The sequence below is a fragment of the Candidatus Nucleicultrix amoebiphila FS5 genome, from assembly GCF_002117145.1.
Classification (GTDB): Bacteria; Pseudomonadota; Alphaproteobacteria; order Caedimonadales; family Nucleicultricaceae; genus Nucleicultrix; species Nucleicultrix amoebiphila.
The window spans coordinates 1,497,882-1,555,552 of sequence record NZ_CP008743.1 but is presented as its reverse complement, the minus strand read 5'-3'; the positions used below and the strand labels follow the sequence as shown (position 1 = coordinate 1,555,552).

The following is a 57,671-nucleotide window of genomic DNA, read 5'->3' as shown; positions in this document are numbered from 1 at the left end:
TATTTTGTGTTCCAGAACGACGGTTTTTCTCTTGCCCAGCTCCTCTTATAAAAGGAGGAAGCTCTATTTTTTCCTTCATGATCAATGCCCCTACACCAAGAGGACCGCCAATTTTATGTGATGAAATTACCATGCTATCCACATTGACGCTTTTAAACGAAACTGGGATTCGTCCTAAAGCTTGAACTGCATCTGTATGCACAAGAGCACCATATTTTTTTGCAAGAACTACAACTTCATTAATTGGCTGTATAACGCCAGTCTCATTGTTAGCAGTCATGACAGCAATCAAAGTGGGGGTTGATCCAGAAGAAATCATCTTCTCAAGCATAGCCAGATCGATTACCCCCTCATTCGTTACTGGGATAAACTCTGGATTAAGGGCTGCCAATCGGCATGAAGCATGTTCTATTGCACTCACAAGTATTCTATACCCCTGAGATTCAAAGCCTTGGAGAACCATATTATTGGCTTCACTAGCCCCACTTGTAAAAACAATATTCTGCGGTTGCGCTTCAAGACTGCCAGCGATTTCCGCACGCGCTTCTTCAATCAAATAATTCACACGTCTACCAAACCTATGAATTGCGGATGCACTACCAAATTCATTAAACGCCATAGTTATTCTATCGATAACCACCTCATAAAGCGGAGCATTGGCGTTATAGTCAAAATATCTACGCATTGGAAACATCATAAAGGTCCCTTTCATGTGGCGAAAGACGTGCACCATTTGACATAATACGCTTTAAACAAACGTCTTCTAAAGAAATGGACCTTAGGTAATACATAATGTGATGCTCCAAACCTTCCCATAAATTATGGGTTAAACAACGTCCATGTCCCCCATGACAAGAGCGAGTTGAAGCAGGTCTACACGCGGTTGTTTGGAGAAGTTCATCAACAGCTAAAATAATATCTGCCACGCGAATTTCATCAGCTTTTAAATTCAGTGTATAGCCGCCTCGCTGCCCCCGAACACTCACTACCAACTCCGCCTTACGAAGTTTTGCAAAAAGTTGCTCCAAATATTGAATAGGTAGATTCTGTCGCAGGGCAATATCCGAAAGCGCTACGGGTCCTTTATCAGAATGAGTCGCAAGATCCACCATTGCTGTTACAGCATAGCGTCCTTTTGTACCAAGTTTCATGATTCTTTTAATATCCTATACACAGACACAATCATAATAACCTTACAATAACTTGAGTATTTTAGTCAAGATTCAATGCTGATAAAAACTGTGAATATTTATTCAACACTTGACGCTTGGGGGTATTTTGATATTAATCACCCTAAACTAAACCCTTATAAGGAGTAAAGATGCCTGAAGTAATTATTAACGGCTCTGAAGGTCGTGTTGAGGGCTATTACTACCACGGTAAAGATCCAAGCGCACCTATTGCAATAGTACTGCACCCTCATCCTGAATATGGAGGGACAATGAATAACAAAGTTACTTATGCGCTTTATCGCACTTTTGTCTCACGAGGGTTTAACACCATGCGCTTTAATTTTAGAGGCGTGGGAAAATCTGAAGGTAAATTTAGTCATGGTGAAGGTGAATTGAGCGATGCTGCGTCCGTTCTAGACTGGATGCAGACTTATAACCCCAATGCCCGAGCTTGTTGGGTTGGGGGGTTCTCTTTTGGAGCATGGGTTGGAATGCAACTATTAATGCGCCGTCCAGAACTTGATGGTTTTATTTCTGTATCACCCCCAGCAAATATGTATGACTTTAGTTTTCTAGCTCCTTGTCCAGTTTCTGGTCTTATTGTACAAGGCGATAAGGACGCAATTGTTTCGAAAGAATCTGTGCACGAACTCGCTAAGAAGCTTTCCTTACAACGCAATATAGTTGTGGAAGAACGTCTTGTACAAGATGCAGACCATTTTTATACTAACAAGCTAGAACTAATGGTTCAACACGTTGAAGATTATTTGGATGAGTCTTTAGGTCTCAAGAAAAGCAAGCAAGAAATAGAAAAAGCTTAAGTTGTTTTTATTAACTCGCTAAAGCTTTTTTTTTGAGTGCGCTTTCTAACCAATGAATATCATACTGCCCAGCTTTTATAGCTGTTGAATTAACCAACAGTTGATGCAGAGGGATAGTGGTTTTAACACCGCCAATTACGTACTCTCTCAATGCACGATTCAAACGCATCAAACACGTTTCACGATCATTACCAAGAACAATTAATTTAGCCACTAAACTATCATAGTGGGGGGGAATAGTATAACCACTATAAAGAGCGCTATCTACACGCACACGTAGACCTCCAGGAGCATGATAGTCTGTTATTTTTCCAGGTGAGGGCGTAAATGTTTCTGGATCTTCAGCATTGATACGACATTCAATGGCATGCCCCCTAAAAACGATCTCTTCCTGAGTAAAACCAAGCTTCTCTCCTTGAGCTACTCTTATTTGCTCACGAACAAGATCAATGCCTGTGATCATTTCAGTGATAGGATGTTCAACTTGTAAGCGGGTATTCATCTCTATAAAATAAAATTCTCCGTTTTCATAAAGAAATTCAAACGTGCCAACACCTCGATACCCAAGAGTTTTTACTGCATCTACCACCAAGCCGCCTAGCTTCATGCGTGTTTCATGGTCAATAGCCGGAGATGGCGCTTCTTCCCATACTTTTTGATGGCTGCGTTGAATTGAGCAATCGCGCTCACCTAGATGAACAACGTTACCGTGATGATCGGCCAGAACTTGCACTTCGATATGACGTGGTTGAGCGAGATATTTTTCGATAAAAACCATGTCATTACCAAAACAGGCCTTGGCTTCATTTTGAGCTAGACTTAAGCACTCACTCAGTTGCTCTTTAACATGAACCACTTTCATACCTTTGCCGCCACCACCACCAGCAGCCTTAATAAGGACTGGATAACCAATTTCCTCAGCCCATCTTTCTGCGTCTTTAAGATTGCTAATAGGTTGATCTGTTCCGGGCACTACCGGAATTCCCAGATTCTTAACAGCATTTTTAGCCTGAATCTTATCGCCCATTAGCGCTATATGTTCAGGACTTGGACCAATAAAATGGAATCCATGTTCTTCAACCATGGCTGCAAATTCAGCATTTTCCGATAAAAACCCAATACCAGGATGAATAGCATCAGCACCAGATATGGTCGCCGCTGAGATAATAGCGTGCATATTGAGATAACTTTCTCGAGAAGGAGCTGGACCTATGCAAACACTTTCATCGGCAAGACGTACATGCATAGCATTGTGATCGGCAAGGGAATGCACTGCCACCGTATGTATGCCCATTTCATGGCTTGCCCTTAAAATCCGAAGGGCAATTTCACCACGATTAGCGATCAAGATCTTTTTAAACATATGTTCCTTCAATATTTGGATAGGGTTATGTTAGTCAATTACCATGAGAACTTGACCATACTCGACAGGCTCAGCATCTCTACATAGAATTTGCGACACAACACCATCTTTATGTGCGCGAATTTGGTTCATAACCTTCATAGCTTCAATAATGAGTACTGTCTGATCTTTTTTTACTGCACTTCCCACCTCCACAAAGGTGTTTGCGCTAGGTGTTGGAGAACGATAAACAGTGCCAACCATCGGTGACTTAATAGATCCAGGATTAGACGCCAAATCCATAACTGGGGCTGGTGCTACAGCTTGAGCTGATTCTGTTAATGCAGGTGCTGAAGCGTGCATAGTAGCAGGAGGAAAAGCAACAGATGTTACAGGAGCATAAGTTTGTTGGCGTGCCACACGAATGCGACAACCTTCAACTTCATACTCGATTTCAGTTAAATCTGTTTCCTTTAGAATTTCTGCCAACTGACGAACTATTGTCTCTTTAAGAGAAGGAGGCTTGGACATTTTTACTCCGTGTTCCATAACATCTGAAAACTTAAACTGTGATCATAATTGATTCAGGCATTAGAATAAAGTCCGATTCAAAAACAATGGGGAAGTATCAGATTTAAAAAGAAAAATCAATCAAAATTGCCAATAGTACTTCTTTTAAAGGGTTTCAGTTTCAGTTTGATTTCGTATTACAAATCATTACCCTCTTCTTTCCACTGCTTCCAAAAGTCGATTTGACGGTGTCAATTTATAGTGCTAGATGATCTTCATGACGAAGATGAAAGCTTTTATAGAGATGATCTTCCTCAAATCAGTTAACTTTATTGGAAGAAAAACAAATATGACGAAGATCAATAATATTTTTAAAAGTCTAGTGTTAACTATAGCCCTAGTTAGTTATGGTCATTGTGTTAATGCATATGCAAAGGAAGATTTTAAGAAATATATTCCTCAAGAATATCGTCATTATGTTCCCGATACAGATGGCTTTAAGAGCGAAGAATTTGATTTTGACGAGGATTTCGATTTTAGTGACAATGAAGACTTAGAGAAAAAGGAGAAAAACAATCCCCGTTCCTCTCAAGTTGATTATGGGCCTCGTTCTTATTCGCATAGAAGTTTTGATGATTTAAAGATCTATGGTCCTGCAACACTTGAAAATATAATAGTAAAAAGCAACATATCAGTTTACGGGCCTTTGAGTGGACACAAGATCCAAACAAAATCTTTAAATGTTCAAGGGCCTTTAAAAATAGTCGATTTAAAAGCGGACACTGTTGAAGTAAATGGCCCTGTAAGTCTCACAAAAGCACTAGTTACCAGTGACATTATTATCAATGGTCCTCTGAACGCAAAAAACTCAGAGTTTAAGGGAACGATCGATATTGCAACAAATAAAATGAGACTTATAGATTCTATAGGCGAGACAATCTTAATACGAAAAAATTCTAAGCTTCATCAAAAAACTCAGGTTGTTTTTCTTGAAGGAAAAACTGTGATTCATAAGAATATATCATTCGAACAAGGCAAGGGCGTTGTTGTGCTTGGAAAGCATGTCGTCCTTAAAGGAAAAGTCATTGGAGGTAAGATCAAAACTCAGATTGATCGATAAGCCATATCTGCAATTAACTTTCAATCTTGAGAGGTCACACTATTCTTAGTTTTCGAAAAAAATGAGACTATAATTTTTCTATCTTATATTTTTATAGGCCTGAAGTGCACGTTGTCGTGCCTTCCCATGATCGATAATTGGATAAGGATAGGTTTTTCCTAAAACCACTTCCCCTTTTTCTAACTCTTCAGTAGGCGCTAACCAAGGTTTATGAATATATTGTTTTGAGAGTTGCCGCAGCTCAGGCACAAAACGTCTAACATAGTCGCCTTCTGGATCAAATTTTTCTCCTTGAAGAACAGGGTTAAAGATCCTGAAGTAAGGAGCAGCATCAGCACCACACCCGGCCACCCATTGCCATCCAGATGCATTATTCGCTAAATCCGCATCTAGTAAGGTATTCCAAAACCATTTTTCCCCTTGTTGCCATGGAAGCAGCAAGTGCTTGGTGAGAAATGATGCGACAATCATACGAATACGATTATGCATCCATCCTGTTGTCCACAACTCTCGCATACCAGCATCAACTATTGGATAACCAGTACGTCCTTTCTGCCAATCTCTTAAATTAGCGTCATTATTTTCCCAAGAAAAATCATTAAAGGTTATTTGAAAATTACGCTCAGGTAACTCTGGAAAATGATAAAGAAGAGAATAACAAAACTCTCTCCATCCCAACTCACTTAAATAAACTTCATCTCCTGTTTCCTTCTTAAACTCTTTGGAAAATTTTAATTGTTCGACAATTTGCCTAACGCTGATTTCACCAAAATGTATATGAGGAGAAAGCCTGGAAGTTCCATTGATAGCCGGATAGTCTCGCTTCAGCGTATACTCGTGAACCCTATGGTCCAGAAACTCTTTTAGCAATTTTTCAGCATTCATTTCTCCTGGTTGCCATACTTCATAAAAATTCAAAGACCAATCAGGATTCTGAGGTAAAAGCTTAAAATCAGATAAATTTTCGTTTAATACAGAAGCATTATATAAATTTAACTTTTTGGGCTTAGACAACGTTTTTTGCACATCAAGTTTTGATAAACATTCCTTCCAAAAAGGTGTGTATACCTTAAAAGCTGTTCCTTGCTTATTAAGAACCTCCCAAGGTTCGAACAAAAGGTTTCCTTTAAAACCCTTCACTCTAACACCTAGAGATTGCAGGTTTTCCTTTATATAATTATCACGGTGTAGTGCATAGGGTTCATAACAACGGTTCCAATAGACTTCTTTTGCTCTTACTGTCTTTACAAGTTCCCCCAAGATTTCCTGAGGATTGCCACGCTTCAAAAAAAGCTGCCCGCCAAGTTTTAGAAATGTTTCATTCAATTGACTTAAACTATGATGGAGCCACCATTTTTGTGCATTACCTAACGGCCAAGGATTATTTGTATCTTCTTCAAGGATATAGAGAGGTAAAATAGGAGCGCCATCTTCAACTGCTGCTGTCAGGGCCGGATTATCCGTTAACCGTAAATCTTTCCGAAACCAAAGAATAATTGGGGTCATTCTTTAATTGGCTCTTCCTCATGGATACGATGAAATTTATGGGGTCTGTCAATATATTCCTGTAGATAAGGAGAATCATCGGGCACAAGAAAAGCATCAAAATAAAGTCCGTTTCTAAAAGTTCCGAACGCCCTTTGTTTCTCCGCTCTCACGCGATCGACTTGTTCTTTAGAAATCGCACATTTTTCCATAAAGCATTCCAACACATCAACCAAATCTCCGAGTTCTGCAATAATATCATCCTTAGATTGCGCTTCGGTCACTTCAATCGCTTCCTCTAGAATTTTCTGACGAAAAGCCATGAGTAGCTCTTCTCCTTCAATCTTTCGTACAATGGCAGCAATACCTTTTTTTTCTAAAGTCTCTTCTATTCTATCTCGTCCTAATTTTCTCAGCTGAAATTTGATCAATATCAATTCCTATCCTTTAAAATTAAGCTTTTCTTCACTGGTTATTCCCCACAAAAATGAAGATTCAACCCATCCTTCATAACCATCAGTCTTAATCAGACACCACCCCTGACGACATTTCTTAAGAGTCCCAATGACACCTTCCAAAACTTTTGCAATCGGTGTGGCCAAAGTGTCTGCTTTTGAACGCAGAAAAACATCAGGCTGTAAAAAAACGACCATTCGCACTTTTGACAACGTACTTTGATGGACCCATCCCTCAGTCCCTTCATAGTCCCTCACTTTACGCCAGAAACCAAACTCACTTATCACCTCGACAGGCAAACGGCTACGTTGATAAATCCATTCCACGGGATATTCACTTCCTGGACCTACTCTTAAATTCACTTCATCAGATCTTAAAGAAGCGTAATAACTACAAAATTCTTTTTTAAGCTCTTTCGTCATTTCTTTAATTGAGGATTCTGACGCATTTTTAGGTGCATGGGCCAGAACACTCCCCATAAAAAAAACGCTTAGAATAAAAAGAGCCCAAGTGATTTTCATGCTCCAACGACCTTTAACCCTGTGGACCCAAATCCGCCGCCACGTCCTTCAAAGTCATGAGCACCAATTTCAACCCACGTAATTTTTTCAAAACGCGCAATCACTAATTGAGCAATTCGCATACCTCGTTCAATTGTAAAAGGCTCTTGACCCAAATTGATCAAAATCGCTTTCACTTCTCCACGATAGTCAGCATCAATAGTTCCTGGTGTATTTAAAACGGTAAGACCATGTTTTAAAGCCAATCCAGATCTTGGACGAATCTGAGCTTCAAACCCGCATGGCAAAGCAATACTGATACCCGTTGGCACCAAGACCCTGTCACCTGGATTTAAAATGATATCTTCTGGAATAGCCGCTGCTAAATCCAACCCTGCACTATCTTCTGTTCCATAGCTAGGCAAGGGTAGATCTTCCCCATGATCAAGTTTTATAATTTCAACAGGCAAAGTATTCTTTGTCATTTAAAAAACCTCTTTAACGATTTCAGTATGAATTTGTAACACATAATAGTCTCAGATCCTAGACTTGGGCAGTCTATTATTCAGGACGAGCCTCCAGAACCACCACAGCATGAGCCACAGTTTGACTATCAGAGAGACTCAAAAAGATAGCCAACTGATGTCCAGAAGGAACTTTATTTTCAGCTAAACTTAGTGCTTGACCCGTTAAAGTTATATAAGGCGCTCCTTGAGGATCGTTGGTCACCATAATTTCGTGCCATGAAACACCCTGAGAAAAACCTGAGCCTAGCGCTTTGAGGAACGCCTCCTTTGCCGCAAAACGTTTTGCTAAACTCGCCGCTCCATTAATGGAATCTAGAGCGCGACGCCTTTCGTCGGGTGTAAAAACTTTTTCTAAGAATCTTTCCCCAAAACGCTCTTGTAGTTTTGCTATACGTTCAATCTCAACAATATCGCTACCAATACCCAGAATCATTTATAAAATCCTCAAATGCAAACAACTTTATCTCTCATCATGCCATAAAAAAAGCCGCCCCTAAAGGACGGCTTTTTTTCAAACCTAAAGTGGTATTAAAATTATGCCCCGCCTAGGGAATTGTTTACAGCTTGTAAAGTCATATCAACCAGTGGATTACTAGATGTCTCTGATACTGCACTACCTCCTGATTGAATAAGAGAAACACCTGTATCAACAACCTTTTCAAGGACATCACCAACGAAAGTATCAGTTGGGGGAAGTTGATCAGCTGTAATATGACAAACTGAACCGACCCAGCTCAAAACAGTCTCAGGCAAGTAATTCTGCAAACTTGATAAAGAAAGATTATGAGAAATCCATCCAGCTCCAGCACACATTGTCTCTGGCGCTAAGAAATAAGCCAGGGCAATTCCTCCAACGCCAATGACTACCATTCCCTTTTTGGTCCTCCAAAAAGACACAGCTCTTGGATCGGGAAGGTCACGCTCAGTAGGACGCAGCCCTGACTGATTAACAGTACCTTTTTTGCCAATCAACGGAACCCACGCAGGGACGCTTGGAATATAGCCTTTCCCAGCTTCTACAAAATCCCAAAATCCTTTTGATAATCTTGAAGGTTGAGCCACGCCAGTTCCACTCTTTGAAGAGGAGCCTACGCTCTCTTTACTTTCTTCTTGCAACTCTGATGCTACTACACCTCCTTGGAAGGTGAAAATCGCGAGCAGCACTAAAGCTATGCGCCAAAATTTCGTCATTTATTGTCTCCCTGTTAATAAAATTAATATAATTATTTTATAGACTTACAGGACATGCTTATCTTTTTCTAGATTAAACGTCAAGATAACATTAGCAGTCATAGTAAAATTCAATTATTACTTAAACATTACATCAACAAACTAAAGAGTCTGCCTTATCTTCACCATTTCGTTGACATTAGATGAAGAAAGTCCTATACAGCTGATTATCAATATTTTCGTTTTTTAAGGAGCACGTTCGTGAAGAGAACATATCAACCTAAAAACTTGATCCGTAAGCGTCGGCATGGGTTTTTATCTCGCATGCAAACACCCGGCGGTCGTCGTGTTATTGCTAATCGTCGCGCAAAGGGTAGAGCACGCCTTAGTGCTTAGCGTTTGGTCAAGGTTTTGACGATTACATCTCAAAAAGATTTCGAAGCACTCCGTCAGAAAGGACTACGGTGGGTGACCGAAGCTTTTACCATTCGTTATATCGATCGCCCTGGGTCTGATGTGCGTTTTGGGCTGTCAGCAGGAAAGAAAATGGGAACAGCTGTCATTCGCAATCGAGCGCGTCGTCGCTTAAGAGAAGCTTTTCGTCTCCATGCTGAAACTAAGCCAATGCATTCAGGCGATTATCTTTTAAGTGCGCGTCCTCAAGCTGTCACTAAGGATTTTCAACATATTCAAAGAGATTTGGAATGGGCACTCTCCCATTTAGAACGGCTTGCACGCGAACGTAAGGAACAAAGTCATGCTTAAATTGCTTAGCATGCCTCTCATCTTTATATTAAAAGGACTAATACAGGGGTATCGTTTGTTTATCTCTCCTCTTCTTGGTCATAATTGTCGCTTTGCACCAACGTGCTCAAGTTATGCTCTTGAGGCCTTCGAAATTCATGGGCTCATAAAAGGGTCTTTTTTGAGCCTAAAGCGCATCAGTCAATGTCATCCTTGGGGTAAAAGTGGTTTTGACCCCGTTCCACAATCAACTCACTTCAAAAAATAGGATCCACCATGGACCAGAAAAATAACCTTAACTTATTATTTGTACTTATTCTTACGACGATCTTTTTTATCGGTTGGAACTATTTTTATGAACGTCCTCGGGATAAAAAGCTGCAAGAAACCAGCGTTCAACAAACGACCAGCACTCAAAATGCGAATGCTCCTATGACCAATGGTCCAACAACACAGCCAGTTCTCTCTGGCCCAGTGTCTGTAGATCAGGCCATTAAAAGTGACCCTCGCATTACAATTGAGACTCCTAAATTAAAGGGATCTATTAACCTTACCGGGGCTCGTTTTGATAATCTATCTCTTGAAGAATATAGAGAAAATGGTACTTCTAACAGTCCAACGATTGCTTTGCTCAATCCACAAAATACGCAAAATCCTTATTTTGCTGAATTTGGTTGGGTAAGCGATCAGCAAGGTCAAAAATTGCCTGATATGTCCACTCTTTGGCAAGCAGATCAAAAGATTTTAAAAATCAATCAGCCCGTGACTTTACATTGGAATAATGGACAGGGCCTTATTTTTGAACGTGTTATCAAAGTCGATGACCAATACCTGTTCACGATTACAGATCGTGTGACCAACAAAACGAATAATTCTCTTAATTTAAGTTCTTATGGAATTATCAATCGATTTGGTACCCCCAAAACATCAGGCTTTATGATCCTTCACGAAGGACCGCTTGGATACTTAAATGATAAACTCATTGAAATTGATTATAAAGATCTGCAGAAAAAACCTTTGGACTCTTATCAGAGTGAAGGGGGTTGGATGGGAATTACAGATAAATACTGGTTAACTGCACTGATTCCAGATCAAAAAATGCAAGCCCGTGTTAATTATAAAAACACTCCTGTCACTCAAGACCCTTCAGGTGCTTCAGATCATTATAGTGTGGATTATTTAAGCCCCGCTCAGGTTGTCAAAACAGGAGAAAGCATTGAAGCTACTACCCACTTATTTGCCGGTGCTAAAGTCCTCGAAGTTTTAGATCAGTACGAAGTAACTTTGGGCATTAAGCATTTTGATAAAGCCGTTGATTTTGGTCGGCTTTACTTCCTAACTAAGCCTATTTTCTATGCACTCACATTTTTTAACGGCTGGTTGGGTAACTTAGGACTAGCCATTATCTTTTTAACTATTTTGATTCGTATTGCCCTTTTTCCATTAGCCAATAAGTCTTTTCGTTCCATGGCACGTATGAAGAAAGTTCAACCACAACTCACACGCATTCGTGAACTTTATGAAAATGACAAAGTACGCATGAATCAAGAAATGATGGCTCTTTATAAAAAAGAAAAGGTTAATCCTCTGGCTGGCTGCTTACCCATGTTGGTGCAGATCCCGGTGTTTTTCTCTATTTATAAAGTGCTGTATATTTCAATCGAAATGCGTCACGCTCCTTTTTATGGGTGGATTCATGACCTATCTGCTCCAGACCCCACAAGTTTATTTAACTTGTTCGGATTGATTTCTTGGGCTCCCCCTAGCTATCTAATGATTGGTGTGTGGCCTTTGCTCATGGGAGGAACTATGTTTCTTCAGCAAAAGCTGAGTCCTCCTCCTGCAGATCCAGCTCAAGCGAAAATTTTTATGCTTATGCCTTTTATGTTCACTGTAATGTTGGCTCAATTTCCAGCAGGCTTGGTCATTTATTGGACTTGGACCAACCTTTTAAGTATCATTCAACAGTGGTCCTTAATGAAGCTAGATGAGCGTAAATCGAAAAATAAATGACAAAAAAATCAAAACCTTCTGATCTGACTTCAGAAAGCCATCGGTCTTATGCCCGATGGCTTTTTGCCGAAGACTGTACTTTTATGTTGAGCGTTGCCTATCTAGAACAGCTGCCACCTCCAGACATGCCTGAAATTGCTTTTGCCGGCCGTTCAAATGTTGGCAAGTCTTCTCTTTTAAACGCTGTCTTAAATCGTAAAGACGTCGCTCGTACATCAAATACTCCAGGACGCACTCAGTTTTTAAATTTTTTCGCTCTTGGTGAAACCCTACGCCTTGTGGATGTACCTGGATATGGTTATGCAGAAGCACCAAAAGACTTGGTCAAAGCTTGGACTAAACTCCTTAAGATTTATCTTTTAGGGAGGCCCAATTTAAAGCGTGTTTATTTGCTCATTGATAGTCGCCATGGTCTCAAAAAAAATGATATAGAGATGATGACATTGCTGGATGATGCTGCAGTTTCCTATCAGATTATCCTTACAAAAACCGATAAACTTTCTGAAAAAGAGCTGGAAATTGTTCACAAAAAAACTCTGAAATCTATTGAAGAACATACAGCTGCTTATCCAGGTGTCATAGCAACGAGCGCTGAAAAACACCGGGGAATAGATGAACTGCGAGAGGCGATTTCGTTATTACTTTTGAATCGTGATTTTGATGAAGCAACTCTTTAAAAGGATTTTACTGTGAAAAAACATATTATTTTATTCGTCCTAAGCTTGGTAATATCGCCGTCAGTTCTTAAAGCTTCTGACAGTAGTGAGGAAGAAAAAACTTATAAAATCAAAGAAATCCTAGATTTGGAAGCTTTTCCTTCTTATCAGTCTTTTGTCTCTCCAGCTCATTATAAAGGTTTTAATTCAAGAGGCCAATCTATTGATCTTAAAAGTCCACGTTTAACAATTACTTACGTTGATGAGGATGGTCAAATTATTGATAAAGGTAAGAATAACAAGCTTTTCCCATCTTCAGAAAGCGCAACAGAGACTTTTAGAACACTAGAAACGTCCGTTAAACATGTTTGCTTAGGTTTGACTATGCATGGTTGCGGTATTCAACCTGGAATAGCTCCAGTAACCAAAAGAGTGTCTTATATAACAAAACCTTTTGTTTTTAGCCTACCTGAGCCAAAGAAAATTAGTAATGTGATGATCGTTCTTCATCAAAATCAACAAGATGATTCTTTACCCCCTGTATATCATGTTGATGTCAGCTTATTTACTTTTGATAGAGGATTTATTTTTCCAACAAGATTTTGGAATTTCTGCTCTCCATCTGAAGCAACTTTAATAACATCCACTACAGGAATAGATCAAGCTTGGGAATCTTATTTCCAAGGTCCTGTAGTGCCTCTACAACCTCTTATCTCTCTTAGTGCCGTTGATTTTCCGGCTATTCTTGAACAAATTAGTAACGTGCATATTCCGTCCCATATTCAAATAGCAGAAATCGTTGATGAAGATGATATGAAATATAGTTTTGCGTCTTCAATCCCTTTTGGCTTAACAGAAAAATCACAAGTAAGAAGTACAGCCCCTATCATCCTTCATCCCACACCTATGAACTTGAAAAAAATAGAGTTTAATGTGCGCGTTGAGGGAGTATTAAAGAGTGAACGTCACGATTATAGCTATATAAACTCTAACACAAACGGTAATCTTTTAGTTTTTGACTTCCCTTCTCAACAAACACTGACAGGATTCAACGTCCTACAAGCTATTCTTCCCCAACAAGATAGCGAAGATGTGCTAACAACCCATTTTAGACTTTTATCAATTGAAGGAGAAGCATTAGGCACAGAATCCATTGATTTTAAAATAAAAAATGGGCAAAAAGCAGTAACGCAAGATAAAGATATTTTTAAAGATTAAGGTCTGTTTTTTTGCCTATGCCCCTTTGGACTTGCCTTTTAGCCCAAAATAATTATAGAAAAACTCTAAGGAGTATTAAGAGATGACTATTGTAGTTGCAGCCCTTTATAAATTTTTTCCTTTTTCCGATTACAAGGAGTGGCGTCAACGTCTTAAAGAGTTATGCCTTCCCTATGACATTCGAGGCACATTACTTTTAGCTCCAGAAGGCATTAATGGCACTGTCGCTGGACCACGCGATGGAATAGATGCTCTTTTAAGATTTTTGAAGAGTGATGTTCGCATGAAAGATTTAGAACATAAAGAGTCTTATACAGAGAGATCACCTTTCTATCGTCTAAAAGTTCGTCTGAAAAAAGAGATCGTTACTTTAGGAGTGAAAGGACTAGATCCAGCAAATGTCACTGGTAAGTTTCTTGATCCCCACGAATGGAATGAATTACTTCAAGATCCAGATGTTCAAGTAATCGACACGCGCAATCTTTATGAAGTGGCGATCGGTACTTTTAAGAGAGCTCTCGATCCCAAGACGAACTCTTTTAGAGATTTTCCCAAATATATCAAAGAGCACTTTAAAAATAAAAAGCAGCGTATTGCTATGTTTTGCACAGGTGGTATTCGTTGTGAAAAGGCTTCTAGCTATATGTTGGCTGAAGGATTTGATGAAGTCTATCAATTGAAAGGTGGTATCTTAAAGTACCTTGAAACTATACCTACGGAAAAGAGCCTTTGGGAAGGCGAATGTTTTGTTTTTGACAACAGAGTAGCTGTCAAAGAAGGGGTCACTGAAGGTGATTATAACCTTTGTTTTGGGTGTCGCTACCCTCTTTCTGATGCTGATAAAATTTCTGCTCATTATGAAGAAGGCGTACATTGCCCTCAATGTTTTGATAAAAAGTCCCCAGAAAAAGTAAAAAGACTGCGTGAACGTCAACGTCAAATAAAAATTGCTAAGAATCGTCATCAAGATCATATAGGACAAAGGTTTAAAGGCGCACATCACTCACATCATCACTCTCATTAAAGGCAAACGTCAATGAGCCATTCTATGACCGGGTTAACTACACAGAAAGTCCTTGTTATTGATGATGTGGAAGTTTTTCGCAAAACAGTTCGAGAAATTCTAGAAACTTTTAGCACTGAACTGGAAGTAATAGAAGCTAAAGATGGACAGCAAGGTCTTGCCACCATCATAAGCAAATCTCCTGATTTAATTATTACAGATGTCAATATGCCGAATATGACAGGACTAGAATTGCTTGAGAACCTTAAACAAAATGAAGCACTGCGTTTGATCCCTGTGATTGTGATGTCTTCAGATCCCAATAACCGTTTAAAATCGCAACAACTAGGCGCTGAAGATTTCTTCCAAAAGCCCTTAAAAACAGAGGAAGTGAAGAAGAGTATTGCTCGAATACTCACAAGATAAAGCTTAAAGGACATGGCTTATGCTTAAAAAAATATATTTTTTCTTTATTCTCATTCTCATTTTTACTGGCCGTGAAAATGTCTTCGGCAAAGAACTTGCAATTTACACGTTAACAAATAAAGAACGTAAAGGGGATATGAATCAAGTCATGGGCATTAAAGAAGCGCTCATAAATAAGTGGCGCGATTCTATCAATAATATCGATAAAGACTTTGATATAAAAAACACAGAAGCTCTTGTGGAAGCGTTATCTCAACCAACAAATGCAAATATCCAACGTGTTCTTTTAACCGTGGGAGAAGAAGGCATTCAAGTATTACAAGATGTAGAAGAAATAAAGGACCTGATCACTTGTCATACATCACATATGCTTACAGATAAATCTCTAGAGCTCATTGATCACTGCGATTATATCATTCTCCCTAAGCATACAGTGAATAAAGAGTTTGAACAAAAGATCTCAGGTACGCGTTCTAAACTTATTACAACCATAGGCGTGCCTCATAATCGCACAAAAGAAGCCGCAGAATCAGCATATCAAGAATTTATGCCAGACTTACCAAAAGCAAAATCTTACATTGCTATTCTCCTAGGTGGAGATGCACCCGATGAAAAAAGCAAGCAACGACTTTTTACCGCTAATTTTGCTCAAGAACTTGCTCATTACATCGTAAAAGAAGCCCATCGTCGGCAAGCCCACGTTTTTATCCTGAATGGTCCCAGAACAGGATCAAGATATCCTCTTGAGCCTCATAATATTATTCCAACTGCACATAAAGATGGAAAACCGGATTACGTTACTCAAACTTTTGTGACGACATTGAAAGACAAAGTGAAGGCAGGCATCACTCTTTATGATTTTCAGCAAAACACTCCAGGTCAAATGGATAGGGTCTTAGGTATTATTAAATTAGCAGGAAACAAAAATGTGTTTTTTGTTCCTGGTGATTCAACTTCATCCGTTTCAGAAACTATTGATGTTGTAGGCCCTATGAAAGTTATTGCTTATTGGAACACAGCTATGAATACTACCCATCAGGCGCATGTCGATTCTGAATATAATGCAGGAAGGCTGGCTTATTTAAATGAGTTTTTTATTATGAATCCAATTATAAAAAATGATAATAGCCAAAGTTCTTCCGCTGCAGAACAAGTTGCTAATACATTAATAAAAGATTGGGCTCCCTTTTTAAATAAGCAGAAATTTTTAGAGAATGAATAAAAACATATTAAATTCTCTTAAAATATTTTTAGCATTTTTGATCGCCCCTGCTGCCTTTTTAGCCTACGGGAAACCAATGGTTATTTTAATAATCTTGTTCGTGATCATCTCCTTGCTAGAAGGTTTCCGACTTCCCATAAAAGAATCCCATCAAAAATGGCTTCTTATTTTAGGAGCCTATACCCTAATAAGTGCTTTATGGTCGCCTTGGCCCAAAAATGTTTTTGAGTCCTCTCTGCACCTTTTACCATTGCTTTTCGCTGTATGCATTATCACTGACTCCACACAGTCTTTAAGGCTTAGCTATAATTCTCTAATGGTTGGATTGATCACTTTAATGTTAATCAGCGTCATTGATATTTTAAGTCATGGTATGATTACCAAAATTTTTACGACTTATACCGTTGATAAACCATGGCATAACTCAAATATTACCCCTACCATAACTGTCATTTTCTGTTTTTTTTGGCCTCTTTTCTCCTGGGGTGTTACGCTACAAAAGAAATATTTAAGCCTTTTACTAGGATTTTTTGTCTTTCTTATACCATGGCTTACTCCTCATTATGCAGGACGAAGCGCCTTGATTTTAGGATTTATCGTATTTTGCATAGTATGGTTTTTTCGGCGCTTTGCTGTAATTTGTTTAGGGGTCGTACTCATGTTTTATATTATAATTGCCCCATTTTTAAGCTCTACAATTTTACAACCCCAACGATGGGAAAAGTTTTTAATTGATTTTAGAGCCTCTGGTCTTCATCGCTTATATATTTGGGAATATGTTTCTTCGCTTATCTCCCAACGTCCATTATTAGGATTTGGATTAAGCTCCTCTAAACTAATCCCGGCTGGAACCAACAATCCTATGGGTATCTCTTCCCTACCACTACACCCCCACAATGGAGCATTACAGGTATGGCTTGAATTAGGTGCAATCGGTGTTATTATTTTTTTAGTTTTTCTTTTTATCATCTTGAAGAACATTACTTGCATTAAATCTAAAATACATCAGGCTTCTGCTGCTGCGGGACTTACAACTGTATTTGTATTTTTCTCGGTTTCCTACGGCTTATGGCAAAGTTGGTGGATTGCAACCATGGGGTTAACGGCTTTTCTGTTTATTCAAAATTCAAAACCCCAACAATAAACTCAATCTTCTTTTACTGGAACGTAATAATGATATGGCGTTTTTAATGTAAAAGGGTGTCCTTTAAAATATTTATGTAAGATATTAAAGGCTACGAGAGAAGACTCTGGAGCATCCATATAATGGCTCATACGTACAACGTAATGAAGCATTTCCGGCACAAGAGGATCTTTTGGATATGCTTTAAACCATTCCAACGCTTGTTTTGCAAAATAGTCCACGGTCCCATTTTTGAACATTTCTTGAAGAGTTGACCATTCTTCAAAAGCAATAGTCTGTTCATCCTTTGAAAGAAATTTTTGCGGATTATAGGGAGCTAAAAGCTGTCGAGGGTCCCACCAATTATCTCTAAAGCCACTTGATGTATCAACAAGAGAAGCTTCTTTTTCAAAGCCTCTTCTCCAATAATTAGGATGAACCATGATGCTCAATTGTGGATAGTGCGCAATAATATAAAGCCCCCTCCAATGCTGCAGTTTTTTATTCTTTGTCAGTTTCAATTTTTGCAAAGTCTTTTTTATTTCGGGTGAAAAAAAATCAAATTTAGATTGAAGTTTTACGGCGTCATTCATACGGTTCAAAAGAACAGACCGGACCCAACCAGCAATTAAAAATCTTTCCTTGAGCCACAATGGAAGTCCATTTATTTTTAATCCCTTGGAGAAATATGAAACTGGAATTTGTTGAAGCGTTAAGAAAAAATCGTCAGAAAAATCCTTATCGGATTTTAAATGAAAATCGCATGTATTCAGAACAGGTTGTTGGATAATACTTTTGAGAAATGTCTCAAAGTCTCCTGCTATCTTCGCTTTCAGAACCAAAAAATGATTGCGCACAGGATGCAGAAGAGTATCATTTTGTAACACTTCTTCAATAATCTTATGAGACGTATCCGGGTTAATTTCTTTATAAATGCGCGCTAAATGATAGCGAGAAGTTATATATGCAGGAGAAGATGGAGCTAAAATCAATGCTGCATTCATAAGATCTTCAGGCGGTGAAGATGTTTCCGAAATCTTTTCAAGAGCAGCTATCAACCATGGTTCAGAGTGTGTTTTTTTCCACATCTCATAGCATTCTTGATGATCTTTATCGTCACGATAAAGGCGAATCCAATCAAGAAAATCTTGTTCTTTAAAGAATTCTCCTCGAGTTTTATAGAGATATATCAAATCTTCCAGGTTCTGTGTTTCCACGGGATTATTTGCTTGAGTAATTCTTTTCGCCAAGTCTTGCAATGCTACATTGGGCGCTAAATGAATTTTCATATATTGCTCGATGTTTTGGGCCTCACGCCAATAAGGCCCCTTTTTAAGATCTGAAGATAATCGAGAAAAAACCTTAAAGAATTCTTCAACTGTCCCCTCTTTATAAAGGTAATGTCGATAATAAGATCGGATGGTTAAATACAAGGCTATGTCTCGATAGGGCGAAGAAGAGTCCTTTGAAATCTCTTCAAACAGTTCAGCACTTTTTAAATAATCAGCAGCATAAAAATAACTTGCAGCCACTTGATAGGCATAATCTTTAAGCTCAGCTTGTTGGACACTACTTTCCAAAGGTTCCGGCAGAACAATATCTCCGGCAGAACAATTTGAAAAAACTTTGTATTGATTTTTTGCCCATCGCTTTGTGACTAGAGAAGAACTACCATATTTTGTAATGAGTTGATTGAGATGTGCATTTGCACTTCGAAACGCTTCCTCTGGACAATCTTCAAAAGAAACATAAGTTTTTTTATCTCCCTTTTGAGTCTCAAAGAAAGCATACGTAGGCAATGGATCTAATTTTTCACCTAATATTTCCTCAGCTTTTTGCCGCCATTCAATATTTGCATTTGGAAACGATGTGATTTCTTCTTTAGTCTTTTTCACTCTTCCTGAGACGGCCTCCACAATAGGCATCCCCATTGGATAAGCTCTATCATAGGCTTCTAAAAAACTTGACTTTTCTTCTTCTACAAGAGGTTTCCCTGACAAATAACGATAAGCTACCCATAGATTAAGAAGACTTAAGCGAGGATGCAAAACACCAAGTTGACCATTAAGAAATTGATCCACGTTAAAGCCAACTTCTTTACTAAAATAATTATCTTCTATTCCATCAAAAAAAACAGCGCCGCAACGTTCCGGCCCACATGCTCTTATAGAAGAGCATTGAAGGATTGATACAATCGCAAAGAGCAAAAATATTCGTTTCATAACAACATCCGTTTTTTTATCGTTTCATAATCTTGTAGTGTCCAAGGCCGAGAGTTAAAAATATGCACTTCATAATCATTTAAATTGATTTTATGAGGAATGTTAGAAAGTTCACTCAGGGATATCCCTATATGTCCTCTACACTTTAATGCACGCCATCCCTCAAATTGACTAAACGCTCTTTTGATTAATTCTCCATCCCGCCCCATATTATAGAGCATAGGAACAGCATGTGAAATGGGTAATTCATCAATCCAATTGTCATGAACACACCAGGAAGCAAGTGCTGTCATGGATACTTTTTGATCCGACGTTTTTACATTAAGATGCTCTAAAATTTCTTTATAGAGTTTGCGTTGAGAGACTGTCGCATCAAAATCGATCTGAATTTCCTCAGCATCCTTTGACATACCGTGAATGTTTTCAATAATTGTTTGAATCATCTTATTATTTACACTCACTTTTTGATCAATTTCTAATCTAAACACAGCAGTCTTATACCCTTCTTGGGGGGTAACAAAACGATTCAGACGTGGTTCTATTTTAAAATATTGAGGAGTAATTTTAAAAGTTGCCGCTAAAGCTGCAATCTTTGCAATATGAGGTTCTACAAAACTTAAATCATCAACGCGATTCCAAGTCCAAAGAATCACTTTAGCATATGTAGGTGTGATGAAGAGAAAGATAATAGCAAGAAAAAGGAAAAACCGATGCATCCCCAAAGTGTTCAAATCAAACCCTTAATATACCAATCGTTTTCTGCACTTCATGAAGCGTTTTTTCTGCAACCTCTCTGGCATGGTCATTACCCTTTTTCAAGATACCATCTAATTCATCCTCATGATTCATGAGACGTTCTATTTCAAGGCCAATGGGTGCTATAATAGACACGACTAAGTCTGCAAGAGCTGGTTTAAAAGTTGAAAATTGAGCACCCGCAAACTGATGACATACGGACTCTAAGGATTGATTGGAAAGAGCGCTATATATATTAACCAAGTTAAAGGCTTCAGGCCTTTCTGTTAATAACTTAGGATCTTCTGGCAAAGGATCTGGATCAGTTTTTGCTTTTTTGATCTTTTGAGCAATGGTATCTGCATCGTCTCTTAAATGAATTCGAGAAAATTCCGACGGGTCACTTTTACTCATCTTTTTTGTTCCATCCCGAAGACTCATAACGCGGGTAGCCTCCCCCAAAATCTGCGGTTCTGGCAAAGGAAAAATTTCTTTCTCATAAGCACGGTTAAAAGCTCCTGCAATATCACGAGCCAATTCCACATGCTGTTTCTGATCTTCTCCCACAGGCACATCCGTGGCCTTATAAAGTAAAATATCAGCAGCTTGAAGAACTGGGTATGCATATAATCCGAGAACAGAACTCTCACGATTTTTTCCACTTTTTTCTTTAAACTGAATCATGCGATTCAGCCACCCCATGGGGGTAAAACAACTTAAGAACCAAGAAAGTTCAGTATGGGCTGAGATATTACTTTGAATAAATATTGTACTGAGTGACGGATTAATACCTGATGCAATATAGGCTGCGGCAACTTCACGAGTTTGCATTTTTAACTTTTTAGGATCTTGAGGCACGGTCAATGCATGAAGATCTACAATGCAAAAAAAGCAAGTATTATGGCTTTGCATCGTCACCCAGTTGCGGATTGCTCCCAAATAATTACCAAGCGTTAAATTACCTGTGGGTTGAACGCCTGAAAGAATAATTCCCATTTAATAGCCTTAACTAACCTGCATTTGAAAACGCAGATCTTTCATATTTAAAGCTCCGGTCAAACGAGCTAGGATCAAGAAAAAGCCTAAGCTTCCTCCAACCAGAAGCAACAGACATATGACCTGTTGTGGTAGAAAATCTGAGATCATCCAAATCATACGTGGACGGACCAACTCAATAAACCCTATGGTCATAACGCAGGTCAATCCAAGTCGTGGTAAAAACCGCTTGAGACGATCCGTAAGCCCAAAATATCCCTGTCTTTTTAATGTATATATCAAAAGACCTGCATTCACCCAAGCCGCAATAGCCGTTGATAGGGCTAAACCAACATGCTTCATCGGACCAATCAAACTCAAATTCAAAATAAGATTCAAAACGATCGAAACAACAGCAAAAATAACCGGCGTTTTAGTATCATGACGGGCAAAAAAACTGCTCGAGAAAATCTTAATCATAATATAAGCGGGTAATCCTATTGCTAAAGCACGCAATGTTTGAGCGCTCGCCATCGTTTCTACGGGTCCAAAATCCCCACGTTCAAATAACACTTTCATCAAAGGATGAGCTAAGAAAATAAGACCTATGGTTGCAGGTAAAACAAACAAAAGAGCATACTCTAACGCCAAATTTTGACTGGATATCATTCCGTCTTTATCATTTTCTCGCATTTTTTTTGACATGAGCGGTAATAAAGCTGTGCCTACTGCTGTTCCAAGCATGCTTAATGGTAATTGGTTTAACCGATCAGCATAATGAATGTAGGAAACGCCACCTGCAGGTAATAACGAAGCTATAAAAGTATCCAAAAGAATATTGATTTGTACAATGCCCGAACCTGCAGCTGCTGGTCCTGCTAAAACAAGGAACTTTTTCACTTGAGGTGACAGCTGAGGCATACGTAGTCTTAGCCCCATTCCTTTTTTATAAGCAGGTACCATAACCCAAATCATTTGAATCAACCCGCAAACAGCAATACCAATAGCAAAAGCATGTCCTGGAGGCGTTGAAAGACTAACAAGCGCAAAGACTGTCGCAATAATACCAATATTACCAATCATAGGCGATGAAGCCACAGCGGCAAAGCGTTCGAGAGAATTTAAAATACCGCTATAGAGTGCAGCCAAGGATATAAAGAAGATAAATGGAAAAGTGATACGCGTGTATTGTATAGCAAGCTCGAGACGCTCAGGAGTCTTTGTAAAACCTGGGACAAAAACAGGCATAATTTGTGGCATAAAAATCTCAACAAACAAGACCAATAATGCCAAGCTAAGGAGAAGAATAGCAAAAATTTCTTCGGCAAAAGACTTTGCATCTTTTTCATTATCTGCACTAAGCAGACGTGCAAACATAGGAACAAAAGTGGTATTAAAAGCTCCTTCAGCAAAAAGACGCCTTAAAATACTGGGAAGCTTTATCGCAATTACTAAGGCATCTGATTTAATACTAGCCCCTAGATATGCGGCCATTAATATTTCACGCAAAAAACCGAATACACGGCTGCCAGCAGTATAACCACTAATAGTTGCAATCGAACGAATGAGTTTCATGAATTTACCCCAAACTGCTCTGCCTTAAGGATGGTTCATTTTTTTCAGCTCTTCCTCTCGAAATAGCGCATCTGATGGGGAGTTGTAAAGAAAAGAATCAATAATTTTCCCGAGAACATCTTAATTTCACATAAAATCACCTAGTGATCGATATTTTGATTTTGAATTCATCTTCTTTCGCTCCTACATGTTCCTAACAGAGGCTTAATATTCAAAGAATTAAAAAAAAGATGAATTGGGAAAAACTTAAAATATTTTATCATGTGGCTAAAGCAGGCAGCTTTACAAACGCTGGTCAACACTTAAATATTAGTCAATCTTCTTTAAGTCGACAAATTATTGATCTTGAGAAGCGTCTCAAAATAAAGCTTTTCAAAAGATTATCGGCAGGCGTTTCTCTGACTCAAGAAGGTACTATCCTTTTTGAACATGCAGAACGCATATTTGAAACAGCTAAAGCTGCTGAGAATCTTCTGAAAGAAGAATCTGCGGAACTTCAAGGAGAGATTAAAATTCTTGTGTCTCCTTATTTAGGAGGTTCATGGATTATGCAGCATATTGAAAAATTTCTAAAAGACTATCCTAGAGTCTCTCTATCAATCTTTGAATCAGAACGCATAGATGATCTGGGCAACTATGATGCTGCCCTCAGACCATTTGCTGCCGGCAGACAAGATTGTATTCAAAAATACATGATCTCAGTACCTTTAAGGTTTTATGCTAGTCCTGCATATTTAAAGCAATACGGCATACCTCAATCTAAAGAAGAGTTAGTTCATCATCGTTTGATTTGTTTTGATCAGAAGACTACTGATACCTCACCTCTTAACACTCATTTTCAGAGCAATGTTAAAGATAAAACTCTCCCTACTTTAAGAGTAAATTCTCCATCAGCTTTAATACAAGCGGCTAAATGTGACTTAGGCATCATTGAGTTACCGGATAATTATCAGGACCTAGCTCACACAGGACTTATTGAAGTTTTGCCTAAACTTAAAAAAATAACCGTTGACCTTTATTTAATCTATGCAAAAGAATGTGCCAAAAATCGCCGTTTAAAGATTATACGGGACTATTTGATGAAATCCTTTTACGCTTCTTAAACCTAACCTTGTCGTTCAACCATCTTCTTTTTAATATCAGCAATAGATTGAGCAGGGTTTAAGTGCTTAGGACAAGTCTTTGTACAATTCATAATCGTATGACAACGATAAAGCTTAAAAGGATCTTCTAAATTATCTAGACGCTCTCCTGTTGCATCATCACGACTATCTTGAATCCAGCGATGAGCTTGCAAAAGAGTCGCCGGACCTAAGTAACGATCACCGTTCCACCAATAACTTGGACAACTTGTAGAGCAACAAAAACACAAGATGCATTCCCATAGACCGTCTAATTTGGCCCGTTCTTCGGGGCTTTGCAAACGTTCTTTATCAGGTTCATCAGCAGATGAAGACTTTAACCAAGGCTCCATAGATTCATACTGAGCATAAGCAAGCGTCAGATCAGGAACCAAATCTTTAATCACTGGCATATGCGGTAAAGGATAAATTTTAATTGTTCCAGAAATCTCAGCAATGGGTTTTATACAAGCCAAAGTATTGGTTCCGTCAATATTCATAGAACAACTACCACACACTCCTTCACGGCAGGAACGACGATATGTTAAGGTGCTATCTATCTCCCCTTTAATTTTCCCCAAAGCGTCAAGAACCATAGGTCCACAAGTATCAAGGTCTACTTCATAGGTATCTACACGGGGATTTTGATCCGGTTGATCAGGATCATAGCGATAAATTTGAAACGTTTTGATATTCTTTAGGCCTTCTGAGGCTTTATAGGTCTTACCCGTTTTTACTTTAGAATTTTTGGGAAGCGTAAATTCAACCATACTAAGCTCCTCCTAATAAACTCGTTTAGCAAGCGGAACTGATTCCACTTCATCGGTTAATGTATTTAAATGCACAGGACGATAATCGAGACGCACCTTTTGTTCATCTACCCAAGCAACCGTATGTTTTAACCACTTGTCATCATCGCGCTCTGGAAAATCATCACGCGCGTGAGCCCCCCGACTTTCTTGACGAGCCACTGCGGAATGAAGCGAAGCCAAAGATTGCCCTAAAAGATTCTCGAGTTCTAAAGCTTCCACTAAATCTGTATTCCAAATCATGGAACGATCGGATACTTTAATATCCTTCATTGAATCAATAACATTCTGCATTTTTTCAATGCCAGTTTTCAGAATTTCTTCTTTTCGAAACACAGAACAATGAGCCTGCATAGTTTTCTGCATATCCTTCAAAATATTGGCTGTTGGCTTTGATCCTTTTGAGTTTCTTAAACGATCAAAGCGCGCAATCGCTTCACTACCTGCATCTTTTGCAAGAGGTTTGTGAGAGCTATTGGACTTAATTAACTCAGCAGCTCTCAAAGCAGCAGCTCTTCCAAATACAACGAGATCGAGAAGTGAATTAGCCCCTAAACGATTAGCGCCATGAACAGAAACACAAGCTGCTTCCCCAATTGCCATAAGCCCCTGTACCACACGATCTGGATCCTTTGACGTAGGATTAATCACTTCTGCATGATAATTAGTTGGGATACCTCCCATATTGTAATGTACCGTAGGTAATACAGGAATAGGTTCTTTTGTCACATCTACCCCACCAAAGATGCTGGCAGTTTCAGCAATTCCCGGTAAACGTTCATGAATCAAGTGCGGATCAAGGTGCTCGAGATGTAACAAAACAAAGTCTTTGTTTGGACCACACCCTCGACCTTCGTGAATTTCTATGGTACACGCTCTACTTACAACATCTCGAGACGCCAAATCTTTGGCTTTAGGCGCGTAACGTTCCATAAACCTTTCGCCCTCTGAGTTCGTTAAGTATCCACCTTCTCCACGCACACCTTCAGTAATCAAGCACCCTGCCCCATAAATACCTGTGGGGTGAAATTGAATAAACTCCATATCTTGTAAAGGTAATCCAGCTCTCAACACCATCCCATTACCATCACCCGTACACGTATGAGCTCCTGTACAAGAGAAATAGGCACGACCGTAACCACCCGTTGCAATCACAACCATGTGCGCTGAAAAACGATGAAGTGTTCCATCTTCGAGGCACCACGCCATCACACCACGACAGCTCCCCTCTTCATCCATAATCAAGTCTAGTGCAAAATACTCAATAAAAAACTTTGTTTTATGCTTTAGACATTGCTGATAGAGAGTATGTAAAATTGCATGTCCCGTACGATCTGCTGCAGCACAGGCACGACGTGCCATCGCTTCACCTTTTCTAACAGTATGTCCACCAAATTGACGCTGAAAAATTTTTCCTTCATCATTGCGTGAAAAAGGCACGCCCAAATGCTCAAGCTCAATCACTGAAGACATAGCATTGCGACACATATATTCTATCGCATCTTGATCACCTAGCCAGTCCGAGCCCTTGACTGTATCATACATATGATACTTCCAATGATCTCCGTCCCCCATATTATCAAGGGCAGCACAAATACCTCCTTGAGCAGAAACTGTATGGCTTCGCGTAGGAAAAACTTTTGTAATACATGCGGTAGAAAGTCCAGCAGCACTCATCCCCAAAGCAGCGCGTAACCCTGCTCCCCCAGCGCCAACAATGACAACATCATAGGTGTGATCAATAATTTTATAATCTTTAACCATATTCTTTATTCCAAAAAATCAATCTAATTGTGTAGGATGAAGCAGCTGATCCATAAACAGCCAAACCATTACAGCAATAGCTACAGCGCCAGAAATCACAGCACCTACCTTTAAAGTCCAAAGCAGCGCAAAACGGATACCTTGCTGGTGAATATAATCTTCAATCACTACTTGAATGCCCAGAACTGCATGGAATAAGGCTGTAATAAAAAAGACTAGATTACCTATTAAATTAAGGGGACTTGTAAACCAAGCCATTACGGTATCATAGTCTGAGCGCATATGATTGAGTAGGTTCAAAAAAAACCAAACTCCCAAAGGAATAATCATCAAGGCGGTTATACGCTGTAACAACCAATGAGTTGTGCCATGCTTAGCGGAACCTAAATGTTTGACTTGAGCAAGAGGAGATCTATATTTGCGAGTTAGTTCCATCTGTTTCTCCTAAGATCCCAATGCAAAAGCAAGCGTCAACGCAAAAGCAACACCCACAACCACCCAGCCCGAAATATATGTCGTTCTGAGTTCAAATCCATAACCAGCATCCCAGAACAAATGACGAATACCATTTGCTAAATGATAAAAAAAAGAAAACACCCATCCAAACATTAAAAGGCGTCCAGGAATAGTCTGAAAAAACATTTGAAAAGTATCGTAACTCTCAGAGTTCAATAGCGCAATCAACCATGCTAGATAAACTAAGATTCCTAAACTTAAAAACAAACCTGTTGCCCGATGGGTGATAGACAATACTGAAGTTAATTGCCAACGGTAGATCTGCAAGTGGGGGGAAAGAGGACGTGTTTTATTCTGCACAAAATGGCCCTTCTGTTATGTTTTATGGCCATATTTTGACGCAAATCCTTTAGAATAGCAAGAGAGCTCTAATATCTTAAATGCCTTAGACAAAATAGATATAACTTTTCTCTTCGCCTTAAAGTATTTTAGAAACTCAAAGATTGGTTGATAGCCTCTTCAATTTTTATTAGCGCTTCAAACCTTTTATCTCTTAAGATCCAGAACTCGAAGAAGCTTTGTGTTTGATATAAGGACTTGAATGCATTCTGATGTAAGCTGCAAGCTCTCTCTTTTGTTCGCGTAAAATTGCGCTAAGCTCTTCTTTGGCAATTGTTTCTTCACAAAGATTTCTTGTTGAGCATTCATTAACGCTCTCTTTAAAAGTCTTTGCGCGAGGGCTATTATGGTTCAAAAGGTAAGCTTCAATATGTGAATTTGCTAATTGAGAAAGCTCATCATCCGTATTATCAATAATTGAAGGATTTTTAGTTGCAATATTAACAAGGATAAATAGTTTTACGCTTTCAAAAAACCTCGCAAAAATGCCCGTTTGCTCTAACGCAGATTCATCCGTAGCTTCCAAAGTATTAGCAGTTATCTGAGTTGATCGTTGATTTTTATACGTAAATTGCCTATCTGGAGGTAAAATTGGATGGTCACCTGTTGGCATTGATTCAAGGACTTCAATTTGATCTTCGTTTAATGGTGCAGGAGCCGCAAAGCTTACTGACGTTCCCCCACTCCCAACCAATAACAAAACCAACCCTGCTTTTAATAAGTCCTTTTTCATAAGATGTCCCCTACCTGTTTTTTTATTTTTCAGTTTACCTTATTCATCAATAAGGGACAATCTTTCTAAAAAGCTCTCTTATAGATCGTCAATCTTAGTATCGCGGTGAGCTTTCACACGTACATAACGCGTGCCAGATTCGCTATACATTACATATACAATGTTGGTCTTGGAAAGATCATCCTTGGTTGGCGTCCCCTTCAAGAAAGTTGTGGGTAACTTCATTTTTTGGACAAGAGGTTTAATAAAGGCATGTGGTTTTAATTTTTCTTGCAAAGGAACTTCATCGGGGCTTGGTTGCCAACCTTGTTGTGGGCTAATGAATTTATGATTGGCTTTACCATATTCTAACCCATCAAATATTAAATATCCTTCATAAAAGTTACTAGCACCTTCTTTATCGCCAGTTTTATAAGCGAAATACTTCCCAACGATACTTTCGTAATCATCGTCTTCTTCAATAAATTCAAGAAGCTTGTTCAATGTAAGGGTAAAGAATTTTGCCATCTCAATTTCGGGACTTCTCCAAGTAAAAGCATAATTAGTTAATCTATACCCTATCCCCCCACCAATTGGTTTGGCGACTACAGAAGATTCTCCTGTTTTAGAGTCTTCTTTTATTTTTAATTCTGTAACTTGTTTTGATATTTTTTCAACTTCCTCACTTTCATCAGTTTCTTTTGGTAAATCACTCGCACTCACGTAGGAAGGATTTGTCAATAACACGCTAAATGCAATCATTGATACACTTTTGATGAATCTCATGGTGTCCTCCTGTTAAATTTTTGCTTAAGAACGACAACAATTGTCAATGTTAACCTTCTTTAATAAAGGTTTCTAAAAAGTTTATTTTTTCCTTGAGAAAGATTTTTTAAGAACTTCTTTACGAAACAAGAGTCATTATCTTCAAAAATTATTCATGGGTAATGAGTCTCTATGCAGATACTCCACGCTACGTTCTGGTGCTTTTTATTTTTTGTCTTATATATCCCCTCTGCGCTCTCTTCGAGTGGCTTTCGATATCATGACACCCCCTTTGAACAAACTGAATCCGAGTCATCAAATGAGTACAAGTTGCGTTGCAAAATTCATCACGTCCTTGAAACTTTAGCAGATCGAGAAAGAGCGAAACGTCGAAGAGAAAATCCTTCCTATGACCCCTATACCGAAGAATCCATAGAAGAGTCTCAAGTAACTTGGAAAGCATGGAGTGAATTAGATGTAGCAACAGATTTAAACGATCTCTTGAACAGCATTCGAAAATTTAAGGTTGCGGAAACACTCAAGACTATTGATAACTTTTCTCAACAATATGCAATCTATTGGTGGATAAGAAGCGGTGATCAACAAGAATGGCAGTTGAAAGCTACAGAGATTCTCGCTTCTCGAAAATCAAAATTTGTTGAAAATATCCATGGTTTTTATGAGATCAAAGATGATGAAGATACTATAATTGCTGTTTTCAAGCCAAGGCTCAACGATGAACCTAATGACTATGCAAATAAACGCTCTGTTGATCGAGAAGAACTCTATTATCAGCTTGCAGAAGCCGCTGGCCTTCATACTGTGGTTGCCCCAGCTGCACGCATTTTCACCTCAATTGCCGGACAGTCTCCAATAATAAGGTATAAACACTTATCGGGGACCTTAGAAAAATACATTGCTCTCAAACCCAAAGATTATGAAGAAAATGGTACGAGTGTCCTCAAATTATTTTTTCAAAAAGCCCGTCAAATGATTCCTTTCCAAAATCCTCCTTATGGCAACACACTTTCTTTCGAGAATGCTTTTAGAGCGATACAATTACTGACAGAACCTGAGCTGGCAAATGCTTTTCTAAAAAGCTTTGATCAAGAGCATATTAGCCTGCATTTTTTAACCTGGTACCTTCTCTATCATCGAGATTTGCATAACAGTAACTGTCAAATTACACTTATTAGTGATACTCAATCAAAGCTGATCCAAATCGATACAGAACATTCTCTTACTGAGTCAGTCAGTATGAGAGCTCATGAACCAGTCAATCCAAATTGGACAACTCTGCCGTTCTTTTTATACCTTCCCCATATTGACTCCCCCCTTACAACGCATGCCATAGAAATAGTAAAGGGATGGTCTGCAGAACGTTTTCTTTCAATTATTAAACTTTCACAGACTGCTTTTTCGAAAGACGATATTGAATCCTTAAAAACAAGACTCTTCAACATAAAAGACCTTCTGAATAATACTGAGCATGAGACATCCACCATGCGTGAGCTTTATCAAAAATTAACTGAAATGCATCCCCATCAGCAATGGGATGTGCCGTCAAAGAACTAAAAAGGAATACATGGAGACTAGCACTTAAAATAGCGCCTTTAAAAAAATTTTATAGTTCCGAAAAAAGTTTTTTTACCGTCGAGTTTTTCTCTTGGCTCAATTTTTCTCTGATACTTTTCTTCTTCTGAGCAACACTGGCGTCAGGCTCAATATTTTTTTCATTGAGTGATTCATTTTCTTGAGTCTGCTCTTCATTTTCTTCTAAGGTATCTGCAGAGAGAAAAGATTTCTCAATGACGATTTCTTGTATTTTTTTATCAACGACTGTTCCAACAGAATACCCCTGAATAGGATCAATCTTAAGCATAATATCACCACTGGAAAGTGTTGTAAAAATGGCCTTATGTGTTTCTCTCAAACTCTTTTTCATATTCCCTTGATTTGGTCCTACGAGTACTTTATGTCTTTGCGTTCTCTTCAGAGACTTAAGATTTTTGAATATTTTGTAACAGGCATAATCAGGATGTTTATATTTCTTACTATGTCCATTACTGATCAAAATATAGGCAGGCTCTACTTTCGATAAAAATTCAAAACTATTAGACCCATGTGTTGAGGCACCATGGTGACTCGCAACATAGAAAGTAGATTGTAAAAAAGGCAAATTTTCTTCTTTTGCATAGCGCGGCAGAATTCTCCTTTGATTAAGCATCGCCATGTCTCCCGTCAACAAAACAGCATGTTTGTTATCTTTATCCATTATCCTTAAAACCATGCTATCTTCATTGTCATCTTCGATTGTGCCACGACGAATCACCTGATCTAAGTCTTCTTCATAAATTGCGGGGGCATTAAGACTTAAAACTGAGAGGACAAATCCAGGACCAAAATTAAGGGCATCCCCAAAATAAGCATCCTGCTCCCCTGGCTTTGAAGCATAAAATTTTGCGAAAGGCGGCGTACTATTGCCAGTAAATAGATTATCAATTTTATCCTGAGGTTGGTTACCAAAACAGGGAAAAAAGACTTTTGTGCCAGCTTGTTGTAGGTTTTTCACCCACTCTCTAAACACACCAAATTCAGTGTAATGTTGTGGTAACCCACATAGAATAAGATTTTCAACAACATCTCGCATTGGATCAATAAGCTTAGGAAACAAAGAATAGTGATCGATATCAGGGTGTGAAGAAATAATTGTCTTAATAGTTAGTTTTGTTTTGGAATCTAAGGTTCCAGATAAATAGGCACGCGTTTCATGCATAAAATCTTTGGATTTAAACTCTTCTTCATAAAAATCTTCATCACTCACTGTCTCAGAGAAATCATGCTTTTTTTTAACTGAAGGCGGCGTAGAAGGAAGCGTAAGACTTTTTGGAGGCGATAAAGGAGCTTGCGCAGAAGTATAACGCTCCTCTTGCTCTTGCGCAGATGTACCACAATCAAAAAGTAAAATCTGAGGAGTTTCGTCTTTTTTAAAAAATTTGACAATATTACAGTTACCTTGTCCGACATGTTTAACAACCACTTCCATCGATGATAAAGATTGGCTTTCCTCAACAAAAGAAGCTTTAATCTCTTGATGTGCAAAAAAAGTAATGGCTATTAACAGGAAGGAGAGCAAACGCATTCAAATAAACCCACATATAAACTAAGGGGTTTTTATAAAAAATTATTGACAAAAAATCAATAATTATTTGATTTCCTCTAAATACTGGAGAGCAAAATCTCTATTTTCGATGGATTGACCATAATGATTTAGCAATAACAACGTTTCACTTGGAAAATAGCGTTGGCCAAATTTGACAACATGCATCAAGCCCATTGCAAGGCTTTCTTCAAGAATCCTAAGAAAGTGAGAAGCCATGTATTGCTTCATAGCCTCTTCTTTAGCACTCTTCCATTCATGACTGTATAAACGAATAAAATAGATTAATGCAGAAGGGTGTCCTTTTACTTTTGCAAAATTAAGCCATTCTTCGCTATCAATTTTTTGCTGGGGTGACAGTTTCCCTAATGAGCCTACGCCTTTAGAAGCTTCTAAGTCCCCCACAAAAGCTTTTGCAAGCGCCATTGCACCTCCAATAACATCTTGATGAGCAGCAACCTTATATAGATGGCGGGCCTCATCAATTCTGGACTCTCTTTCATAATGTTCAGCTAATGCTATTTTTCCATAGGGCGACAACTCTGCAGCTTTTTGCAGGCATAACTCTTTTTTCTGAGCATCTTCTTCTTCATATGATGCTTCAATAAAAGGCTCAACCCAAGTTTTGTTGAGAGCAAGCAACAGAGAAACTCTTTGATTTCTTTCACTATGTTGATAAGTATTTAATAAAATCAAAAGACAGGCAGCCTCAGGAATGTTGGGGGCCATTTTGAGATAGTGCTTAGCAGTTTCCATATCTGTTTTGAGAAAATGCTGTTCATTCGGCTGAGGAATGCTGTAATTCTTGCCTACGAGATAAGCCGCAAAAGGATGATGAGGAGCTGCTTCTTGTAAATCAATCATGTTTTGAGTGATAGCTGCTTGAATTTGAGTCTCATCTGGATGTTCTGAGATTAAAGCTAACAACGCAAAATGTTGTGCTAGAGTATGTCCAAAAGAAGCAGCATGTTTTAATCTTTCCAAGATATCGCGTCGTTTAAGGTATGCAGAATTTTCTCGCCTTTTGAGTAGGTCTAATAAATCGTCAGAAAAAAAGAGCAAGCCTCCTATTATTTGTTTCAGTGTTGTCTGATGGGGCCAGGGAGAGTGCTTCGACCAATTCTCCACTTGCAAATCACCGTCACTCTCTATGCTCATAAACTGCTTTGCAGCCTCTTGAATTTTCGAGACATTTGCGGTTTTGGTCCCTTCGTCAAGAAGGCTTCGTATGCGTGATATTTTAGGAGGTGTAGAACAGACTAAAATTTCCTCTGAAGCAGAAACCTTTATGGTGTTTGCTAAACAAAGAAAAATCATGCAATATTTTTTTATCATCTTCTACCCCATATTGAAATCTTCGAGCCAATATGGAAATAATTTTATTTAAATTGCAAGGAAATAATGAGGGGATCTTTTCGAATTTGAGGACTCACTCTTAAAAGGTCACAGAGTGTCAATCATTTTTGTGTTTTTTACTTATATGCTCTTTATTTTTCGGAGGTATAAGGACCTATATTCATTGAATCATGAGAGCTTTCGCCTTGATCTCTTCAGAACTTATTATACTTTGATAACAAACTTAAATTCTTACGGGGTCCGTTCACTTGCCATGTAATCATAAAAAAATTGTTAGGATCAATTTGATAACAGCCTTTATAGAGATCATGACCACAGTGATGTTCTATGCGCCACTCCTTCTCTCGCAAATCTAAATTATGGAAATACCGGCCATTCGCAAAGAAAACATCTGCATAATAAGGCATGGTAAACGTCATAGACATTTGTTGAGAAACAGGTCCTTCATAAGCGCCATAGTGCAAGACCCCAGATTCATTTAGAAATAACTGCGATTCCTTTTTAACAATACGAAGACGTCCTGTAACATTGCCGAGGAGATTTTGGCGACGATCAACAATGGTTCGCTCAAGAATCCACTCTCCTTCAAACCACCGTTGCCAATTAAGTGCATGGCTCATAGAAAGCTTTTGAAAAAATATACAAAACCAATGGGTAAAAGACTATCAAAGCGATCTAAAAGCCCGCCATGTCCAGGGATTAAACTGCTCGTATCTTTGACAGCCAAACGACGTTTTACCCAAGACTCAAGCAAATCTCCTCCTTGAGCCAAGATCGCATAGAACACCAAAAAAGCAGCAGGAATCGCCTCAACATTCAACACAAGAGAAAAGAGCGTTGTCACCAGGATAGCGGCACAAAATCCCCCTAAAGCTCCTGACCAGGTTTTGTTAGGACTAATTGCGGGAGCAAGCTTGGGCCCTCCAATTAATGTGCCTACAAAAAACGCTCCCACATCGCTTGCGATCACCAAAATCAAAATTTGTAAAAAGTGCCAAGGAATAGAAACGTCAGCGCCCACCATACGGAAAAATCCAACCCCAGCAACGAGCATATAAATCGCCCCTATAGCCCATAAATTGCGACGATTGATCGGTGCTTTTGAGATACGAAAACAAAGATTCGTCCATTCAATGAAAGATCCCAAAATGCAAACAATAACTAATCCTTGAGACGCACGAACGCCTTGAATAATAATTATCAAAGTCAAAAGTGCTAAAACAACCCCAGACACAATACGTATTGAGACGTTATTTTGAAGAAACTTTACCAAAACGGCGATCCCTTTGTTGATAGTCAATAATCGCCTTTAATAAATCATCTTTTGTAAAGTCTGGCCAGTAGGTCTCGATAAAAACCATTTCAGTGTAAGCCATTTGCCACAAAATATAATTACTAATGCGTAACTCGTTACTTGTACGAATCAAAAGTTCAGGATCGGGAATACCACATGTATAAAGAGATTCAGAAAAAAGATCTTCATTAATTTCATCAGGCTGCAAGGCACCCTCTTGAACTTTTTTTGCAAGTGTACGCGCAGCCTGGATAATATCGTCCCGTCCTCCATAGTTAAAAGCGATATTCAAATTGAAGCGTGTATTGTTCTGGGTCAGTTTCACGGCGTGATCAATAAGCTCTAAAGTCTTTTGATCTAGATTTTTCCGACTCCCCAAGACTCTAAGACGCACACCATTTTCGTGAAATTCAGTCAAATCGGCTTTCAGCGTGTGATGAAGCAACCCCATCAGACCTGAAATTTCTTCCGGTGGACGCCGCCAATTCTCTGTAGAGAAAGCCCAAATTGTTAAATATTCAATTCCTATATCAGCAGCTGCACGAGTGATTTCCTTGGCTACTTCAACACCCTTACGGTGTCCCATCATGCGTGGCATGCCACGGGCTTTTGCCCAGCGACCATTACCATCCATAATAATGGCAACATGACGCGGTATAGCATTTTTATCGACGACTTTTTCTTCCACTTTAACGGCAAGGTTACTTGATCGGCGTAAAACTCCTCTAAGCATCTCTAAGTCCAACCACTCTTAAACTTGCATAATGTCTTTTTCTTTGAGAGCCAAAGTGTCGTCAATTTTCTTCACAGATTGATCGGTAAATTTTTGTACTTGATCAGAAAACTTATGGAATTGGTCTTCCGAAATCGTACCATCTTTTTCCATTTTCTTTAGATAATCCAAAGCATCTCGGCGAACGTTACGTACAGAAATACGTCCTTGTTCAGCATATTTAGCAGCGACTTTACTCAATTCTTGTCGTCTTTCCTTGCTGAGTTCCGGCATTGGCACACGAATCACTTGTCCTTCACGCATAGGATTTACACCAAGTCCCGCATCCCGAATAGCTTTTTCAACAATTGGTGCCATTTGAGCATCCCATACTTGCACAGCCAACATACGTGCTTCAGGAGCATTAACTGTTGCCAACTGACTGAGGGGTAACTTACCGCCATACGCATCGATCACGACTGGTTCGAGAAAGTTGATGGACGCGCGGCCAGTTCTAAGCCCGGCAAATTCTTTATGCAGTACATCAATTGCCGCATTCATCCGCCGTTCATATTCTTTGACATCAAAGTCTGACATTCTCTACTCCTTAATAAAAACAATCTATTGTTGGCCCATTTTAGGGAAGAATCAGAATATGTCATCTTATTTTTTCAAACAACTAAAGCATTGATTTTCTCTGCTTGCCAATATTAAGAGGAGAGACCCTACGCTAAAACTTCTTCAATTCATAAACTTACCCCATAAACTGTGGATTTAGAAAAATCTTGACATGTATGCAATAATTAAATATACATATATCATAATTAAAAATAATATTTCATGCGCTAATAGTTCCAAAAAATATTGGTTTTGGTTCAATAGCACTATAATTTTTGACAGTGAGGAACATATGATAAAAATTTTCAATATTGGGTTCGTTATGCTTGGGCTCTGTCACCCTGCAAAAGCCTCTTGGTTAGTGGAGGGCTTTTGTAACAAAGGAGCTCAAAAGCTTTCAAGATCAATGCAAATACTGAAAGATGTAAAGCGTACACCTAGAATCGATGATTTGACACATTCTATGAGCACTCTTTCCCTAAGAAGGAATAGGTTTCCAAAACGGTCTTTGCACTTTATTCAACAAAGGGCTTACTCTACTATTTTTGACTATTTGGATATTCGAGAAACGAAAGAGCAAGTCTTTGGCCGTGCGACCTATGATACGACAGCCAAGTACATGCTATCGAATCCTGAAGTCCGACTAGACTTTATTAAAACCTTTACAGGCCTTTCTGATATTGTTTCAACGGAGCCCTTGGATCTTTCTTTAAATCCTATTCACCGATTATCAAACCTGAGAGAGGCATGCAGTGACAGAGATGTGCGCACCTTTATGGATGCACTCAAAAGTAATTCCAGTGACTACACAGTCATTGATAAACATGGAACTTCTGTGCCAGCTGCAACTATGTTTTTCCATAAACTGAGTCAAGAATTTGATGATTTTATTCGCGTTTTACCAAGAGATAGAAAATCTCAATTAGATGTTCTGTGTCGTCTTTCAACAGGAGAGTATGCTATGGTTGAAGTACAAGTTAAAAAAGAGAACTATTGGGATGAGCGAGCCCTTTATTACGCAGCTTCTGTCTATGTCAACCAACTCCAATCTGGGGGACAATGGGATGACTTTAAAAAAGTGATTGGCATTAACATCCTAGGGGGTGGCCCTCTCAACCACACCCATTGGGAACATAAAAAAAATAGTGTACGTCATTACCGTTTTCAAGACCAGCATGACAAGCTCAATGTGATTGATGAGATCCAGCTCATTCAATATGCATTGGGCGATAATTACTCAGAGGACTTAACGCAAAATAATAAAAACTTAAGAGATTGGTTAGATCTTTTTAAAAATGCTCATAACAAAAGAGAAATACCAGAAGACGTCAGCACATTTCTCAGAAAAGCTTATCAGCAAATAACCATAAAAACTATGCCTCTTGAGATCATCCAACGTTACAAAGCAGAATCCGATATCTTTAAAAACATCTCAGAGCATGATAAGCTTTTAAAAACGGAGAGTTTAGAAAAAGGATTAGCAGAGGGTTTAGAAAGGGGATTAGCAGAGGGACAAATGAAGAAATCTCTTGAAATCGCAAAAAAATTGCTCTCTAAAAATCGCTCTCATGAAGAGATCGCTGATCTCACAGGCCTTTCTCTTTCAGAGATCATCAACCTTTCTTCCAACAACTCAAGTAAAGACTAAGGATTTTTACCCCCCTTGAGCATGTTCCAGATAATCACCCTTGGAGGGGATCCAACTTCCAAATATCTCCGACTTACTTGCTTGCATTCTTAAGTAAGGAGGTGTATAGACAAGTCTAAGTTTTGGCGAAGGTTGCTAAAGCTGTATTTTACTAAATTCACACGCAGGATATGATGGGAAATCCCCTTCAACCGGTGCCTTAAAAATTAAGGTTCCCCCTGCGGCGGAAAAACCGGAAGGAGAATTACGATGAATTTACCTACTTTTACTATGCGTGAATTGCTCAATGCGGGCGTTCACTTTGGCCACCATCCTCGTCGATGGAATCCCAAAATGGCGACTTATCTTTACGGCGTTCGTAATGGTGTACATATCATTAACTTGGAAAAGACTGTTCCAATGTTATATCGCGCTCTTCAAGTTGTTCTTGAAGTTGTAAAAAATGGCGGTAAGGTCCTCTTTGTAGGAACGAAACGTCAAGCTTCTACAATCATTGCTGATGAAGCAAAGCGTTGTGGTCAGTACTATGTGAATCACCGTTGGTTGGGTGGTATGCTCACCAACTGGAAAACTGTATCTCAGTCCATTCAACGTCTTCGTCAATTGGAAGAACGTCTTTCCCAAGAAAAAATTGGCCTCACAAAAAAAGAACAATTAAAGCTTACGCGTGAACGTGATAACCTCGAAAAGTCAATTGGCGGTATTAAAGAGATGGCCGGAGTGCCCGATGTTCTTTTCGTTCTCGACACGAATAAAGAACACATCGCCATTAGCGAAGCTAAAAAACTTGGCATTCCTGTTGTGGCCGTTGTTGATTCCAATTCAGATCCAGTACATGTCGATTTTCCAGTCCCTGGTAACGATGATGCTGTTCGCGCTATTGAGCTCTATTGTCGATTAGTTTCAAGCACAGTTCTGGAAGGTCTACAAAATCAATTGCGTGCTGCTGGTGTAGATTTGGGTGAATCAACTGAGGTATTGGAAGCACCGCAAGTTGAGACTGCCGAAGCGGCTCCAACACCAGAACCTGCTCAATAACTATATTTGAGGATAAAATTATGACAATAACTGCTGCAACAGTAAGAGAACTTCGTGATCGTACCGGCGCTGGTATGATGGATTGTAAAAAAGCTTTGGAAGAAAACAAGGGTGACCTGGAAGCAGCCATTGATTGGTTGCGCAAAAAAGGTTTAGCAGCGGCAGCTAAAAAGGCTGCGCGCGCAGCAGCAGAAGGATTGGTTGGTGCTTTGACCCTTGGAAAACGTGGTGCTCTTTTGGAAGTCAATGCTGAAACTGATTTCGTGTCTCGTAACCACAAGTTCCAAGAATACGTGACTAAAGTCACAGAAATTGTCGAAAAATCAAGTGACGATATTGAAGCTCTCAAAAAAGCTGCTTATCCTCAAACAGGTCGCACTGTTGCTGAAGAGCTCACCGAGCTTGTTTCAGTGATTGGTGAAAACTTAAACCTTCGTCGCGCAAAAGTCCTTGAAGTGACAGATGGCGTCGTCGCAAACTATATTCACTCAGCTATTGCTACCAATCTCGGTCGCATTGGCGTGCTTGTAGCGCTTGAATCCACTGGCGACAAAGATCAGTTGATGGCTTTGGGTCGCAAGATTGCTATGCATATTGCCGCAGCACATCCTCAATCCAACACGGTCACTGATTTAGATCCTGCATTGCTTGAACGGGAACGTCGTATTTTGACTGAACAAGCAAAAGAATCAGGCAAACCTGCTGAGTTTCTTGATAAAATGATTGAAGGTCGAATCCGTAAATACTACGAAGAAGTTGTTCTTCACGAACAACTCTTCCTTATCGATGATACAAAGCGTAAAGTATCAAAAGTAGTAGAAGATGCAGCTAAGGAAATTGGCGCACCAATTACACTCAAGGCTTTTGCTTGTTTTAGAATTGGCGAAGGCATCGAGGTAGAAGAAAAAGACTTTGCCGCAGAGGTTGCAGAGCAGCTTAAAAAATAAGGATCACGGAATGGCATCGACCACAAGTTATACCATCCACAAGGCCAAAACCAAGTACCATAGAGTGCTTTTGAAAATATCTGGTGAGGCTTTAATGGGTGATCAAGCTTATGGGCTCGATGCCAACGCCATCCATAAGATTGCCGATGAAATTCGTGAAGTTCACCAAGCAGGCATAGAAATCTGCGTAGTCGTTGGTGGAGGTAATATTTATCGTGGCATGACAGGATCTAAAACCCATGGTATAGAGCGCGCCACAGGCGATTATATGGGGATGATTGGTACCGTGATTAATGCCTTAGCCTTACAAAACGTTCTCGAAAGTTTGGGCATTCATACGCGCGTACAATCGGCGATTCCCATGGATGCCGTTTGTGAACCTTATATTCGTCGCAGAGCGATGCATCATCTAGAAAAAGGACGTGTGGTTATTTTTGCTGCTGGCAGCGGAAATCCTTTTTTTACAACGGATACAGCGGCGGTATTACGCGCTTCTGAAATGAACTGTGATGTGTTGCTTAAAGGCACGAAAGTAGATGGTATTTACAGTTCTGATCCCAAAAAGGACAAGCGCGCTAAACACTTCACCGAACTCCATTATGATCAAATTTTAGCGGATAATTTATCGGTCATGGATATGGCTTCAATTGCTCTTGCAAGAGATAATAATCTACCGCTCATTGTCTTCTCAATTTTGGAAGACCATGCGTTAAAGAGAGCCCTTATGAGTCTTGGAAAATGCACAATAGTTGTGCCTAATAATAAATCCAATGTGTTAGCTGCGTCTAAAGGAAAACGAAAATAAAGACCTTCTAATTTTCTGATGCCTCATCAGCTTTTACTTTCATATTTTTCTTTATAGCATACCACTTTCCTAATATTATAGAAGATCTCATGTTTTTAGAGGAAAAAGAATGAAAATAGCTATTATTGGCGCTGGCAATGTTGGGAAAGCACTCGGCATGAAACTCTCTCAAAAAGGACACCAAATTTTGTATGGTGTCAGAGATATCACAAATAGTAAGCATGATTCCCTTAGAAATACGCCGCATTTTACGCTCACAACCCCACACGATGCAGTTCAAAAAGTTGATATTGTGCTGCTTGCTGTTCCTTGGAAATCATCTCAACAAGCCATTGAAAGCCTTGGATCTCTTGCAGATAAAATATTAGTTGATTGCACCAATCCCATTAAAGAGGATTTTAGTGGCCTTGATGTTGCTCATACGACTTCTGGAGCAGAAATCATCGCTTCTTGGGCCAAGGACGCTAAAGTTGTCAAATGTTTTAACCAGACAGGATTTACAAATATGTTGAATCCTCTTTACGGTACTCAACCATCTACTATGTTTGCTGCAGGTGATGACCCCGATTCTGTAAAAATTGTCGCAAGCCTTGCACGAGATGTTGGTTTTGACGCCGTCGAACTTAAAGGTCTGATTTTAGCAAGGCAGTTAGAGCAGCTTGCTTGGTTGTGGATAGAAATAGCCTTAAAGCAAGGTTTTAAGGGAGAGTTTTCATTTTGTCTTTTGAAACGCTAACGTCAAAGATGCAAAAAAGAAGTACCAATCAGTCCCAATGAGAGAAGAGTTGCCTGGAGTGCCTTAAAATACTATAGTATCCTATAAAAACGCGTTTTAAAAAGGTTTGGTTTTCTGTGACTGAGAAAACAGATGGTTTTTGGTTTGCCGCTGTTAGGCGCCGTGAAAATATTAAAATTTTAAAATCTAAAGACCATCCCCCCATACCTGTTTCTGTTGGAGGTCCTCTTACCAGTGGAGATCCTGAAACAGCTCTCAGCAAAGACTTACAGAGCCTTTCAAAGAAAAATGAGGACCATTTGAAGCTCCCCCAAGTCAAAATAAAAGCGCCTGTCAGTAAACTCGCCATCCTTGGGATGATATTGGGTTTTTTGATCATGGGATTTTTGTTTTTTATAGGTGGCTTCATGCTTTGCTATAGTTTCTTCCCTCCCTATCGATCCCCTTCTCTAATAACTGAGGAAAATGCTTCTTCAAGTGCTTCTGTAAGTTCTGGAAATGACAGCTATGCAGCACATCAACAAGCTCTTGCGACAGGTGACGAAGGGGGTGGCACTAACAAAGGTGCTATGCTGACAAAAATTGAAGAACAAAGTTCTGATCAAGCCAGACGTATTACTCACGATTCTATCATCCAAAGAACAACTCAGCTCAATAATAAAATTAAGCAAACCCTTGGCTGGCAAATTGGCACCGTCATTGAACCTGCAACGCTTGGGATTGCAGAAGCTTTATCCGGCAACGTTGAGAATAAAATTGGCCCTCATCAATCCAATCCTGTAATCGAGGGAAAGCCTGCAGAAAAAGCTACTCCAGGCGCTGGAGGGAATGCTCCTGCAGCCGGAGGAAGTCAAGCAAGTAAGAACGCTGACAGTGGTACTAATGAGAATGTTTATAGCATTGAAGTACAGGTTTTGAATGACAGTGACGTGGCTTATTCTTTACAACAAGAATTAAAACAAAGGGGTATGGATGCTTATATCGTACGCTACACTGTTAATGATAAACTCCATTATGCTGTTAGGTTTGGCGGATTTAAAAGCTTTAAGGCGGCTCAGGAAGCCATGGGGGTTTTTCGAGTCGTTTGGCGTCAACCTGCAAGAGTAGTGATTATTGATAAAAATGAAGATAGAATGGGTTCGTAAAAAGTATGATTGGGGAGCTAAAGTAATATTGTGAAAAGCGTCATTGAAAATCTAAAAACTTTTGTTTTTATAGGCTTTTTGAGCTTTGTGTGCGCAAGCCTACTCCCAGGTTGTGGGGGTGGAGGCGATGATCCTGATATCAATTTTGAAACGATCAGCCTGTCTCTGGATGCAGACGCTAACCTTTCATCAGCAACATCAGTAGATCTTTTATTGGTCTATGATGTAGATCTTTTAAAAGCGTTGGTAAAGCTTAAATCTCAAGATTATTTTGCTTCAAGTGACCAAATCAGAAGAGATCATCCTGAAATGGTTGATGTTGTTCATTGGGAGCTCACTCCAGGTCAAGTGATCACCGATCATCCGATTCCTTTAAGGTCCGATTCTCCTTATGGTGCTTTGCTTTTTGCTGATTATTTAACGCCTGGTACTCATCGTCTCAGGATCGGCTCATCAGATGAAATTCACGTTCGATTACGCCGCTTCGATTTTTGTATTCTTGAGCAAGGATGTATGCCGGCATTAAAAGATAAAACCTATACAGGAGACACGCTAAAAAGCGGCGCGATCACGGGGAGCTTACGTCGACCCCCCGAAGATCAAGGAGGAAGAGATCCTCTTGATACAGCAACAGATGTTGTTGATACAACAAGACAGGAAGAAGAAAAGGCAAGTGGGCTCGTCAAAAAAGCTCTGAATCTTGCCTCACCAGAATAATTATAAAAAAGGGGAAGTCATGGCAGACGTCCAACGTATTCAAAGACCCATTCAATGGTATGAGGGCATGTTACTCCTACCAGAACATTTTCAACAAGGCGATCGTCGCTTTGAGCAAATGATCCATTACCACGTCAACAACATAAAACCCTTTTATTGGGGCGTTATTAAAAGCAAAATAGATGAAGGTCTATTAGTTGTTGGCACTTTAAAGTTCTTAGAACTTGAAGCCGTATTTCCCGACGGATTAGTTGTATCCTTTACGATTGACGATAATGTAGACTTAAGTATTGATCTCAGTCAATTTGCTCCTTCAATTCAAAATAAACCTCAAACAATTTATTTGTGCGTACCTGAATATCGTTCAGGAGCAGCGAACACTAAAGGTAAGCTTTCCCGTTATCGCTCAGTGGTAAGCCCCGCTTATGCAGATGAAAATACAGGGTTGGGTGAAGTAACTTTTCCACTTCTTGAACCCAATATTTGTCTCCTTGTAAGCGACGCACCTCCTAACCACTACAGCAGTTTTCCTATTGCCACTGTGACGATGGAGGAAAACACTTACATGTTCACTGATTTCCTCCCTCCTCAGTTAAAAACTTCCTTGGACTCTGATTTGGGAGCGCTCCTGCTCGATGTAACAAAAAGAATACGTAGCAAGATTGGTTTTCTTGGGGAACGAATACGCTCAAGGTCATTAGGGGTTTTATCCAACGACGCTGATTCTGCCATGCGAAGCTTAAACAGCGGTATACTTCCATTTGAAGCACTTTTGAATACGAATTTGGCACACCCCTTTGATTTGTATTGCGCCTTAAATATTATTGCTGGTCATTTTGTTAACGTTGTTTCTGGACAAATGCCTCCCACTTTCCAACCTTTCAATTATAACGACCTACGCTCTAGTTTCATGGAAGTCATTGATTTTATTCATTCAATGCTGGATCGGATCCAAGAAGGCTATACTGTGGTTGAATTTACACAGAAAGATCGTCTCTTCATGCTCAAACTTGACCAAACATGGATGAGTAATCGTTTGGTTTTAGGGGCTAAAACACCACCAACCATGACAGAAAAACAGCTTGTTGAGTGGATTAACAGCGCTGTTATTGCAAGCGATCGTTTTGTTGAGTCAGTTCGTGATCGTCGAACTTTAGGTGTTACTCGTAAAATTATTACTGGCGATGAAGAAATGAGTCTTCTCCCTGCAAAAGATGTGGTGCTGTTTGAAGTTGAAAATAACCCAGACTTTATTGATGCAAATGAGAATCTCTTGATTTTCAATATATCGGATTCTATTGAAACACGGCCCGTTGAAGTTGTGATGTTTATCCCCAAGCATCGACGAGAAAGCTTTTTCTAGCAACACAGCAATCAAAAAAGGATCGTTAAATAAATTTTAACAGAAACTTTAAAAAAATTGTTATAATGTTACGAAACGGGGGTTTTTACGCGAAGGGTAACAAAAGAGTATGGCAGGGAAAGTAGCGATTAAAAAAGGTAATGAAATTGAGACGTCCTTTGTCTTAAAGTATTTTGAAGCCTTTTATTATGTTGTATTAAAAGAAAAGGAACGTATTGAAAGTGGTGGTTGGTTATCAACGGAGCAATCAACAGATATAACACCAGGTGCGATGGACTCTGTCTATGCACAACAAGCCCAAGAAATTCTTGATAAGCTCTATCAATTATTAACGGAGCAAGCCATAGAAGCTAGCCGCTATGGGGGCGAATTTGCTTCAAACTACTATCGCGAAGCTCAATATGTCATGACTGCGCTTGCCGATGAAGTTTTTTTAAATATTCAATGGCCAGGGAGACGTTATTGGGAAGAAAACCTTCTTGAGTCCAGATTGTTTGGCACCCATGATGCAGGAGATCTGTTTTTTCAAAATCTAGAAAATTTCTTAAACACAAGAGATTCCTTACGCAATGATCTAGCTGAGATTTATCTTCTTGCCTTAGGTCTTGGTTTTTTAGGGAAATTTCGTGGTTATGATGATCAAGGGAAAATTGCAGCCTACAAACATCAACTCTACATTTTTATTAACCACCGAGAATCGCAGCTATTTGATAAGGGGGAAGCTTTTTTTCCAGAAGCTTACATGTACACCCTCGAAAAAGGAGATATACGTACAATACAAGACATGAAGTATTGGATGTTGGGTATTGGGGGGATTTTTTTGATCATTCTCATTGCATCGTTCTTCGTTTGGTATCATGACACTGCCGATTTATACAGTGCAACCCAAAGAATTTTAGATTTAACAGGGAAATAGTAAAAAAACATGCTTGGAGCCTTTTTAGAAAAATTACTCCCCTATTTACCGTACATTGCCTTTGGAGCTATTGTCCTTGGCGTCATTGTTATCGTTTGCTTAGTTTTAGTGGCCGCAGCCGCCATTAAACGTTCAGCAAAAAATCGTGCTCTTGCGCGTCCCCAAACCGTCAGCGTTGCTGAAGAAAAAAAACCGAAGGGAATGAATTCTTTTTTCTGGGCAATTCATCGTTTTAAAGAACGTTGGGGATGGTTAGATAAAGATGAAATGAGTCAATCGTTTAAGCGCACTATGGCTATTTTAAAGACTTACCTTAGCGATCGCGACCCTCAGTATGAGCTACCCTGGTATTTGCTCTTAGGCTCTCAAGATTCAGGTAAAACAACTCTTTTAAATGACGTTGATCTTGAGATGCCAATTGGAAGTCCTGAGTATGAAATTCAAGGCGATGACGCGAAACTCAACTGGTATTTCTTTAATCAAGGTATTTTGATTGATGCAAAAGGAGCTCTCGTCCTTGAAAAGGCTGGGCTCAACAACAATGATGAGGATTGGCAATACCTCTTACGGCTCTTTAATCGCTTTCGACCAAAACGTCCCATTGATGGCGTTATTTTAACAATTCCAGCCGATGAGCTTTTTGGAGAAAGTCACTTATCTAAAAATGAAATTACTGAACGTGCACATGTGATCTCTGAGAAACTCAACAAATTAGTGAATTTTTTGGCTATGCAAGTGCCCGTCTACGTTATCGTTACAAAATGTGATTTGATTCCTGGCTTTGATAGCTTTGTGACAGAAACACCCACTCAAAATCAGCAACAAATTTTTGGGTGGTCATCACCTTATTCAATCGATACGGGATATAACCAAGGCTGGGTTGATGAACTTTTCAGCTATATGCACCGCTATATTAATCGTACACGAGATGCTATTTTCTCAGAAGGAAAAACGCATGATGAAAGAGATGGTGTTTTTCTCTTTCCCATAGAATTTTCAAATTTAAAACCAAATTTGGGCAACTATCTCAATTCCATCTTTAAAATCAGTGAATACCATGAACCTTTCTTTTTACGAGGTGTTTATTTTTGTGGGCAAGCAGATGTTTCAGATATAGCTGCAGACGCTTTATTCGAGCTTAACGAACCTCAGCGTTTAGGCGATCTCCTTGAGGAAGAAAAGCTCATTGGCTTAGACGACCCCCTTGCTCAATCCATAAAAAAGCGGGTTATTTATTTACGCGATCTTTTCGAACGCAAAATTTTTCCTGAAGCCAGTTTAGCAAAACCAAACATACGCCTTATAGCCTCGACCAATCGCTTGTTGAACTTTGTAAAGGCCTCAGCCGTTGGCTTAACTACAGCGTGGATTATTGGTTTGTTTTACAGCCATAATATTCTGAAAGAAAAAGCGACTGATATTGTGCCAACTTTGAATATCATTGAACAATCAATTTCCGGCGTAAACCAAAGACAGGATTTATCGGAAAATAATACTGAGATGATGCATTTTTTGGACCATCACTCCCAGCTTATTTTAAGCGATTTTTCATCAATGAAAACAACATCAACAAAATCGTTTTTTATACCCATTTCATGGATTAGTATTTTAGATCAAAGGATTGGTCAGTGCTTAACAGCTGCTTACTCGAAAGTAATTTTACCATCCCTCTATGGCGCATTAGTACGTAAAACGAAATCAATCACAGATATAAACACTATCCCTGAACTTTCACGCACTGCACGTAAAGAACTCATCGTTAATCCGACTCAATCTCAGTCTTTTCACAATTTAAAAGAATACGTAGCAAATATCAGAGCTCTTGAACACTTTAGTAACACTTATAATACCCTAGAAGAAAAGCGGAATGTTCAAGACTTTAGCGAACTCATTAATTATCTTTATGAAACACCTGTCTCAACAGACTTTCACCGTAATTTTGATTATTATATGAGTGCTTTGAAAATCGCTACTGAAACCCCCATGGATCTTCAGCCTTTTCAAGTAATGGCGGGGGAAAAGCTAGGCATTCTCTATCGAAATTTCTTGAAGCAAGCATTTAATATTCGCAAAAACTACCCCTTGATTTTTAACTTTGAAACTTCGATTTGTTCTTTATCTGATGTCAAAAATCATCAAAATGTTGATGGTTTGGATTTAAGAAAAACCGTTGATCAAGCGATTGCCTTAGCAGACATGGCCTCTCAAGGCACTTGGAACTGGCTCGATAACCAACTTTTTAATCCATCTCAAGATTACAAAATTGTTATGGATAGAATTGCAGCCTCCAATCTTTTTGGAACGCAAATGAGTGAAGAACTTTTAAAAATTACCAATCAAGATTTTCAAAAATTTAAAATTGACCTTGCAAAATTTAAATCTCCGCTCACAGGTTCTTTTTTTGAGATCAGAAATGGTCAGGTCGTTTCCAATCCTTCACCAGGCCTTATAGAGTTTATTGATACTATGTCAGGCTTTTTAAAAGAATCTTTTATGGATCGAGTTGCCAAAGTTCATTTCACCTATAAAGTTCCCCCTGGAAAATTATTATTTTGGGACGATATGATTTTGAAAAAATCCCTCGATGTTGTGGATGACTATACCCAATTTACTCAGCACAGCCTTGTTAAAATGCCTATAAAATATCAAAAATTGACACTCACGCTTGGACAAAATAATGTTCGTGAATTAATCATGGCTTCTTTTGCGCAAGCTCAGAATTTTCAAGACTTACCAGAAGGTATGACAGCTTTCGCTTTAAGAGAAATGCTCCATTCGCAAATTCAAAATATTATTACTGTCGCTCCTTACTTTGGTAAACTTTTAACTGTGTTTGAAAAAGGCCATAATCTGGTTAAAAATGCAAAGCTTCGAGAATTTTTTATTACGCAAAGCTATCAACTATTAGAAAGAACTGAAGCCCTTTTAGACTCTGAGAATCTTTACAGCGTTGATCAAGATAGCTTGCGTCAATGGGATGGAGAGCCCATCTTGGCTTATTTAGCTTTTGATGTGCCTGATGAAAACAATCTTGCAGCCTATTTAACTGCTCAGCGTGGACGCATAACCTACTTAGCGAGAGAAATGGCCGAGCCACTCTTGATGATGTTGAATCTTGGGTTTCTAGAGGATATCCCCGTTGATTTGCCTTTGGCTAATCGTTGGGCAAGAATTGTGAGTACAATCAATGATTATGAGAAAAAGACCCCAGGAAATACCTTAAAGATTCTTGAGGATTATATCCTGCAAGAACTGAATGATATTACTTTAGAAAACTGCATGGCGCGTGTTGAAGATGAAAGAAATTTTGAATCAGGTGGGGATTATTTCCTTGAGGTTCGTCATAGACTCGAAGTATCAGCTCTCAAGCGTTGTCAATCAATTATTGGTAAAAGCAGCAATGAGCGATACGATCGTCTTTCTTCGTTTTTTAACGAGAATCTAGCCAATAGGTTCCCATTTACAAAACACAATCGTTATGACAGCTTAGAAGCCGACCCAGAAGATGTCAGAACCTTTTTCGAACTTTTTAATTCCTTAACAACCTCAGAGCTCGATATCCTCAGCACTTCAAAGGATTATAATAACTCACATGGATCTGCCGGTGAGTTTATTAAGCAAATTCAAAGCATAAGAGGCATCACCATGGCAGCCGTTGATTTAGGCCTTGAAGGTCAAAAATCCATGATGGTAAATTTTGATTTGGAATTCCGTACAGACAGAAAAAAAGAAGTGGGTGGCGATCAAATCATAGATTGGGCTCTTGAAGTTGGAGATAATATCATTGATTTTCGTGCCAAGAAAAATCAAGGTTCCTGGAAAAGTGGTGATCCCATTACTCTTTCATTCCGGTGGGCAAACGATGCCTATACTGCTCCCACAACAGACAATGCACAAGATGCTCTTTCCGTCATTGGCAATACCGCTATTTACTCTTATAATGGCCGCTGGTCTTTGATTCGACTTTTAAGAGATCATATGATCACTGATCAACAGTTTAAAAATCACCCGATTCCTATTTTATTAGAATTTAAGATCCCAACAATTCGTAAAGCAAAAATCGATAGTGACGAAGAAGCTGATGAAGAAGATGTGGACGAGCCAACACTCATTACGAATAAAATTCCTCCATATTCCAAGGTCTTCCTTCGTTTAGCTTTGCATACGCCAGAAAAACCAAAAAAGAATGCGAAAAAAGCTGCTCCAGCAAAGGGAACTAAACTAATGATGTTACCGCGCTTTCCAACGCAAGCACCGGTTTTTTGAGATGATGGTGGAAATGAATCAAGATTTTCCCATTTCAGCTGAGCAAATGAAAAAACTGCTGTCTCCCTTAAAAGGAGATACCCCTGAAGGACGTTTTACGAAATATAACCACTATTACACGCTCATCAGAGAAGCACGTCGAGATGAGGACGAGACAATACCTCAAGGAGTATGGAAGCGCCCCCTGAAAAAATCTGATTGGCCGCTGGTTGAGTCAACGGCTATCGAAGCCCTTTCTGAACATACAAAAGATTTGCAGATTGCTGTATGGCTCATGGAAGCCTGGTTTAAGCGTTATAGTGTAGCAGGTTACATTGCAGGACTTAAGTTTGTCGCAGCTTTTTCAGAGAAATTTTGGGATAACATGTATCCACAGATTGAAGAAAACGATAGGGAATACCGTCTGTCACCAATCGTGTGGATGAATGACAAAATGGCTGAACATTTTAAGTATGTTGCCATCACAAGCCCATTTGATAAAACAACGCCCTCTTTGTCATATAATGACTGGGAAATGGCGAATCATTATGATGTTACCCTTAAGAAAGCACGAGGACGTACAGCAGAAATTCCGCCTTCTGTTCAGCTCACGCTCGATCAAATGGACTCTTCGTTTAAAAAAACGCATGTTAGTTTTTATCAAACACTAAGTGAGGATCTAAAAAGTGCGTTTGAAGCTTCAACCGCTTTTGAAAAATTTGTTTACGAAAAGTGCCCAGAAGCTCCCTCATGCCTTAATAAGGTTCGTGAAACCATTCAAGAAATCTTACATTTTTCTGAAAAAATCATTAAGGAAGGTAAAGCGCTTCAAGAAGCCCCCACAGAAATAAACGAAGGACAACCTTCATCAGGAGAAACTTCTGAAAAAGATCCTCCAACGTCTTCTTATCCTGATCCTCAATTCTCTGAAAAAGGCCAGATTCAAAGTCGTGAACAGGCTTATGATTTACTTGCCAAAGCTGCCGAATACTTGGTACGCACCGAACCTCATAGTCCAACACCTTACGTAGTTGCGCGCGCCCTCTCTTGGGAAAAAAAGAACTTTATTGAGATTTTAAAAGATGCGACGACAAATCAACAGGAATTAGAGCGCGTCGCTGAAGTTTTGGGCGTTGGCTCGCTGATCCGCCTCTTCGATGAAGATACAAAGACCACGCGAGAAACTTCAGATCGAAAAATTTAAGAAACGCTCTTTTCCTTTGCACTAGTGAATTTGAGCTTGTTATGAAGTTTATAACTATACGTAAAACTCACCACATAAGCCCCCAAACAAACACTCATGGTTAGCCACGGATAGGTCATAAAAAAAGCGACGAAAAGCCCTACCAACAAAAGAGTTGGCAAAACTAAGCGTGGAGGAATTTGAATAGTTTTAAAAGAAAACGTGGGCAAACGACTAATCATCAATATACCTGTTAAAATCAAAACCATCGCTGAGACAATAGGCTGAATAAAAATTTCAAGCCCTGTTGCAAGAAAAAGCATCAAAGGGAGCAGTCCAAGCATGGCCCCTGCAGGAGCTGGCACACCGGTAAAAAATTGCTTGGCCCATGCTGGCGGCGCCTTGTCGGTCACCACACGATTGCTAATATTAAACCGTGCCAGTCGTAAAGACATGCACACAGCAAAGAACAATATAATGACCCATCCAAAACCCTGCCATACTTTAAGACTCAACATATAAGTTACCAGGGCTGGCGCTACACCAAAACTAATGAAATCAGATAGGGAATCAAGTTCAGCCCCAAAATCACTGGAAGCTCCTAAAAGCCTTGCTAAACGGCCATCCATTGCATCAAGAACAGCTGCCACAAGAATCGCTATTACCGCTTCTTCAAATCGATCCTGTAGAGCAAAGCGCACGGAAGTAAGACCAATACATAAAGCCATAACTGTTGCAATATTTGGTAAAAGACGCGCAAATGAAAGTGCCTGAAAGGATTTAGAAAGAGGCTTTGAGGACGTCTTAAAAACTTTAATTTTTTTGCGCACCATAGGTTACCTCAGTGTTTCTCGCCTGATTTAATTCCTGCATCCGCTTTAAAATCAGCAAGGATGGTTTCTCCTCCAACGGCTCTTTGTCCTTCAAGAACTAAAATTGGTGTCTCTTTAGGTAAATAAACGTCCATACGACTGCCAAAGCGAATCATACCAAAACGTTGACCCGTTTTTACTTTTTGATCTTCTTCCACATCACAACGAATGCGACGTGCAATTAATCCTGCAATCTGTACAAATCCGATCTCTTGCTTATCCTCTGTGAGAACCACGAGAGATTGACGTTCGTTATGAATACTCGCCTTATCAAGGGAAGCATTAAAAAATTTACCAGGATGATAAATACTTTTTATTATTTTCCCTCCAATCGGCACACGATTCACATGAACATCAAAAACACTCAAAAAAATGCTTATACGCGTGTATTTTCCTTTTTTTAAGCCCATCTCCTGAGGAGGAGGAGCTTCAGTAATGGATTGGATCAATCCATCCGCAGGACTGACAACCAAACCCGTTCTCACCGGCGTTACACGGTCAGGATCTCTAAAAAAGTAAACACACCACCCCGTTAGAATAGCACCTATCCACGCCAAAGCATCAGATTCAAGTCCAATAATAAAAGTCACCATAGCAAAAATAGCGATAAAGACCCAGCCGTCCCTATGAATATTGGGGACCAGATACTGTTTCATGAGATAACTCCTTAAATTTTCACTTAATTTTTTAATAAAGACGCTAGCTTAGCAGAGAACTTTTGACAAAAGAAGCCGACTTTTTTGATGCATTGGCTGGGGCGGTAGGATTCGAACCCACGGATGGCGGGACCAAAACCCGCTGCCTTACCACTTGGCTACGCCCCAATGAATCAAAAAGCATCGCTAATCTAGTAAGAAATTATTTCAGATGCAATAGTTCTCTCATAAAATATTTGTCTCTTGCGGAAAAGGCCCGGATTTTCTATAAAAACGGAGCCGCGGGTGTAGCTCAATGGTAGAGTAGAAGCTTCCCAAGCTTAAGACGGGGGTTCGATTCCCCTCACCCGCTCCATTTTCGCCTCTCATATTTCACTCCCTTTTAATATTTGGGATACGTATTTTAAAAGCAGGTGACTTTTAAAGGCGTTATGCTACCCTCTCATGTCTTGATCTAAGAAATTAACCTCATGAAGAAGGAATTTTTAACATGCAAAAAAGTCTTATTTTACTATTCCTTATGCTACTCAGCGTTGAAGTTATGGCCTTTAGTGACCCAGATTCAGATGAGCTTTCCTCAAATTCTTCTCCTATTTCACCATTCTACCTATCTTCCCCAAACGGGAATGAAGAAAATGCAACAGACCAAGCAAGAACCTCAATTCAAGATGTTGAAGCTATGCAAATTGATGCTGACTTTATACAACGCTATGGCCAAGGCATATTGTGCGATGAAGCAACAGTCGATCAATCAGTTCCATTACCTCTACACAATATTGACTTCTCATTAGATTTACTTTCAAAGGAATTAAGAGATTTTAAGACCGTTACCTTTGGTTTCTCTTTAATTTCTTCAGGCTTTGCAAATCAGGGGAAACTCTTTTTAGAAAGCGTCGCAAATGATACTACCTCTCACCCCCCCATAAGAATTCTAGCACTTTGTGGCCTATTGATTGATTACTCTTTGATTCAGAATAGAACAGAAGACGTCAATGGCTCAATAAATACTTATCAAGAGTGATCACAGTCATTTAAGGGGATGGCTGAGATATCATGCCGTGATAAGCAGTTTTTCAAAGAAATCTTTTGGATATTTGATTGAGAGCAATTTCGCTCCCTCATGGGGTTCAACCCATTTGAAATCATGATGCTCTTTACTAATTTGAATTGCTGCATCCACCGTCATATGACACACATAAACCGCTACAACAAGACCCGCCTTGATGCCATTTTTTAAAGGAATCCTCATATTAGAGAGCGTCATTCCTAAACACTGTCCTAACTCAATGCGTTCAAGACCAGTTTCTTCTTTGATTTCTCTTTTTAAAGTTTCTTCACTGGTATGTCCTTCTAAGACACGTCCGCCAGGCAGATCCCAGTAATCTTCTTCCTGCACTTCGGTAAAATTGTTCTGGTTTACCTTCAGTAAGAGAATTTGCCCTTGATGGTTAAAAATCAAAGCTTTTACGCCCAAATGAAAAATCTGTTCTTGCATTTCAAATTTTGATCCAAAGTTTCAAAACATATTATTTTTTGCACACTAAACAAAAAATATCTTACAAAATCAAGACAATCGCAATCGATCCTATTTTTTCTCCTTGACAAATCTGTGCTATCGTACTAACTAATTAGTACAGTATTACACCACTACAGAATATGATAATGCAAAAAAGTACAGTACGCGCTCTTAACAAGTCTGAAAGCATTAAAGCAGAAAAAGCTTTGTTTAAAGCTATTGTGTCTCTCAAGACTCCTGAAGAGTGCTCTGCATTCTTTAAGGATTTATGTACGCCCGCAGAACTTACTGCTATGGCCGATCGTTGGCGTGTAGCGCAGTTGTTGGCTGAAGGAAAAAAATCTTATCGTGATATTCATGATGAAACAGGCGTTAGTTTAGCCACTATTGGGCGTGTCGCCCGCTTTTTAACACATGAATCTTATCAAGGATATCGCGCCATTCTGGAGCGCACAAAAAATCTGCCTCTTCATCGACATTGATACTGCATCTCACCCTCATCAATGTCGAATTTTAATTTAAGGATATATATTATGAAATACAGTCGTTTTCTCTTTGTTGTTCTAGGTATGATTTCAAGCATTGGACTATCGCTCGCTCAACAATCCAAAGACACCAATGCAAAATTAAAGATTGCAGTCACACAAATTGTTGAACATCCAGCGCTCGATGAAACGCGCAAAGGTCTTTATGATCGCTTAGTGGAAGAGGGATATGAAGGAGACAAGCTTTCATGGACCTATGACTCAGCCCAAGGCAATATGAGTCTTGCAGCGCAAATTGCCCAAAAATTTGTGGGACAGAAGCCAGATGTCATTGTAGCTATAGCAACACCTTCTGCACAAAGCTTTCTAAGTGCAAACGCTCAAAGTCAGATACCTGTAGTATTTACGTCAGTTTCTGATCCATTAGGCGCAAAACTTGTAAAAGATTTAAAAAATCCTCAAGGGTTTATGACAGGTGTCTCAAACATGATTGATTGGGCCCCTCAATTAGACTTGATAAAAAATCTCGTTCCAAACTTAAAGACTGTTGGTGTCATCTATAATCCCGGTGAAGCAAATTCTGTCACCTTGATTGAACAGTTTAAGGGCTTATGCAAAGAGCAAAACATTAAAGTTGTTCCTGCCATGGCCAATAAGTCTATTGACGTAGGACCTGCTGCTCAAAGTCTGGTGGGAAAAGTAGACCTTATTTTTATCACCAACGACAGCACAGCTTTTTCAGCCTTTGATGCCGTAGCGAAAACAGGGTTAGAAGCTAAAATCCCCATCGTCGTTAGTGATATTGATTTAATTGATCAAGGCGCTCTCGCTGCCATTGGTCCCAATCAGTATGAGATAGGACGTCAAACAGGGGAAATGGTCATTAATATAATCAATGGTCAAAATCCAAGCACAATGCCTGTTGTGTTTCCTGATCGTATCGATCTAGCCCTTAATTTAAAAACTGCAAAAGCCATCAACCTGTCCATCTCTGAAGATCTCTTAAAGCGTGCGACGGTCACTGTTGGTAAACAACATAAGGAAAAATAAACAATGACCCTCGTCCAAATCATTGGTGTTACAGAGATTGGTCTTATTTTTGGCTTAATTGCCATGGCCGTGTATCTTACTTTTCGGATTATTGATTTTCCCGATTTGACCGTTGACGGCAGCTATACTCTGGGTGCAGCTGTCGCCACGGTTCTTATCATCAGTGGCATTTCACCTTTTTTGGCGACTATAGCTGCTTTTATCGCAGGTATGGGAGCAGGTTCAGTCACAGCATACCTGCATGTTCGATGGCATGTTTTAGGCTTGCTTGCAGGCATCTTAACCATGTTTGCTCTTTACTCTGTAAATCTTAGAATCATGGGAAGACCCAATATTTCATTGATGGAGGAGCCAACAATTTTCGACTGGTGCAATCTTGATCAAAAATATTTGCTCACGCTATTTATCATAGCGATTATAGGCTTAATTTTGCTTACACTCTTTTTTGCATCACGCTATGGTTTAGCCATTCGCGCCACGGGAGTTAACGCAAGGGTAAGTCGCGCTTATGGCGTTAACGTTAATATTGTTACCTATTTCACCTTAGCCTTAAGCAACGGCATCGTCGCAATGGCGGGGGCCCTCTTTTGTCAATACCAACGCTTTGTTGATATTAACATGGGCCAAGCTTTAATTATTGATGGCCTTGCTGCAGTTATTATTGGCGAAGCAATTATCCGGAGTCGCCGTATTGGTTTTGCTCTTTTAGGATGTTTGATTGGCACCTTGTTGTTACGTTTAATGCAGGCCTTTGCTTTAAATTCCACGGATATTGGATTAAAAGCTTCAGACATGAATTTTATTAAAGCCGGCCTTATCGCTGGAACGATGATTTTATCTCAAGTGCAAAAGAAATTCAGCGAGCGTCGCTTGCGGAGGACCCAATGATTCAATTAAAAAACTTACATCTTACTTTTAATCAAGGCACTCCCCTTGAAGTTGAAGTCCTGCGAGGCATCAATCTAAAGGTAGAAGCAGGCGAATTTGTGACAGTGATCGGTAGTAATGGCGCTGGAAAATCAACGTTGATGAATGCCTTGGCTGGTGACGTACTCGTTGATCGCGGACATATTTTCATTGATAGTGTTGATGTTACAAAACAAACAACCAATAAGCGTGCTCAATATGTCAGTCGTGTCTTTCAAGATCCTATGCTTGGAACATGTGCAAGCCTTACAATCGAAGAAAACCTCGCTCTTGCCTATGATCGAGGGACTTGTCGGGGATTGAGCTTGGCTCTTAGAGGGCATCGGGAATTTTTTAAAGAACGCCTAGCTGATTTAGGTATTGGTCTTGAAAAGCGTTTAAAAGATCCTATGGGCGCTCTGTCAGGAGGACAACGTCAAGCTGTTAGCTTATTAATGGCGACACTCAAACCTTCCAAAGTTTTGCTGCTCGATGAACATACGGCAGCCCTAGATCCAAAAATGGCACGCGTTGTCATGGCGCTTACTGAAAAACTTATCGCTCAAGAAGAGCGTGCTGTGTTTATGATTACTCACAGTATGACTCAGGCTCTTGAGCATGGCACACGTACTTTGCTTATGCATCAAGGACAAATCATTAAAGATTTAAAGGGTAAGGAAAGATCAAAACTCCAGCCCATGGATCTTCATGGTTATTTTGATGAGATTTGATCTCTTGGATTTGAATCTGCAGTAGATTGAGCTCTTGTGTTTCCAACCAAGCTTGATAACCATTGCAAAAAACATCAGTTGACGAAACAGGGGGATGTAGAATGAAATGTCATTAAGTTTTTTCCTAAACTTAAAAAATCAATTCATTCCTTCTTTACCACTTTCGTTATTCTAGAATTTTACCTATACTTCTAAATTCGTAGCAATTAAGGATATGAGTTATGGAAACAATTTCTGCTAGAGAACTTCAACCATTAAAAGCAACAAACGTTATGGAAGAGGTAAAACCCTACATTCCTGCCACACGCGCGCTTCCTGAAATCACATTGAAGGCGGTTATTTTAGGCGTCATTCTAGCTGTTCTCATGGCAGGTGCGAATGCTTATTTGGGGTTAAAAATTGGTCTTACAGTTTCTGCAACAATTCCCGCTGCCGTCATTTCCATGGCAATCTTACGCTTTTTTCGCAACTCCAATATCCTTGAAAACAACATTGTGCAAACGGCTGCCTCGGCTGGTGAAGTCATAGCCG

The 57,671-nt window shown here is 39.4% G+C and carries 59 protein-coding genes, 2 tRNA genes and 1 pseudogene (2 of these 62 cut by a window edge); 32 read left to right on the top strand and 30 right to left on the bottom strand.

Annotated features, from left to right (window positions below):
- Together GQ61_RS07695 and GQ61_RS07690 are read right to left on the bottom strand one after the other, a co-directional pair.
- On the bottom strand, window positions 1-685 hold the 5' portion of the coding sequence (locus GQ61_RS07695) for a cysteine desulfurase family protein (protein WP_198157320.1). It extends 419 nt beyond the left edge of the window; the window shows 685 of its 1,104 coding nt (coding positions 1-685); its start codon is at window positions 683-685; its stop codon lies beyond the left edge, outside the window.
- Window positions 678-1,151, bottom strand: coding sequence for an Rrf2 family transcriptional regulator (locus tag GQ61_RS07690; protein WP_085785088.1), 474 nt, complete (start codon window positions 1,149-1,151; stop codon window positions 678-680). The genes GQ61_RS07695 and GQ61_RS07690 overlap by 8 nt, the downstream gene beginning before the upstream one ends.
- 170 nt (window positions 1,152-1,321) lie before the next feature.
- Here GQ61_RS07690 and GQ61_RS07685 point away from each other — a divergent pair, with 170 nt between their 5' ends.
- Window positions 1,322-1,993 (top strand): alpha/beta hydrolase, encoded by a 672-nt coding sequence (locus tag GQ61_RS07685; RefSeq protein ID WP_085784770.1) that lies wholly within the window; start codon window positions 1,322-1,324, stop codon window positions 1,991-1,993.
- A gap of 10 nt (window positions 1,994-2,003) precedes the next feature.
- Here GQ61_RS07685 and accC read toward each other — a convergent pair whose 3' ends face one another.
- Complete coding sequence (gene accC / locus GQ61_RS07680; protein ID WP_085784769.1) at window positions 2,004-3,356, bottom strand: acetyl-CoA carboxylase biotin carboxylase subunit; 1,353 nt, start codon at window positions 3,354-3,356, stop codon at window positions 2,004-2,006.
- A 30-nt stretch (window positions 3,357-3,386) separates the two neighbouring features.
- Window positions 3,387-3,866, bottom strand: a complete 480-nt coding sequence (accB, locus tag GQ61_RS07675) for an acetyl-CoA carboxylase biotin carboxyl carrier protein (protein ID WP_198157319.1) — start codon at window positions 3,864-3,866, stop codon at window positions 3,387-3,389.
- 256 nt (window positions 3,867-4,122) lie between these two features.
- Between accB and GQ61_RS07670 the strand changes: the two genes are divergently transcribed.
- A complete protein-coding gene (locus tag GQ61_RS07670; protein WP_085784767.1) occupies window positions 4,123-4,965 on the top strand; it encodes a hypothetical protein in 843 nt (280 codons plus the stop codon).
- 78 nt (window positions 4,966-5,043) lie between these two features.
- On the opposite strand, the gene GQ61_RS07665 is transcribed toward GQ61_RS07670, so the two are convergent.
- The 6 genes from GQ61_RS07665 to GQ61_RS07640 all read right to left on the bottom strand — a co-directional run bounded on the left by GQ61_RS07665 (window position 5,044) and on the right by GQ61_RS07640 (window position 9,124).
- Complete coding sequence (locus GQ61_RS07665; RefSeq protein WP_085784766.1) at window positions 5,044-6,471, bottom strand: cryptochrome/photolyase family protein; 1,428 nt, start codon at window positions 6,469-6,471, stop codon at window positions 5,044-5,046.
- Window positions 6,468-6,881 (bottom strand): nucleoside triphosphate pyrophosphohydrolase, encoded by a 414-nt coding sequence (locus tag GQ61_RS07660; RefSeq protein WP_085784765.1) that lies wholly within the window; start codon window positions 6,879-6,881, stop codon window positions 6,468-6,470. The genes GQ61_RS07665 and GQ61_RS07660 overlap by 4 nt, the downstream gene beginning before the upstream one ends.
- Window positions 6,882-6,890: 9 nt before the next feature.
- On the bottom strand, window positions 6,891-7,427 hold the full coding sequence (locus GQ61_RS07655; protein ID WP_085784764.1) for an SH3 domain-containing protein: 537 nt from the start codon (window positions 7,425-7,427) through the stop codon (window positions 6,891-6,893).
- On the bottom strand, window positions 7,424-7,891 hold the full coding sequence (dut, locus tag GQ61_RS07650; protein ID WP_085784763.1) for a dUTP diphosphatase: 468 nt from the start codon (window positions 7,889-7,891) through the stop codon (window positions 7,424-7,426). The genes GQ61_RS07655 and dut overlap by 4 nt, the downstream gene beginning before the upstream one ends.
- 76 nt (window positions 7,892-7,967) lie before the next feature.
- Window positions 7,968-8,366, bottom strand: a complete 399-nt coding sequence (gene acpS, locus GQ61_RS07645; protein WP_085784762.1) for a holo-ACP synthase — start codon at window positions 8,364-8,366, stop codon at window positions 7,968-7,970.
- 101 nt (window positions 8,367-8,467) lie between these two features.
- Complete coding sequence (locus GQ61_RS07640; RefSeq protein ID WP_085784761.1) at window positions 8,468-9,124, bottom strand: hypothetical protein; 657 nt, start codon at window positions 9,122-9,124, stop codon at window positions 8,468-8,470.
- A gap of 240 nt (window positions 9,125-9,364) precedes the next feature.
- Between GQ61_RS07640 and rpmH the strand changes: the two genes are divergently transcribed.
- The 10 genes from rpmH (at window position 9,365) to GQ61_RS07590 (ending at window position 17,529) form a co-directional block, all read left to right on the top strand.
- Window positions 9,365-9,499: a 50S ribosomal protein L34 gene (gene rpmH / locus GQ61_RS07635; RefSeq protein WP_085784760.1), complete on the top strand. Its 135-nt coding sequence runs from the start codon at window positions 9,365-9,367 to the stop codon at window positions 9,497-9,499.
- 15 nt (window positions 9,500-9,514) lie between these two features.
- Window positions 9,515-9,868, top strand: a complete 354-nt coding sequence (gene rnpA / locus GQ61_RS07630; protein WP_198157318.1) for a ribonuclease P protein component — start codon at window positions 9,515-9,517, stop codon at window positions 9,866-9,868.
- On the top strand, window positions 9,861-10,115 hold the full coding sequence (gene yidD, locus GQ61_RS07625; RefSeq protein WP_320408929.1) for a membrane protein insertion efficiency factor YidD: 255 nt from the start codon (window positions 9,861-9,863) through the stop codon (window positions 10,113-10,115). Before rnpA ends, yidD begins: the two co-directional genes overlap by 8 nt.
- Before the next feature lie 8 nt (window positions 10,116-10,123).
- Complete coding sequence (gene yidC, locus GQ61_RS07620) at window positions 10,124-11,860, top strand: membrane protein insertase YidC (protein ID WP_085784758.1); 1,737 nt, start codon at window positions 10,124-10,126, stop codon at window positions 11,858-11,860.
- Window positions 11,857-12,537: a ribosome biogenesis GTP-binding protein YihA/YsxC gene (gene yihA / locus GQ61_RS07615; RefSeq protein WP_085784757.1), complete on the top strand. Its 681-nt coding sequence runs from the start codon at window positions 11,857-11,859 to the stop codon at window positions 12,535-12,537. The genes yidC and yihA overlap by 4 nt, the downstream gene beginning before the upstream one ends.
- Window positions 12,538-12,549: 12 nt before the next feature.
- Window positions 12,550-13,734: a hypothetical protein gene (locus GQ61_RS07610; RefSeq protein WP_085784756.1), complete on the top strand. Its 1,185-nt coding sequence runs from the start codon at window positions 12,550-12,552 to the stop codon at window positions 13,732-13,734.
- A gap of 82 nt (window positions 13,735-13,816) precedes the next feature.
- Window positions 13,817-14,758 carry an oxygen-dependent tRNA uridine(34) hydroxylase TrhO gene (gene trhO, locus GQ61_RS07605; RefSeq protein ID WP_085784755.1) on the top strand — a complete coding sequence of 314 codons (942 nt, stop codon included), beginning with the start codon at window positions 13,817-13,819 and terminating at the stop codon, window positions 14,756-14,758.
- A 24-nt stretch (window positions 14,759-14,782) separates the two neighbouring features.
- A complete protein-coding gene (locus tag GQ61_RS07600; protein ID WP_198157317.1) occupies window positions 14,783-15,163 on the top strand; it encodes a response regulator in 381 nt (126 codons plus the stop codon).
- A 19-nt stretch (window positions 15,164-15,182) separates the two neighbouring features.
- Window positions 15,183-16,385: an ELM1/GtrOC1 family putative glycosyltransferase gene (locus GQ61_RS07595; protein WP_085784753.1), complete on the top strand. Its 1,203-nt coding sequence runs from the start codon at window positions 15,183-15,185 to the stop codon at window positions 16,383-16,385.
- Complete coding sequence (locus GQ61_RS07590) at window positions 16,378-17,529, top strand: O-antigen ligase family protein (protein WP_085784752.1); 1,152 nt, start codon at window positions 16,378-16,380, stop codon at window positions 17,527-17,529. Before GQ61_RS07595 ends, GQ61_RS07590 begins: the two co-directional genes overlap by 8 nt.
- 2 nt (window positions 17,530-17,531) lie before the next feature.
- Here GQ61_RS07590 and GQ61_RS07585 read toward each other — a convergent pair whose 3' ends face one another.
- From GQ61_RS07585 to murJ, 4 genes are read right to left on the bottom strand one after another with little or no spacing between them, the layout of a single operon-like run.
- Window positions 17,532-19,730 (bottom strand): hypothetical protein, encoded by a 2,199-nt coding sequence (locus GQ61_RS07585; protein ID WP_085784751.1) that lies wholly within the window; start codon window positions 19,728-19,730, stop codon window positions 17,532-17,534.
- Window positions 19,727-20,461 (bottom strand): hypothetical protein, encoded by a 735-nt coding sequence (locus GQ61_RS07580; protein WP_085784750.1) that lies wholly within the window; start codon window positions 20,459-20,461, stop codon window positions 19,727-19,729. The genes GQ61_RS07585 and GQ61_RS07580 overlap by 4 nt, the downstream gene beginning before the upstream one ends.
- A 1-nt stretch (window position 20,462) precedes the next feature.
- Window positions 20,463-21,461, bottom strand: a complete 999-nt coding sequence (gene trpS, locus GQ61_RS07575) for a tryptophan--tRNA ligase (protein ID WP_085784749.1) — start codon at window positions 21,459-21,461, stop codon at window positions 20,463-20,465.
- A gap of 9 nt (window positions 21,462-21,470) precedes the next feature.
- On the bottom strand, window positions 21,471-23,015 hold the full coding sequence (murJ, locus tag GQ61_RS07570; RefSeq protein ID WP_085784748.1) for a murein biosynthesis integral membrane protein MurJ: 1,545 nt from the start codon (window positions 23,013-23,015) through the stop codon (window positions 21,471-21,473).
- Window positions 23,016-23,245: 230 nt separating this feature from the next.
- Between murJ and GQ61_RS07565 the strand changes: the two genes are divergently transcribed.
- Complete coding sequence (locus GQ61_RS07565; RefSeq protein WP_085784747.1) at window positions 23,246-24,118, top strand: LysR family transcriptional regulator; 873 nt, start codon at window positions 23,246-23,248, stop codon at window positions 24,116-24,118.
- A 2-nt stretch (window positions 24,119-24,120) separates the two neighbouring features.
- Here GQ61_RS07565 and GQ61_RS07560 read toward each other — a convergent pair whose 3' ends face one another.
- From GQ61_RS07560 to GQ61_RS07535, 6 genes are all read right to left on the bottom strand, one after another.
- Window positions 24,121-24,906: a succinate dehydrogenase iron-sulfur subunit gene (locus GQ61_RS07560; RefSeq protein ID WP_085784746.1), complete on the bottom strand. Its 786-nt coding sequence runs from the start codon at window positions 24,904-24,906 to the stop codon at window positions 24,121-24,123.
- Between the two features lie 12 nt (window positions 24,907-24,918).
- Window positions 24,919-26,709, bottom strand: a complete 1,791-nt coding sequence (gene sdhA / locus GQ61_RS07555; RefSeq protein ID WP_085784745.1) for a succinate dehydrogenase flavoprotein subunit — start codon at window positions 26,707-26,709, stop codon at window positions 24,919-24,921.
- 18 nt (window positions 26,710-26,727) lie between these two features.
- Entirely contained in the window at window positions 26,728-27,144 is a 417-nt protein-coding gene (gene sdhD, locus GQ61_RS07550) for a succinate dehydrogenase, hydrophobic membrane anchor protein (RefSeq protein ID WP_085784744.1), read from the bottom strand.
- A gap of 9 nt (window positions 27,145-27,153) precedes the next feature.
- A complete protein-coding gene (gene sdhC, locus GQ61_RS07545; protein WP_085784743.1) occupies window positions 27,154-27,525 on the bottom strand; it encodes a succinate dehydrogenase, cytochrome b556 subunit in 372 nt (123 codons plus the stop codon).
- Window positions 27,526-27,718: 193 nt separating this feature from the next.
- Window positions 27,719-28,297, bottom strand: a complete 579-nt coding sequence (locus GQ61_RS07540) for a hypothetical protein (protein WP_085784742.1) — start codon at window positions 28,295-28,297, stop codon at window positions 27,719-27,721.
- A gap of 78 nt (window positions 28,298-28,375) precedes the next feature.
- Complete coding sequence (locus GQ61_RS07535) at window positions 28,376-29,062, bottom strand: hypothetical protein (RefSeq protein ID WP_085784741.1); 687 nt, start codon at window positions 29,060-29,062, stop codon at window positions 28,376-28,378.
- Window positions 29,063-29,371: 309 nt separating this feature from the next.
- Between GQ61_RS07535 and GQ61_RS07530 the strand changes: the two genes are divergently transcribed.
- Complete coding sequence (locus GQ61_RS07530; RefSeq protein WP_157111174.1) at window positions 29,372-30,616, top strand: hypothetical protein; 1,245 nt, start codon at window positions 29,372-29,374, stop codon at window positions 30,614-30,616.
- 49 nt (window positions 30,617-30,665) lie between these two features.
- On the opposite strand, the gene GQ61_RS07525 is transcribed toward GQ61_RS07530, so the two are convergent.
- From GQ61_RS07525 to frr, 6 genes are all read right to left on the bottom strand, one after another.
- Complete coding sequence (locus GQ61_RS07525) at window positions 30,666-32,183, bottom strand: ComEC/Rec2 family competence protein (RefSeq protein ID WP_085784739.1); 1,518 nt, start codon at window positions 32,181-32,183, stop codon at window positions 30,666-30,668.
- Between the two features lie 63 nt (window positions 32,184-32,246).
- Complete coding sequence (locus tag GQ61_RS07520; protein WP_085784738.1) at window positions 32,247-33,536, bottom strand: PLP-dependent aminotransferase family protein; 1,290 nt, start codon at window positions 33,534-33,536, stop codon at window positions 32,247-32,249.
- Between the two features lie 215 nt (window positions 33,537-33,751).
- Entirely contained in the window at window positions 33,752-34,177 is a 426-nt protein-coding gene (locus GQ61_RS07515; protein ID WP_085784737.1) for a DUF6314 family protein, read from the bottom strand.
- The gene (locus GQ61_RS07510; protein ID WP_085784736.1) at window positions 34,174-34,830 is read right to left on the bottom strand and encodes a phosphatidate cytidylyltransferase; all 657 of its coding nucleotides are present in this window, start codon (window positions 34,828-34,830) and stop codon (window positions 34,174-34,176) included. Before GQ61_RS07510 ends, GQ61_RS07515 begins: the two co-directional genes overlap by 4 nt.
- Window positions 34,808-35,485 carry an undecaprenyl pyrophosphate synthase gene (uppS, locus tag GQ61_RS07505; RefSeq protein WP_408606998.1) on the bottom strand — a complete coding sequence of 226 codons (678 nt, stop codon included), beginning with the start codon at window positions 35,483-35,485 and terminating at the stop codon, window positions 34,808-34,810. The genes GQ61_RS07510 and uppS overlap by 23 nt, the downstream gene beginning before the upstream one ends.
- Before the next feature lie 117 nt (window positions 35,486-35,602).
- On the bottom strand, window positions 35,603-36,160 hold the full coding sequence (gene frr, locus GQ61_RS07500) for a ribosome recycling factor (protein ID WP_085784734.1): 558 nt from the start codon (window positions 36,158-36,160) through the stop codon (window positions 35,603-35,605).
- Window positions 36,161-36,473: 313 nt separating this feature from the next.
- Between frr and GQ61_RS07495 the strand changes: the two genes are divergently transcribed.
- The 11 genes and pseudogenes from GQ61_RS07495 (at window position 36,474) to tssA (ending at window position 50,945) form a co-directional block, all read left to right on the top strand.
- Window positions 36,474-37,829, top strand: a complete 1,356-nt coding sequence (locus GQ61_RS07495; protein WP_198157316.1) for an Rpn family recombination-promoting nuclease/putative transposase — start codon at window positions 36,474-36,476, stop codon at window positions 37,827-37,829.
- A gap of 249 nt (window positions 37,830-38,078) precedes the next feature.
- Window positions 38,079-38,867 (top strand): 30S ribosomal protein S2, encoded by a 789-nt coding sequence (rpsB, locus tag GQ61_RS07490; protein WP_085784732.1) that lies wholly within the window; start codon window positions 38,079-38,081, stop codon window positions 38,865-38,867.
- 20 nt (window positions 38,868-38,887) lie between these two features.
- On the top strand, window positions 38,888-39,814 hold the full coding sequence (gene tsf, locus GQ61_RS07485; RefSeq protein WP_085784731.1) for a translation elongation factor Ts: 927 nt from the start codon (window positions 38,888-38,890) through the stop codon (window positions 39,812-39,814).
- Window positions 39,815-39,824: 10 nt separating this feature from the next.
- Window positions 39,825-40,619: a UMP kinase gene (gene pyrH, locus GQ61_RS07480; RefSeq protein WP_085784730.1), complete on the top strand. Its 795-nt coding sequence runs from the start codon at window positions 39,825-39,827 to the stop codon at window positions 40,617-40,619.
- A gap of 106 nt (window positions 40,620-40,725) precedes the next feature.
- A pseudogene (locus GQ61_RS07475) lies at window positions 40,726-41,355 on the top strand (NADPH-dependent F420 reductase); the annotation flags it as partial.
- 116 nt (window positions 41,356-41,471) lie between these two features.
- The gene (locus GQ61_RS07470) at window positions 41,472-42,500 is read left to right on the top strand and encodes an SPOR domain-containing protein (protein ID WP_085784728.1); all 1,029 of its coding nucleotides are present in this window, start codon (window positions 41,472-41,474) and stop codon (window positions 42,498-42,500) included.
- 30 nt (window positions 42,501-42,530) lie between these two features.
- Complete coding sequence (locus tag GQ61_RS07465; RefSeq protein ID WP_085784727.1) at window positions 42,531-43,217, top strand: hypothetical protein; 687 nt, start codon at window positions 42,531-42,533, stop codon at window positions 43,215-43,217.
- Window positions 43,218-43,236: 19 nt separating this feature from the next.
- Window positions 43,237-44,580, top strand: coding sequence for a type VI secretion system baseplate subunit TssK (gene tssK / locus GQ61_RS07460; RefSeq protein WP_085784726.1), 1,344 nt, complete (start codon window positions 43,237-43,239; stop codon window positions 44,578-44,580).
- Between the two features lie 109 nt (window positions 44,581-44,689).
- Window positions 44,690-45,496, top strand: coding sequence for a DotU family type IV/VI secretion system protein (locus GQ61_RS07455; protein ID WP_085784725.1), 807 nt, complete (start codon window positions 44,690-44,692; stop codon window positions 45,494-45,496).
- 9 nt (window positions 45,497-45,505) lie between these two features.
- Window positions 45,506-49,762: a type VI secretion protein IcmF/TssM N-terminal domain-containing protein gene (locus GQ61_RS07450; RefSeq protein ID WP_085784724.1), complete on the top strand. Its 4,257-nt coding sequence runs from the start codon at window positions 45,506-45,508 to the stop codon at window positions 49,760-49,762.
- Between the two features lie 13 nt (window positions 49,763-49,775).
- Entirely contained in the window at window positions 49,776-50,945 is a 1,170-nt protein-coding gene (gene tssA / locus GQ61_RS07445; RefSeq protein ID WP_198157315.1) for a type VI secretion system protein TssA, read from the top strand.
- On the opposite strand, the gene pssA is transcribed toward tssA, so the two are convergent.
- From pssA to GQ61_RS07430, 3 genes are all read right to left on the bottom strand, one after another.
- Window positions 50,942-51,757 (bottom strand): CDP-diacylglycerol--serine O-phosphatidyltransferase, encoded by an 816-nt coding sequence (gene pssA, locus GQ61_RS07440; RefSeq protein WP_085784722.1) that lies wholly within the window; start codon window positions 51,755-51,757, stop codon window positions 50,942-50,944. The genes tssA and pssA overlap by 4 nt on opposite strands.
- A gap of 8 nt (window positions 51,758-51,765) precedes the next feature.
- Window positions 51,766-52,452, bottom strand: a complete 687-nt coding sequence (locus GQ61_RS07435) for a phosphatidylserine decarboxylase (RefSeq protein WP_085784721.1) — start codon at window positions 52,450-52,452, stop codon at window positions 51,766-51,768.
- Between the two features lie 93 nt (window positions 52,453-52,545).
- Window positions 52,546-52,620, bottom strand: a tRNA-Gln gene (locus GQ61_RS07430).
- A gap of 113 nt (window positions 52,621-52,733) precedes the next feature.
- Here GQ61_RS07430 and GQ61_RS07425 point away from each other — a divergent pair.
- Both GQ61_RS07425 and GQ61_RS07420 read left to right on the top strand, forming a co-directional pair.
- Window positions 52,734-52,807: transfer RNA gene (locus GQ61_RS07425), tRNA-Gly, on the top strand.
- 135 nt (window positions 52,808-52,942) lie between these two features.
- On the top strand, window positions 52,943-53,473 hold the full coding sequence (locus tag GQ61_RS07420) for a hypothetical protein (protein ID WP_085784720.1): 531 nt from the start codon (window positions 52,943-52,945) through the stop codon (window positions 53,471-53,473).
- A 30-nt stretch (window positions 53,474-53,503) separates the two neighbouring features.
- Here the strand turns inward: GQ61_RS07420 and GQ61_RS07415 are convergent, their stop codons facing one another.
- Window positions 53,504-53,947, bottom strand: a complete 444-nt coding sequence (locus tag GQ61_RS07415) for an NUDIX domain-containing protein (RefSeq protein WP_085784719.1) — start codon at window positions 53,945-53,947, stop codon at window positions 53,504-53,506.
- Between the two features lie 167 nt (window positions 53,948-54,114).
- Between GQ61_RS07415 and GQ61_RS07410 the strand changes: the two genes are divergently transcribed.
- The 5 genes from GQ61_RS07410 to GQ61_RS07390 all read left to right on the top strand — a co-directional run.
- A complete protein-coding gene (locus tag GQ61_RS07410) occupies window positions 54,115-54,450 on the top strand; it encodes a YerC/YecD family TrpR-related protein (RefSeq protein WP_085784718.1) in 336 nt (111 codons plus the stop codon).
- A 51-nt stretch (window positions 54,451-54,501) separates the two neighbouring features.
- Window positions 54,502-55,503: an ABC transporter substrate-binding protein gene (locus GQ61_RS07405; protein ID WP_198157314.1), complete on the top strand. Its 1,002-nt coding sequence runs from the start codon at window positions 54,502-54,504 to the stop codon at window positions 55,501-55,503.
- A gap of 3 nt (window positions 55,504-55,506) precedes the next feature.
- Complete coding sequence (locus tag GQ61_RS07400) at window positions 55,507-56,391, top strand: ABC transporter permease (RefSeq protein WP_085784716.1); 885 nt, start codon at window positions 55,507-55,509, stop codon at window positions 56,389-56,391.
- Window positions 56,388-57,140: an ABC transporter ATP-binding protein gene (locus GQ61_RS07395; RefSeq protein WP_085784715.1), complete on the top strand. Its 753-nt coding sequence runs from the start codon at window positions 56,388-56,390 to the stop codon at window positions 57,138-57,140. The genes GQ61_RS07400 and GQ61_RS07395 overlap by 4 nt, the downstream gene beginning before the upstream one ends.
- 221 nt (window positions 57,141-57,361) lie before the next feature.
- A protein-coding gene (locus GQ61_RS07390) for an OPT family oligopeptide transporter (protein ID WP_232317311.1) crosses the window boundary here: on the top strand, window positions 57,362-57,671 show its 5' portion. The gene runs 1,772 nt beyond the window's last position; the window shows 310 of its 2,082 coding nt (coding positions 1-310); it begins with the start codon at window positions 57,362-57,364; its stop codon lies off the right edge, out of view.

Coding starts and splice junctions, on each gene's coding strand:
- GQ61_RS07690 (WP_085785088.1), bottom strand. CDS start 1,151: ATGAAACTTGGTACAAAAGGACGCTATGCTGTAACAGCAATGGTGGAT.
- GQ61_RS07685 (WP_085784770.1), top strand. CDS start 1,322: ATGCCTGAAGTAATTATTAACGGCTCTGAAGGTCGTGTTGAGGGCTAT.
- accC (WP_085784769.1), bottom strand. CDS start 3,356: ATGTTTAAAAAGATCTTGATCGCTAATCGTGGTGAAATTGCCCTTCGG.
- accB (WP_198157319.1), bottom strand. CDS start 3,866: ATGTCCAAGCCTCCTTCTCTTAAAGAGACAATAGTTCGTCAGTTGGCA.
- GQ61_RS07670 (WP_085784767.1), top strand. CDS start 4,123: ATGACGAAGATGAAAGCTTTTATAGAGATGATCTTCCTCAAATCAGTT.
- GQ61_RS07665 (WP_085784766.1), bottom strand. CDS start 6,471: ATGACCCCAATTATTCTTTGGTTTCGGAAAGATTTACGGTTAACGGAT.
- GQ61_RS07655 (WP_085784764.1), bottom strand. CDS start 7,427: ATGAAAATCACTTGGGCTCTTTTTATTCTAAGCGTTTTTTTTATGGGG.
- dut (WP_085784763.1), bottom strand. CDS start 7,891: ATGACAAAGAATACTTTGCCTGTTGAAATTATAAAACTTGATCATGGG.
- acpS (WP_085784762.1), bottom strand. CDS start 8,366: ATGATTCTGGGTATTGGTAGCGATATTGTTGAGATTGAACGTATAGCA.
- GQ61_RS07640 (WP_085784761.1), bottom strand. CDS start 9,124: ATGACGAAATTTTGGCGCATAGCTTTAGTGCTGCTCGCGATTTTCACC.
- yidD (WP_320408929.1), top strand. CDS start 9,861: ATGCTTAAATTGCTTAGCATGCCTCTCATCTTTATATTAAAAGGACTA.
- yidC (WP_085784758.1), top strand. CDS start 10,124: ATGGACCAGAAAAATAACCTTAACTTATTATTTGTACTTATTCTTACG.
- yihA (WP_085784757.1), top strand. CDS start 11,857: ATGACAAAAAAATCAAAACCTTCTGATCTGACTTCAGAAAGCCATCGG.
- trhO (WP_085784755.1), top strand. CDS start 13,817: ATGACTATTGTAGTTGCAGCCCTTTATAAATTTTTTCCTTTTTCCGAT.
- GQ61_RS07600 (WP_198157317.1), top strand. CDS start 14,783: ATGACCGGGTTAACTACACAGAAAGTCCTTGTTATTGATGATGTGGAA.
- GQ61_RS07595 (WP_085784753.1), top strand. CDS start 15,183: ATGCTTAAAAAAATATATTTTTTCTTTATTCTCATTCTCATTTTTACT.
- GQ61_RS07590 (WP_085784752.1), top strand. CDS start 16,378: ATGAATAAAAACATATTAAATTCTCTTAAAATATTTTTAGCATTTTTG.
- GQ61_RS07585 (WP_085784751.1), bottom strand. CDS start 19,730: ATGAAACGAATATTTTTGCTCTTTGCGATTGTATCAATCCTTCAATGC.
- trpS (WP_085784749.1), bottom strand. CDS start 21,461: ATGGGAATTATTCTTTCAGGCGTTCAACCCACAGGTAATTTAACGCTT.
- murJ (WP_085784748.1), bottom strand. CDS start 23,015: ATGAAACTCATTCGTTCGATTGCAACTATTAGTGGTTATACTGCTGGC.
- GQ61_RS07565 (WP_085784747.1), top strand. CDS start 23,246: ATGAATTGGGAAAAACTTAAAATATTTTATCATGTGGCTAAAGCAGGC.
- GQ61_RS07560 (WP_085784746.1), bottom strand. CDS start 24,906: ATGGTTGAATTTACGCTTCCCAAAAATTCTAAAGTAAAAACGGGTAAG.
- sdhA (WP_085784745.1), bottom strand. CDS start 26,709: ATGGTTAAAGATTATAAAATTATTGATCACACCTATGATGTTGTCATT.
- sdhD (WP_085784744.1), bottom strand. CDS start 27,144: ATGGAACTAACTCGCAAATATAGATCTCCTCTTGCTCAAGTCAAACAT.
- GQ61_RS07540 (WP_085784742.1), bottom strand. CDS start 28,297: ATGAAAAAGGACTTATTAAAAGCAGGGTTGGTTTTGTTATTGGTTGGG.
- GQ61_RS07535 (WP_085784741.1), bottom strand. CDS start 29,062: ATGAGATTCATCAAAAGTGTATCAATGATTGCATTTAGCGTGTTATTG.
- GQ61_RS07525 (WP_085784739.1), bottom strand. CDS start 32,183: ATGCGTTTGCTCTCCTTCCTGTTAATAGCCATTACTTTTTTTGCACAT.
- GQ61_RS07520 (WP_085784738.1), bottom strand. CDS start 33,536: ATGATAAAAAAATATTGCATGATTTTTCTTTGTTTAGCAAACACCATA.
- GQ61_RS07515 (WP_085784737.1), bottom strand. CDS start 34,177: ATGAGCCATGCACTTAATTGGCAACGGTGGTTTGAAGGAGAGTGGATT.
- uppS (WP_408606998.1), bottom strand. CDS start 35,485: ATGGATGGTAATGGTCGCTGGGCAAAAGCCCGTGGCATGCCACGCATG.
- frr (WP_085784734.1), bottom strand. CDS start 36,160: ATGTCAGACTTTGATGTCAAAGAATATGAACGGCGGATGAATGCGGCA.
- GQ61_RS07495 (WP_198157316.1), top strand. CDS start 36,474: ATGATAAAAATTTTCAATATTGGGTTCGTTATGCTTGGGCTCTGTCAC.
- rpsB (WP_085784732.1), top strand. CDS start 38,079: ATGAATTTACCTACTTTTACTATGCGTGAATTGCTCAATGCGGGCGTT.
- tsf (WP_085784731.1), top strand. CDS start 38,888: ATGACAATAACTGCTGCAACAGTAAGAGAACTTCGTGATCGTACCGGC.
- pyrH (WP_085784730.1), top strand. CDS start 39,825: ATGGCATCGACCACAAGTTATACCATCCACAAGGCCAAAACCAAGTAC.
- tssK (WP_085784726.1), top strand. CDS start 43,237: ATGGCAGACGTCCAACGTATTCAAAGACCCATTCAATGGTATGAGGGC.
- GQ61_RS07455 (WP_085784725.1), top strand. CDS start 44,690: ATGGCAGGGAAAGTAGCGATTAAAAAAGGTAATGAAATTGAGACGTCC.
- GQ61_RS07450 (WP_085784724.1), top strand. CDS start 45,506: ATGCTTGGAGCCTTTTTAGAAAAATTACTCCCCTATTTACCGTACATT.
- tssA (WP_198157315.1), top strand. CDS start 49,776: ATGAATCAAGATTTTCCCATTTCAGCTGAGCAAATGAAAAAACTGCTG.
- pssA (WP_085784722.1), bottom strand. CDS start 51,757: ATGGTGCGCAAAAAAATTAAAGTTTTTAAGACGTCCTCAAAGCCTCTT.
- GQ61_RS07435 (WP_085784721.1), bottom strand. CDS start 52,452: ATGAAACAGTATCTGGTCCCCAATATTCATAGGGACGGCTGGGTCTTT.
- GQ61_RS07420 (WP_085784720.1), top strand. CDS start 52,943: ATGCAAAAAAGTCTTATTTTACTATTCCTTATGCTACTCAGCGTTGAA.
- GQ61_RS07415 (WP_085784719.1), bottom strand. CDS start 53,947: ATGCAAGAACAGATTTTTCATTTGGGCGTAAAAGCTTTGATTTTTAAC.
- GQ61_RS07410 (WP_085784718.1), top strand. CDS start 54,115: ATGCAAAAAAGTACAGTACGCGCTCTTAACAAGTCTGAAAGCATTAAA.
- GQ61_RS07405 (WP_198157314.1), top strand. CDS start 54,502: ATGAAATACAGTCGTTTTCTCTTTGTTGTTCTAGGTATGATTTCAAGC.
- GQ61_RS07400 (WP_085784716.1), top strand. CDS start 55,507: ATGACCCTCGTCCAAATCATTGGTGTTACAGAGATTGGTCTTATTTTT.
- GQ61_RS07395 (WP_085784715.1), top strand. CDS start 56,388: ATGATTCAATTAAAAAACTTACATCTTACTTTTAATCAAGGCACTCCC.